The sequence below is a fragment of the Cellulosimicrobium sp. PMB13 genome, assembly GCF_051294865.1.
Classification (GTDB): Bacteria; Actinomycetota; Actinomycetes; order Actinomycetales; family Cellulomonadaceae; genus Cellulosimicrobium.
In genome coordinates this window covers 1,371,003-1,428,673 of record NZ_CP145910.1, presented here as the reverse complement: position 1 = coordinate 1,428,673, position 57,671 = coordinate 1,371,003, and the positions used below count along the sequence as shown (strand labels likewise).

Genomic DNA, 57,671 nt, shown 5'->3' with positions numbered 1-57,671 from the left:
AGGTTGCCCGTGCCGCCCGGGAGGATCGCGAGCGCCGCGCCCGTCCCCGCGAGGCCCTCGATGCACGCGCGCACCGTGCCGTCGCCCCCTGCGACGAAGACGACCTCGGCGCCGTCCTCGACGGCCTGACGCGCCTGGCCCGTCCCCGGGTCCTCGGCGGTGGTGTCGAACCAGGCGGGCTCGGGCCAGCCTGCCTCCGCGAGAGTGTCGGCGATCTCCTGGCGGAGCTCGTCGAGACCCTCGACGCGGTTCGGGTTGACGATCACCGCCGAGCGCAGCGGCCGGTCGTCCTCACGCTGCTCGGCGGCGGGCTGGACGGTCTCAGAGGTCTCCGGGTCGTGGGGCACACCTGAGTATGGCGAGATCGTCGTCCGCCCGCGCACCGACAGGGGGCACCGCGACGATTCGGCAGCCCGAGCACGGTTCGGCAGCCCGAGCGCGGTTCGGCAGCACGAGCTGCCGAAGACACGACCGAGCCGCCGAACCGTCGCCGGGCGTCAGGCGGTGAGGACCTCCGTGGCGAGAGCGAGGCCACCGCCGTCGGGATCGCGGTCCACCCGCACGACGTCACCGTCCGCCACGTCGCCCGCGAGGAGCATCCGCGCGAGGCGGTCGCCGATCTCGCGCTGCACGAGGCGGCGCAGCGGACGCGCCCCGTAGGCGGGGTCGAACCCCTCGAGCGCGAGCCACTCGCGCGCCGCGGGCGTCACGTCGAGCGTGATCCGCCGGTCGGCGAGACGGGCCGCGAGATGCTTCACGCTGAGGTCCACGATCCGGCCCAGCTCCTCGAGGTTCAGCGGGTCGAACACGATGACGTCGTCCAGCCGGTTGAGGAACTCCGGCTTGAAGCTGGCGCGGACGGCGCTCATGACGGCCTCGTGCTTCGCGGAGTCCTCGAGCATCGGGTCCACGAGGTACTGCGAGCCCAGGTTCGACGTCAGCACGAGGAGGACGTTGCGGAAGTCGACCGTGCGGCCCTGGCCGTCGGTGAGACGGCCGTCGTCGAGCACCTGGAGCAGGATGTCGAAGACCTCGGGGTGCGCCTTCTCGACCTCGTCGAGCAGCACGACCGAGTACGGCCGACGGCGCACGGCCTCGGTGAGCTGACCACCCTCCTCGTAGCCGACGTAGCCCGGAGGGGCACCGACGAGCCGGGCCACCGAGTGCTTCTCGGAGTACTCCGACATGTCGATCCGCACCATCGCGCGCTCGTCGTCGAACAGGAAGTCCGCGAGCGACTTCGCGAGCTCGGTCTTGCCGACACCCGTCGGGCCGAGGAAGAGGAACGACCCCGTGGGTCGGTCCGGGTCGGAGACGCCGGCGCGCGAGCGCCGGACGGCGTCGGACACGGCGGACACCGCGGAACGCTGCCCGATGAGGCGCTCGCCGATGACCTCCTCCATGTGGAGGAGCTTCTCGGACTCGCCCTGGAGCATGCGCCCCGCGGGGATGCCGGTCCACGCCGAGACGACCTCGGCGATCTCGTCCGCGCCGACCTTGTCCGCGATCATCGGTGCCGTGTCCCGGCCGTCGACCGCGTCGGCGGCGTCCTCCGCGGCCTCCGCGCGCTCGGCCTCGTCCACCTCCCGCTGCACCTGCGGGATCTCGCCGTACTGCAGGCGACCGGCCGTCTCGAGGTCACCCTCGCGGATCGCGCGCTCGACCTGGACGCGCAGCTCGTCGAGCTTGGCGCGCAGGTCGCCGACGCGGTTGTGCCCGGCCTTCTCGGCCTCCCACCGCGCGGTGAGCGACGCGAGCTCCTCGCGGCGGTCGGCCAGATCGGCGCGCAGCCGCTCGAGGCGCTCGAGGCTCGCAGGGTCGGTCGACTCGGAGAGCACGACCTCCTCCATCTCCAGACGCGTCACCGCGCGCTGCAGCTCGTCGACCTCGACGGGCGACGAGTCGAGCTCCATGCGCAGCCGCGACGCGGCCTCGTCGACGAGGTCGATCGCCTTGTCGGGGAGCTGGCGTCCGGTGATGTACCGGTCGGAGAGCGTCGCGGCCGCGACGAGGGCGGAGTCGGCGATCGTCACCTTGTGGTGCGCCTCGTACCGCTCCTTGAGCCCGCGCAGGATCGCGACGGTGTCCTCGACCGACGGCTCGCCCACGAAGACCTGCTGGAAGCGACGCTCGAGCGCCGGGTCCTTCTCCACGTGCTCGCGGTACTCGTCGAGCGTCGTGGCGCCGACGAGCCGCAGCTCGCCGCGCGCGAGCATGGGCTTGAGCATGTTGCCCGCGTCCATGGCACCTTCTCCGCCCGCACCGGCGCCGACGACGGTGTGCAGCTCGTCGATGAAGGTGACGACCTCGCCGTCGGACGAGCGGATCTCCTCGAGGACGGCCTTCAGCCGCTCCTCGAACTCGCCGCGGTACTTCGCGCCCGCGACCATGCTCGCGAGGTCCAGCGAGATGAGGCGCTTGCCCTGGAGCGACGTCGGGACGTCCCCCGCGACGATGCGCTGCGCGAGGCCCTCGACGACGGCCGTCTTGCCGACGCCGGGCTCGCCGATGAGGACGGGGTTGTTCTTCGTGCGGCGCGACAGCACCTGGACCACGCGGCGGATCTCGGAGTCGCGACCGATCACCGGGTCGAGCCGGCCGTCGGCGGCCGCGGCCGTGAGGTCGGTGCCGTACTGCTCGAGAGCCTTGTACGTGCCCTCGGGGTTCGGGCTCGTGACCCGCGCGCCGCCCCGGACCGCGGGCAGCGCCGAGCGCAGCGCGTCGGCCGGGGCGCCCGCCTGCTGGAGGATCGTCGCGGCCTGGGACGACCCCGCCGCAAGGCCGATGAGCAGGTGCTCGGTCGACACGTACTCGTCGCCGAGGCCCTGCGCCTCCTTCGCCGCGTTCTCGAGCACGGCGGACGTGGCCCGGGACGGCTGGGGCTGCGCGACGGCGGAGCCGCTCGCCGTGGGCAGCGCGACGAGCGCGGCGCGCAGCCGCTGGCCGATCGCCTGCTTGTCGGCGCCGACCGCGTCGAGCAGCCCGACGGCGACGCCGCCGTCCTGCGCGAGCAGCGCGGCCAGGAGGTGGGTCGGCTCGAGCTGGGGGTTGCCGGCAGCGGTGGCGGTCTGGATCGCGTCGCCGATCGCCTGCTGCGACATCGTGGTGAACTTCGTCTCCATCGGTGCTCCGGTGGTTGATCAGGGGACAGGGTCTGACCAGTGGAACGGTCCTCAAGTTGAGTGTATTCCGCTCAACTTCGCTGGCTCGCCGGACCTCCAGGCCCGCGGGACGGGACGGATGAAGTCTCCGGACGTTCGTCTCAAATCGGCATCGACCCTCGCCCTGGTGACGGATCCGCGACATGCTGGGCGGGTGAACCCCTCGCCGCTGCGCAGACGACTCGGACTCGGCGCCCTCCTCGCCACTCTCGCACTCTTCCTCGCGGGGTGCATGAAGATCGACATGGATCTCACGCTCAACGAGGACGACACCGCCGACGGGACGATCGTCATGGCGATCTCCGACGAGACGGCGGAGGCGCTGGGCCAGGACCCGCAGGCCCTCTGGGACCAGATGGGCTCGGAGATGGAGGGCGACCTCCCGCCGGGGGCGACGCAGGAGCCCTACGCCGAGGACGGCTACACCGGCACGCGGATGACCTACAGCGGCCAGCCGATCGCCGACATGTCGACCGGGGCCACCGACGAGCTCTCCATCACGCGCGAGGGCGACGAGTTCGTCGTGAGCGGCTCGATGGACATGTCCGACCAGGAGCTGGGCCTCGACGGCACCGACCCGGAGTCGGACGAGATGACCCGCCAGATGATGGAGGGCTTCGAGTTCAGCATCTCCATCACGTTCCCCGGCGAGGTCGGCGAGACCAACGGGCAGGTGGACGGGAACACGGTGACGTGGACGCCCGTGATGGGCGAGGTGACCGAGATCTCGGCCCGCGGGTCGGCGGTCGCCGGCGGCGCCGCGGCGGACCCGGGCGACGGCACCACGGACGGCTCGACCGACGGGTCCGACGACGGCACGGGCGACAGCACGGACGACAGCACCGCGGGCTCGTCGGCGGACTCGGACAGCGACGAGGGCTCCGACTTCCCCTGGTGGATCGTCGGGCTGGTCGGGGGGATCCTGCTGCTCGGGATCATCGGCCTCGTGCTGTGGCTGGTGCTGCGGAAGAAGCCCGACGCCCAGGACGGCAACGCCGGCTTCGCCCAGAGCGGCTACCCCGGTCAGCCGGGCGCCCCGCAGGGCCCCGCCGGCCAGTACCCCGGTCAGCCGGGCGCCCCGCAGGGCCAGTACCCCGGTCAGCCCGGTCAGTACCCGCCCGCTGCCTACCCGGGGCCGCAGGGACAGCCGGGCCAGTACCCGCCGCAGGGCGGTCCCGGCGGCGGGTACCCCGGCCAGCAGGCTCGTCCTGGCCAGTTCCCACCGCCGCAGCCGGGCGGCTACCCGGGCCAGCAGCCCGGCCCGCAGGGACAGGCTGGGCAGTACCCGCCCGCGCCGGGTCAGCAGCCCGGCCGGCCAGGTGCCCCGCAGGGTCCGTACGCGCCGCCGCAGGGCCAGCAGCCGGGATACCCCGGCGCACCGGGTCACCCGCAGCAGGCGCCGACGACGCCGTACCAGCAGGGTCCCGCGCCCACGCAGCCGCTGCCTCCGCAGGCCGGCCCGGTGCCGCCCGCCCCGACCCAGCCGCTCCCGCCGCAGCCGGGCCCCGCGGCGTCGGACCCCGGGCCCTCGGGCCCCGACGGAGACGACGAGATCGACGACGCCACGAGGCTGCGTCCTCCGAGCTGACGGCTCGCCTGTCGCGACGTAGCACTGCCGTCGCGACGTAGGACCGCAGGCCGCGACGTAGAACCCGCCGGGTTCTCTCTCGCGGCCTGCGGCTCTCTCTCGCGGCCTGCGGCTCTCTCTCGCGGCCTGCGGCTCTCTCTCGCGGCCTGCGGTTCTCTCGCGGACCGCCGCGCAGGTACGCCGGGACCGCACCGGGCCTCCGGTCAGCCCCAGAGGGGTTCGGCCGGACGGTACGCGAGCGCGACGTCGCCGAGGCCCGGGTCGACGTCCGCCAGCGATCCCGGCGACCACGAGGGGTTGCGGTCCTTGTCCACGACCTGGGCGCGGATCCCCTCGACGAGGTCCGGCTGCGTGTCGACGAACCACGCGACGAGGCCGTACTCCTGCTCGAGGGCGGACCGCAGGTCGGTGAGCCCCCGCGCGCTGCGGACGGCGGCGAGCGCGACGGTCACGGCGGTCGGGGACAGCGACTCGAGCTCGTCCGCCTCGGCGGCGGCCGCCTCGTCACCCGCGTCGGCCTCCGCACGCAGCGCCGCGACGATCCGGGGCACCGTCGCCTCGTCGTAGCAGCGGTCCACCCGCTCCTGCCGGGCCGCGAGCGCCGACGGCGGTGGCACGACCGCGTGCCGCAGCGCCACGGCGTGCACGGCCTGGGCGTCGAGCGGGTCGACGCCCGCCGTCGCGAGGGCCACGAGGTCCTCGTGCAGCAGCACGAGCCGCTCCGTCGGCACGTAGTGGTCGGCGAACCCGGCGTGGATCGCGTCGGCGCCGTCCATCGTCACGGCGCCGAGCGCGAGGTGCTCGCCGAGCCTCCCGGGCGCCCGCGCGAGCAGCCACGAGCCTCCGACGTCCGGCGTGAAGCCGATGCGGGTCTCGGGCATCGCGATGCGCGAGCGCTCGGTGACCACCCGCACGGTCGCGTGCCCTGCCAGCCCGACCCCGCCGCCCATCGTGACGCCGTCCATGATCGCGACGACGGGCACCGGGCTCTCCGCGAGCGCGGCGTCGACCGCGTACTCGCGGCGGAAGTACCGCCGCGCGTCGACCGCACGGCCGGCCACGATCGACGCGTGCAGCTCCCGGATGTCGCCGCCCGCGCAGAAGCCGCGGTCGCCCGCGCCGTCGAGCAGCAGCACGCGGACGGTGGGGTCGTCGCGCCATGCGTCGAGGACGTCGGCGATCTCGCCGAGCATGTCGTAGCCGAGCGCGTTGAGCGCACGGGGGCGATCGAGGGTCAGGTGGCCGACGGCGTCGTCGGCGCGCGCGATGATCTGGCTCGTCACCCGTGTCACGGTACCGTCGGGCATGGCTTCCGCGACGGACGAGTGGCGCCCCGACGTCCTGGGCGACGACTGGGTCGCCCGCGACCTCCCCCTGCCCGACGGCGCGGTGGCGACCCTCGTACGGCGGGCGCACCCCGGCGTCGGGCTCCCGACGGAACCGGCCGACAGCGAGGCCGCCGACAGCGAAGCCACCGACCGCGAGGCCGCCGACGCCCGGCCCGCCGACCGGCCGGCCGTGCTGTACGTGCACGGGTACATCGACTACTTCTTCCAGACCCACGTCGCCGAGGCGTTCGAGGCGCGCGGCTACCGGTTCTACGCGCTCGACCTGCGCGGGTACGGGCGGTCGGTCGGACGGGGGTCGGGTGCGCCGTCCCGGCCCGACGACGACCCGAACTTCGTCACCGACCTCGCCGTCTACGCCCGCGACCTCGACGCCGCGGCGCACGCCGTCCGGGCCGAGGGCCACGACCGCCTGGTCGTGCTCGGCCACTCGACGGGCGGGCTCGTCGCGAGCCTGTGGGCCGACGCCCGGCCCGGGGTGCTCGACGCCCTCGTGCTCAACAGCCCGTGGTTCGACCTCAACAGGTCGTGGTTCTTCCGCGGGCCGGTGACGTGGACGATCGACGTCGTGGGGCGGTTCGCGCCGCGGCTCGTCGTCGGGCACCTGGACCAGAACTGGCCGCGGGCGCTGCACGCGAGCACGGGCGGCGAGTGGGACTTCGACCTCGCCTGGAAGCCGCTCGAGGGGTTCCCCGCGCGGGCCGGCTTCATACGCAGCGTGCGCCGGTCGCAGGCGCGCCTCGCGCGGGGTCTCTCGATCGACTGCCCGGTGCTCGTCCTCGCGTCGGCCCGCAGCGGCCCGGCCGCCGGGTGGCACGAGGAGCTGCTCACGACGGACTCCGTGCTGGACGTCGGGCACATCACGTCGCGCGCGCGGCGCCTCGGTGACGACGTGACGGTCGTGACCGTGGAGGGCGGCGCGCACGACCTCGCGCTCTCCCCCGAGCCCGCCCGGTCGACCTACCTGGCCGAGGTCCTCGACTGGCTCGACGCCCGCGCCTGACCCCGGCCCGACCCCGACCGACTACGCGATGAGCTGGTGCTCGGCCAGGCGCCGGTAGAGCTCCGACGACCGCACGAGCTCGGCGTGCGTGCCGCTCGCGACGAGCCGGCCGGAGTCCACGACGAGGATGAGGTCCGAGTCGACGACCGTCGCGAGCCGGTGCGCCACGACGAGGAGCGTGCACCCGGCCGCGACGGTGTCGATGTGCTCGCGCACCTGCAGCTCGTTGAGCCCGTCGAGGTTCGACGTCGACTCGTCGAGCAGCAGCACCCCGGGGCGACCGAGCATCGCGCGTGCGACGGCGAGTCGCTGCCGCTCGCCGCCGGACAGGAGCACGCCGCCCTCCCCCACCTCGGCGTCGAGCCCGAGCGGTGACCGGTCGACCACGCCCTCCAGGTTGACGGCCGCGAGCGCGCGCCGGCACGCGTCGTCGTCGGCGTCGGGCGCGGCGATCGTCAGGTTGTCGCGCAGCGTCCCGGCGAGCACCGGGGCGTCCTGCTCGACGTAGCCCATGCGGGCGCGGACCACGCGGCGCGGAAGATCGCGCAGGTCGACCCCGTCGAGGCGGACCGCCCCGGAGTCGGGGTCGAAGAAGCGCACCAGGAGCGACAGGACGGTGGACTTCCCCGCCCCCGACGGCCCGACGAGCGCGACACGCTGCCCGGGCCGGACGGTGAAGGAGACGTCGTCGAGAACCTGCCGCGGCGCGTCGTCGCCCTCCGCGCGGTAGGAGAAGGAGACGCCGTCGAGCTCGAGCCGGGGCAGCGCCCCGACGCGCGACGCAGCCGCGAGGTCTCCCGCCGTGTCGTCCTCCGCCTCGAGGTCGAGGACCTCGTGGATGCGCGAGAGCCCGCCGAGCGCCTCGCCGATCGCGCTGACGGTCCCGAAGAGCTGTCCCAGCGGCATGATGAGGAGGAACAGGAAGAGGATGAACGAGACGAGCTCGGCCACGGAGAGCGCGCCCGAGGCGACCCGCAGCCCGCCGAGCCCGAGGACGGACAGGAACGTCACCTGCATCGCGATGCTCGACACGGGAGCGACGAGCGCGGTGACCCGGGCGACCGCGAGCCCGACGCGCCACGCCTTCTCCGTCTCCTCCCCGACCCGCTCGACCTCGGCCTCCGTCGCGTTCGCCGCCCGGATCGTGCGCAGGGCGCGCACGGCGCGGTCGACCGCCGCGGAGAGCGAGCCGACGGCGTCCTGCAGGCCCAGGCTCGCGCGCTCGATGCGCTGCGTGACGCCGACGACCACCACGACGGCGAGCACCGACACGACGAGGGCGACCAGCAGGAGCAGCGGGTCCAGCAGGACCATGGCGACGATCGCGCCCACGAGCGTGAACACGCCCGCGACGGACTCGACGAACCCCTGGCTGAGCATGTTGCGCACGACCGTCGTGTCGTTGCTCACGCGCGAGACGAGGTCGCCCACGCGACGCCGGTCGACCTCGGCGACGGGGAGCCGCAGGATGTGCCCGACGAGCTGTCGCCGCGACGAGCGGATCACACCCTCCGCGGTGCGCTGCACGAGGTACTGCTGGACACCGCCGAGCACCCCGCCGACGAGGACGAACGCGGCGAGCACCCACGGCAGCGCGCCGAGCGGCGTGCCGTCGCCCACGCGGTCGATCACCTCCCCGACGAGCAGCGGCTGGCACAGCGCCACACCGGCGGAGACGACGCTGAGGACCACGACGACGAGGACGATGCCGCGCTGCTCGGCGACGTGGCCGAACAGGTCGCGCAGCCGCGCACGGCGGGTCGGGACGACGGCCGCGGCCGGGGCGACCGGGCGCGCGGGCGCCGTGGCCGGGGCGCTCATGCGCGCACGTCCCGGGTGCGGAACAGCCACGTCGCGGCGACGAGGAGCACGAGCACCCACGCCGCGAGGCACGTCGCGGCCGCGGCGGGCGTGAGCGCCGCGGCGGGGAACGCGGCGGTGATGGTCGTCGGGTCGAAGAGCTGCACCCCGGCGACGGTCGGCAGGAAGCGCGACGCGGGCGTGAGCACGACGAGCATGAGGGAGAGCTGCGACACTGCGACGAGGACGAACAGCGGCAGGAGGACCTGGCGCAGGACCACCGTGAGCGCGAACGACACGAGGGCGATGCCGACCCAGTAGGCCAGGGCGCCGACCCACCGCAGCACGAGGCTCGTGGGCACGCCGCCGTCGATCACGCCGACGTCACCCAGGCCGACCTGGCTCACGAGGCTCACCGCGGGGATCGTCACGATCCCGACGACGAGCGTCACGAGGAGGAGCGCCGTCGCCTTGACGACGAGCAGCCCGGTGCGGGCCGGGACGGCGACGAGGGAGGTCTTGATCTGCCCCGACGTCTGCTCGCTGCCCGCCGCCATGACCCCCGCGACGATCACGCCGATCTGCCCGAGGAGCACGAACTCGAGCCCCACCGTCTCGGCGACGGTCCCGGGCGCGAGGTCCGGGTCGCCGGACGCGATGCCCTCGCCCACGGAGGGCGCCGAGACCCACGCGAGCCCGACCATGCACACCGCCGTGACGAGGAGCGTGACCCAGACCGAGCGCAGGGTGAGGAGCTTCGTGAGCTCCGAGACGAGGACGTCGCGCCAGCGCGCCATCACCGCTCCCCCCGTCCCGTGCCGGTGGGACCGCGGCGCGCGGGCTGCTGCCCCGCGAACTCTCCCCCGCCGTCCGTCCACTCGAAGTACGCGGTCTCCAGGTCCGGGTGCCCGGCGAGCAGGTCCGCCGTCGTGCCCTGCTGCACGACGCGCCCTCGCGCCATGACGACGAGGTCGTCCGCGATCGACTGCATCTCCGTCATGTGGTGGCTCGACACGAGGACGGTGCGACCGTCGTCGGCCAGCGACCGCAGGAACCCCCGGATCCAGCGGATGCCCTCGGGGTCCAGGCCGTTCGTGGGCTCGTCGAGGACGAGCACCTCCGGGTCGCCGAGCAGGGCCGTCGCGATGCCCAGCCGCTGGCCCATGCCGAGCGAGAACGTCCCGACGCGCTTGCCCGCGACCGACGTGAGGCCGACCGTCTCGAGCACCGTCGCGACGCGGTCCCGGGAGATCCCGTTGCTCTGCGCCACCCAGCGCAGGTGCGCGCGCGCCGTGCGGCCCCGGTGCGCGCCCGAGCCGTCGAACTGCGCACCGACGACGGTCAGCGGCCGGCGCAGCGACCGGAAGGGCCGGCCCGTGACGAGCGCCGTCCCGGCGTCCGCGGTGTCGAGACCGAGGATCAGGCGCATCGTCGTGGACTTGCCCGCCCCGTTCGGTCCCAGCAGACCCGTCACCCGGCCGGGGGTCGCGGCGAACCCCACCGCGTCCACCGCCGTCTTTCCCCGGAAGCTCTTGGTGAGCCCCGCTACCTCGATCATCTGCTGCTCCGTCTCCGTCGGTCGTGCGGTGCGTGGTGGTGGGCCGCGGTGCGGCGCCGGGTCGACGTCAGGTGCTCCACCTCCGGAACGACAGCGCCCCGCCGACCGTCGCCACGAGGACCCACACGAGCAGGACGGCGAGCCCGCCGGCCGGCCCCAGCGCGTCGGGGGGCACGGGAGGCAGCTGGTACAGGCGGCTGCCGGCCTGGTCCGGCAGGAGCTCCGCGGCCGGGGTGAGCGTCAGCAGGTAGGACGAACCGGCGAGCACGAGCGCGAGCATCACCGCCATGCCGACGAGGCCGTTGCGCACGACGGCGCTCACCGCGGTCGTGAGCACCGCGAGGAGCCCCCAGTAGACGGCGACGCCGACGAGCACCTGCACGTCCGCGGCCGCCGAGCCGGCGAACCCGGGGGCGCACGTCGTCGGGCACCGCGCGAGCCACGACCCGGCCGCGCTCACCGCACCGAGCCCGAGGCCGGCGACGAGCACCACGGTCAGCTTGGCGAGCAGGACCGCGATCCGTTGCGGCATCGCGAGGAACGTGGTGCGCACGGCACCGTTGTCGCTCTCCTGGAAGACGGACCAGGCGGCGAGAGCGATCACGCCGATCTGGCCGTAGTGGAGCACGACGAGGAACGCCGTCGCGGGTTCGAGCCCGCCGACGTCCTGCGGGCGGCCCGCGTCGAGCGCGGCGTCGGTCAGCACGGTGACGAGCCACGACAGCCCCACCGTGAGGACGACCGTCGCGACCGCTGCCGCGACGGGCAGCCGCAGCGTGGCGAGCTTCGTCGTCTCGGCCCGCACCGCGAGCCGGTAGGTCTCGGTCGTCGCTGTCGTCTCGGTCACAGGATCCCTCCGGGATGCTCGTCGGCCGCCGTCCGGGGCGCTCCGGTCGTGCGCGGGTCGACCGCGAGCACGACCCGGTAGCCGCCGACGTCGGGCGGCTCGCCGACGGGTCTGCCGCCGGACGTCACCCACGCGTGGGCGGTGAAGGGCTCCGGCCGGAACCCCGTCCGCCAGCCCGGCACGTGGCCTTCGGTCCGGCACAGCAGGACGACGGCGACGGACCGCTGGAGGCACCCGAGCCCCGCGCAGCGCACGCTCGCCCCGCACACCTCGTCGCGGGCGACCTGCGCCTCGTCGACCCCCGACTCCCGGGCGCCACGGCTCGCGAGGCGCAGGACGCGAACGAGCACGAGGGGCGGGAGGAGGGCGGCCACGCGCGCGACGGCGACCGCGCCCCGCACGCGGGCCCGCCGCAGCCCGCGTGTCGCGACCCGCCGCTCGGGCGCGACCGGCACGCTCATCGCGTCCCCGCCGTCGGTGCGAGGACCCGCGCCGTGACAAGGCTCCGGACGACGCCGACCGCGTCCTGGTGGACGACGTCCCGGTCGACGCCGTAGGCGGCCGCGAGGTCGTCCACGACCTCCCCGACGGTGCGGCCCTGCCCCAGCAGCTCGACGACGCGGGCGGCCGTCTCGTTGCCGCGCCAGTACCGGCCGGTCCGTGCCTGGAAGAACGTCACGTCGTCCCCGTCGCGCGAGACCGTGACCTCGGGCGCGACGGAGAACCTGTCCGCGCTGCCCGCTGCTCGACGCCTCATGCCACCGCTCCTCTCGCCCACCGCTCCACCCGGACGAGGTGCTCGACCTCGAAGAGCTGTGCGGTACCCGTCACGGGCACCCCCAGCGCGCGCCGCACCGCGCCCGCGTCGACGAGACCTGCCGCCACGAGCGCGCCGTCGAGCAGGAGCTCGTGGAGAGCCCCGCGCTCGCGCCGGTACTCGTCGAACAGGTCCTGGCTGTACTCGCCCTTGTGCTCGCGCGCGAAGACGTGGGACGGCACCACGTCGTGCACCGCGGCCGCGAGGAGCGGCTTGTTCGGCCCCGGCGCCGCGCGCACGTGGCCCGGCAGGGACAGCACGAGCGTCACGAGCCGCTCGTCCAGGAACGGCGACTCCCAGCTCACGCCGAGGTCGCGGAAGACGTCGTTCCCCTGCCGTGTGACCTCGCCCTGGAACACGACGGCCTCGAGCACCTGGTGCCGGGCGCGGTCGGCGGCGAGCGGCCCCTCGTCCTCGGTGACCGCCTCCACGGCCTCGGTGACGAAGGCACGGGCCGCGGGGCTGAGGAACGGCGTGGGCGCGAAGCCGGGCGCCCACGAGAACGCCTCGGCCGGCCCGTCGGGGGCACCCCGCGCAGGCCCCCGCACCCGGCGACGGAGCTCGCGACCGTACGGCTCGCGGGACAGCGCCGCGCGGACCGTGGTGCCCAGCGGCCAGCGCTGCATCGTGCCGAGCCCGAGGACGGCGCGCGCGGCGCGCGCCGGGCGGCGCCGTCCGACCGCGAGCGCGACGGCGGGTGCGGCCGCGAACAGCTCGTCGCCGCCCAGGCCGTTGACGTGGACGCCGGCGCCGACGCCGCGCGCTCGCAGCAGCGCCTGCTCGAGGTAGGCGGCGTTGCTGCCCCAGGCGGGCGGGGCCTCGGCCGCGGCGGCCGCGCCCGACAGCACGGGCGCGGCGAACGCGCTCGTGGTGCGCGAGAACGACTCGAGCTCGACGAGCGGCCCGCGCAGCCCGGTCGCGGCGTGCGCGGCCCAGTCGCGGTCGACGTTCGTCGGGTCGTCCGTGCTGGCCCGCGTGTAGGAGACGTCGGTCCGGAGCCGGTCCAGCAGGTAGGCGAGCGTCGTGGAGTCGACGCCGCCGGAGAGGTCGCAGGAGATCGTCCCGTGGTCCTGGGTCCGGACGCGAAGGGTCTCGTCGAGCGCGGCGCGCACCGCGCCGGCGGCCTCCTCGGGCGAGGTGTCGTCCCGCACCTCGTCGAGGGCCACCCGTTCCTCCGCGACGCCCCCGTCCGCCCGCAGGACGAGGGTCGCTCCGGGAGAGACGGTGCGAACACCGGTCCAGTGGCTGCGCAGGCGCAACCGGGCCGGCACGTTGGAGCACAGGCCGAGGGCCAGCCGCTGCACGTCGAGCCCCGCACCGAGCAGGGCGCGCAGCCCGGACTCCGTGCCGGAGGCGACCGGGACGCCGTCGACGAGCGCCCAGAAGACGTGCTGGGACGTGGACAGCGTGCCGCGCACGGTGGTGCGACCCGCCGAGCTGGTCAGGCGGTGGACGCAACCGGACGGGGCCGAGTCGTGCTCCACGCGCGCCTCCGGACCGGTTCCGGACCCGCCGTTGCCGACGAGGACGACCTGTTTTCCGGCGCGCCGCACGTGGCGCAGGAATCGCGCGCTCGACGCGTCGTGGAGGATCCACGGGCGCCCCGAAGAATGCGACACGACAAAGGGCCCGGAGAGCGCGCGGAGCGCATCGGGAAGAATGCGTGGGACCGGCGTGTCCGGCAGCACGAAGAATGTCATGAGAAGTGGTCCGCCCGGCGCGCGACGACGAGCGCCCATCGAGGACGCGGCCCGTCGCAGGGCCAGGGAACGAGCAGGGAGCCCGCGGGAGAAGCCGTGCGAGCCCCCTGCTCGCGCGGGCTGAGGTCAGCCGACCTCGACCTTGATGAACGCCCGGCCACCGAAGATGTCGCGCCACCGGCCGAACCAGACACCGTTGGTCACGGAACGGAAGTGGCCGATCTCGACGACCTGCGGAGCGGCGTACACCGACTTGCTCATCACATTTCCCCCTTGTGTGACAAAGCCGGAAGGTCTCCCGGCGCGGTCAACCTAACAAGGCCTCGGAGCCGCTGCCAAGGAACCGTCCGCGGAGTGAGAATCCGGTTGAACGTCGAACGATTGATCGCTTTCCGGGCCACGTGCGGACACTGTCGTCGACGACGGGCGCCGCTCCCCGGGGCTTCGCCGCGACCTCCCACCGTCGTGTCCGAATCCCGCTAGCCACACGCCGGGCCGCAAGGCAGGATCGACTCGTGACCATCCAGCAGACAGGCCGGGCCGTGCACGACCCCACGCCGCCCGGCGTCGCCGACCCGGAGTTCGCCGAGCGCTACCGCGCCATCGCGTCGCGCGACCGCCGGTTCGACGGCCAGTTCATCACGGCGGTCCGTACGACCGGCATCTACTGCCGCCCGTCGTGCCCCGCGCGGACCCCTCGACCGGAGAACGTCACCTTCTACCGCACGTCGGCCGCGGCGCACGAGGCGGGATACCGCGCGTGCAAGCGCTGCCTCCCCGAGGCGGTGCCCGGGACGCCGCGCTGGGACCTCGGCCACGACCTCGCGGCCCGCGCCATGCGGCTCGTCGGCGACGGCGTCGTGGACCGCGAGGGCGTGGACGGCCTCGCCGCCCACCTCGGCTACTCCCCGCGCCACCTGCACCGCGTCCTGCAGGCCGAGCTCGGCGCGGGCCCGATCGCGCTGGCCCGCGCGCTGCGCGCCCAGACGGCACGGTCCCTCATCACGGGGACCGACCTCCCGCTCGCCGACGTCGCGTTCGCCGCGGGCTTCGGCAGCATCCGCCAGTTCAACGACACCGTCACGGAGGTGTTCGACACGACGCCGAGCGAGCTGCGTCGTCGGGCACGGCCCCGCACCGCGCCGACCGCCCGCCGGACGCCGGCCGGCTCACCGGCTGCCGCCACGGCGACGCTCACGCTCACGCTCCCGCTGCGCGAGCCGTACGACGCCCGCGGGATCTTCGCCTTCCTCGCCGCTCGCGCCGTGGACGGCGTGGAGGTCGTCGGTCCGCTCGACGCAACCCATCTCACGTACGCGCGCACGCTCACCCTGCCCCACGGGCCCGGCGCGTTCCGCGCGTCCTACGGCCCGCTGCGGAGCAGACCCCGGTTCCACGTCGAGCTGGAGCTCACGTCCGTCGCCGACCTGCCCGCCGCCGTCGCGCGCGTCCGTCGTCTGTTCGACCTCGACGCGGACCCGCAGGCGGTCGACGCGGCGCTCGCCGTCGACCCGGCGCTGACCGCCGCCGTCCGCGCGACGCCCGGGGTGCGCGTCCCGGGCGCGGTCGACCCCGTCGAGATCCTCGTGCGTGCGCTCGTGGGCCAGCAGATCTCCGTCGCGGCCGCGCGCACCCACCTGTCGCGCCTCACCGACGCGCTCGGTGCACCGTTCGCGTCCCGGTTCGGGCCGACCCGCCTGTTCCCGACGGCGCAGGCGATCGCCGCGGACGGCGCCGACCACCTGCGCGGGCCGGCGCGGCGGACGTCCGCGATCCTCGGCGTCGCGCGTGCGCTGGCCGACGGCGAGCTCGTCCTGTCCCCCGCGGACGAGCCGGGCGCGCTGCGGTCCGCGCTCGAGGCGCTGCCCGGCGTCGGGCCGTGGACCTCGGGATACGTCGCGATGCGGGTCCTGCACGACCCCGACGTCCTCCTCGACGGCGACCTCGCGCTCCGCGCCGGCGCCCGGGCGCTCGGGCTGCCCGACGACCGCCGGGCCCTCACCGAGCGCGCCGAGCGCTGGTCTCCGTGGCGTTCCTACGCGGCGATGCACCTGTGGCGCGCCGCCGGGACGGCTGCCGTCCCGGCGCCGACCCTCACGACGCCGACCACGACGCCGCCCTCGACCCTCACCACGACTCCCGACAAGGCTCCCGACCTGACTCCTCTGGAGGAGACCCCGTGACGTCCACCGCCATCCCGCGCACCACCGCGACGGCCACAGCCGCCACCGCGACGGCCACAGCCAGCACGACCACCGTCCCCACGCCCGACGGTCCGTTCACCGTCGTCGCCGCGCCCGACGGCGCGGTGCTCGCCTCCGGGTGGACGGACGACGTCGCCGCGCTCGTCGCGCTCGTCCACCCGGACCTGCGGCCGACCGAGGTCGCACCCGTGCCCGACGACGCGGCCCCGGTCGCGGCGGCCGTCGTCGCGGTCCGCGCCTACTACGCGGGCGACGTCCGGGCCATCGACGACGTCCCCGTGCGACAGGTGTCCGGCCCGTTCCGCGCCCACGCGTGGGACGTGCTGCGCACGGTCGAGCCCGGCGACCCCGTGACCTACACGGGGTACGCCGAGCTGTCGGGCCGGCCCTCCGCCGTGCGCGCCGCGGCGGGCGCGTGCGCCATGAACGCCGCGGCGCTGTTCGTGCCGTGCCACCGCGTGCTGCGGACCGACGGCAGCCTGGGCGGCTACCGCTACGGCCTGCAGATCAAGCGCAGCCTGCTCGACCGGGAGCGGACCGTCGCCGGGAGCACCGAGACCCTCGCCGTGTGACGGCGCCGGCACCGAATTCGGTGTCCCCCGCGGACGACACCCCGGAGAATCGGCGCATGAACCAGCTCCGCCCGATCGACACCGCGCCCTGGCCCCGCCGGGAGCACTTCGAGCACTACCGCCATCGCGTCCCGTGCACGTGGGCGATGACGGTCGACCTGGACGTGACGGCCCTGACTGCGGCGCTCCGGGCGTCGTCCCGCAAGAGCTACGTGGCGCACGTGTGGGCGCTCGCGACCGTCGTCAACCGGCACGACGAGTTCCGCACGAGCCTGACGGCCGACGGCGCGCCGGCGGTCTGGGACGTGCTCCACCCGTCGTTCACGGTCCTCAACCCCGAGCGCGAGACGTTCGCGAGCGTGTGGGCGCCGTTCGACCCCGACTTCGCCCGCTTCCACGAGCGCGCCGCGGACCTGCTCGCCGAGCACCGCACCGCGACCACGTTCTTCCCGCAGGACGACACCCCGCCCAACACGTTCGACGTGTCGAGCCTGCCGTGGACGCGGTTCACCGGCTTCACCCTCCAGATCGCGCCCGGGTGGGACCACCTCCTGCCGATCTTCACGCTCGGGCGCTACGAGCGGCGCGACGACCGGACCGTGCTCCCGCTCGCGCTCCAGGTGCACCACGCCGCGGTGGACGGTTTCCACGGCGGCCGGTTCGTGCAGGAGCTCGAGGAGCTCGTCGCCGATCCCGGCTGGGTGGGATGAGCGCCGAGGTCGGGGGTCAGCCCCGGCCGAAGAGCTGCGTCCAGACGCGCTCGGCGTGCCCGACGCCGATCTCCCGCAGGTCGCAGTCCAGGATGTTCGCGCGGTGCCCCGGCGAGTCCATCCAGGCCCGCACGACCTCCTCGGCCGTCGCCTGGCCCTTGGCGATGTTCTCCGCGCCGGGGTTCTCGTAGCCCTGCGCCTCGGCGCGGTCCCACGGCGATCGGCCGTCGAGACTCGTGTGGTCGAAGTAGTCCTGCGCGAGCATGTCCTCGCTGTGGAGCTGCGCCGCGGCGGTGAGCCGGTCGTCGACGGCGAGCGGCCCGCACCCCGCGGCCGCGCGCTCCGCGTTCGTCAGCTCGACCACCGCCGCGCCCTCCGCCGAGAGCACGCCCGGTCCGGGCGCCGCCGCGACGGTCGGGGGCGTGGCGGTCGGGGCAGCGGCGGGCGGCGGAGCGCCCTCCCCGGCGGGTGCTCCCGGTGTGCCCGGCACGGGTGACGGCTCGGTCTGCGGTGCCGGCTCCTCGGCCGGGGGCGGGGCGTCGGCCGCAGGCGTCTCCGCGGTGGGGACGCCCGAGGCCGGAGGGCCCGAGGCCGAGGCGCCCGTGCCCGGGGTGCCCGACGCCGGTCCCGCGGCGTCGACGTCGTGCCGCTCCGGCAGCGTCCGGGAGGTGCCGTACCGCTCGCGCTCCGCGAGGAGCTCGACGCGCCCCGCGCCGGGAGACCAGGGCAGGGCGGCGACGACGGGTCCGAGACGGCCGGCGTGCTCGGGGCGCAGCGCGCCGGACATCGTCGCCGCGGTCAGCCCGGCTGACGGCCCGAGGACCAGCACGGCCGCGACCCCGGCGGTCACGGCGCCCACCGCACCGGGCGCCGACCGCAGGTGGCGCGCGGGGGCGCCCGCGCGGCGTCGGGTACGGGACGACGGCGCGGCCACGGGCGCCGGTTCCGGGACCGGGTCGCCGCGGCGGTGCCGGGGCGTACGGGGCGGGGCCATCGCCCGACCCTAGCGAGATTCGTCCGAGATGTGCACCTGTGCCCCGAACGTCAGCGCAGCGTGGGCTCCTCGGGCGTCGACACCGTGAAGACGGCGCCCGCGACGAGCGTCGACGCCGTCGCCGCCCGCTCGAGCTCGTCGAGGCGACGGGCGACCGAGGTCTCGGCCTCGTCGCCCGTGAGGTCGACGCTCGCGACGAGGTAGAGCGAGCGCGGCCCCACGTACTCGAGGCGCAGGTAGGTGACGCGCTCGACCTGCGGCATCGCCGCGATCGCGCGGAGCACCGCGTCGCGCGTCGCGGGCAGGGCCGCCTCCCCGACGAGGAACCGCCGGTTGCGGTCGATGAGCACGACCGACACGACGGCGAGCACGACGCCCACGACGATCGACCCGATCGCGTCGGGCACCGGCGAGCCCGTGAGCTGGTGCGCGAGCACGCCGCCGAACGCGACGACGAGGCCGACGAGCGCCGCCGCGTCCTCGGCGAAGACCGCGCGCAGGGTCGGGTCGGACGTCACGAGGACGTGGTGCAGGGTGTCGTGCTGCGCGCGCCGCGCCTCGGCGCGCACCTGCCGGCGCGCCTGGAGGAACGAGATCCCCTCGAGCACGAACGCGAGCCCGAGCACCGCGTAGGCGACGCCGAAGCTGCCCGCCGGCTCGGGGTGGACGAGCTCCTGGATGCCGTGCGTGATCGAGACGCCCGCGCCGACGGCGAACAGCCCGATCGCCGCGAACATCGACCACACGTACGCCTCGCGACCGAACCCGATCGGGTGCGCGGCGTCCGCCGGGCGGCGCGAGCGCCGGTCCGCGACGAGGAGGAACACCTCGTTCCCGGTGTCAGCCCACGAGTGGACCGCCTCCGCGAGCATCGAGGCCGAGCCGGTCACGACGGCGGCGAAGGACTTGGCGACGGCGATGAGCGCGTTGGCGCAGAACGCGATCACCACCGTGAGCGTGCTCTCCCCGCCGCCGTCGCCCTGCACGACCCGAGGGCTCGTCCCGGGGAACGGCGCGGCGGGCGGGGCGGGACGGTGGGCGGGTGGGACGTCGCTCGCGGGCACGGGTCCGGTCTACCACGCGGTCGCCGGCCCGGCACGAGGACCCTGGCCACCGCCCCTCCGCCGAGCACCCCGGCGCTACCTCGCGCTGCCGCCGTCCTCGCCGGGCGGGGCCGGGTCCGCCCTCCCGTGCTCTGGCGCGTCGCCCGTGCCGGCGAACGAACCGCGTGCCGGCCGCGCGCGGCCGTCGTCCGGGACGTCGTGCTCGCCGACGTCCTCACGGTCCGCGGCGTCCTGGTCCCGGGTCAGCTCGTCGACGACGAGGTGCGACGTGTCGACCTTGCCCGTGCGGTAGCCGGCCCGGCCGACCATGTGCGCCGCGACCGGCGAGGTGAGGAGCTGGAAGACGACGACGAGCGCGAGCGTCGCGACCGCCCCCCACGACCGCAGGCGCAGGCTCAGCCCGAGCAGCACGAGGATGAGCCCGAGCACCTGCGGCTTCGTCGCGGCGTGCATGCGCGCGAGGAGGTCGGGGAAGCGCACGACGCCGACCCCGGCGGCGAACGCGAGGAACGCCCCGAGGAGCAGGAGCACGGCGGACACGACGTCGGCCACGCCGTCCCAGAACGCGGTGTCCATCAGCGCACCTCCCCCTCGGGCGTCGCGCCGTGGTGGTCGGCGTCGATCGCGGCGTCGCGCTCCTCCTCCTCGGCGGCGCGGCGCTCGGCGTCCTCGCGCGCCACCTCCTCGGGGGTGCGGATGCGGCCCTCGCCCTCCGGCTCGACGGACGCGAACCGCGCGATCGTCACCGACCCGATGAAGCCGACGAGCGAGAGCACGACGAGCAGCGGGATCGTGTCGGTGCGGCGCGAGAACGCCGCTTCCAGCGCGATCGCGCCGACGAGCGTCGTCGTGAAGACGTCGAGCGCGATGGTGCGGTCGAGCATCGACGGGCCGCGCTCGGCCCGGACGACGGCGAGCGTCGCGGCAGCCCCGAGCAGCACCGCCGCCGTGATCACGACGACGAGGTAGACGGTGTCGGTCACGGCCCGCTCCTCTCCCCGGTGGCCGGTCGTCGGGCGGCGCCGGTCTCGTGCCCGAGCCGACCGCCGCCCTCGCCCGGGTCGCTCTTCGCGGGCGTCCCCCCGGGCCCGTGGTAGAGCCCGGCCGCGCGCAGGTCCTCGTTCGACGCGAACGCGTGCAGGATGCGCGCCTCGAGCGCGAGCGTGTCGGCACGGACCTGCTCGACGCCACCCACCTGCTCGACGTCGAGCACGTGCAGGTAGAGCATCCCCGTGAGGCGGTGCGCCTCGACGACGAGCGACCCGGGGACGAGCGAGCTGAGCTCGGCCGTCATGGTCATGTACAGGTCGGCGGGGTTGCGCAGCCGCACCCCGACGACCGCTCCGCGCGGCGTCCGGCGCGGGTCGAGCGCGAGGAGGCTCACCTGGAAGGACGCGGTGACGAGGTCGGCGACGAAGCGTGCGAGCAGCACGAGCAGCGGCCACGGCCGCACGCGGCCACGGGTCGCGACCGACGGCAGCGGGAACAGGACGAGGACGACGGCGCCGATCACCGCGCCCGCGACGACGTTGCCCCACGACAGGTCGCCCCAGAGCATGACCCAGACGAGGGTCAGCCACAGGACCGTGCGCCACTGCGTGGTGACGCGGTGGAACCACCCGGTGGCGAGGGTGCTGCGGCGGCGGTGCAGGCTCATGAGCCGTCACCCTCCTCGGCGACGTCGCTCGAGACGCCCTGCCCGCGCTCGGAGCCGCCGACGAACACGGCGTCGACGTAGGTGTGGCCGTCGAGCAGCGTCTCGGCGGCACGCTCGGTGTACGAGTAGAGCGGGCCGGCGACCACCGTGAGAGCGAGACCGAACGCCACGAGCGCCGCCGCGGGCCCGACCATGCCGCGCGGCATGGTGACACCCTCGGGGATCTCGACGGGCGGCGTCTGCCAGAACGCCTTGTTCCAGGCCTTGACGATCGCGTAGAGCGTGAGGAGCGACGTCACGACGGACCCGACGACGAGCGCCCACGTGAGCGGCGTGCCCTGTGCGACGCCCTCCTCGAGCAGACCGAGCTTGCCGAGGAATCCGGAGAGCGGCGGGATGCCCGCGAGATTCATCGCCGGGACGAAGAACAGGATCGCGAGGCCTGGCGCGAGCTTCGCGAGGCCGCCGAGGCGGTCCAGGGACGTGGACCCGCCTCGGCGTTCCACGAGGCCGACGACGAGGAACAGCGTGGTCTGCACCGTGATGTGGTGCACGACGTAGAAGATGGCCGCCGCCATGCCGGGCTCGGACGCGAGCGCGATGCCGAAGATCATGAAGCCGATGTGGCTCACGAGCGTGAACGACAGCAGTCGTTTGATGTCGTTCTGCGCGACGGCGCCGAGGATCCCGACGACCATCGTCAACAGGGCGAGCCACAGGAGCAGGTCGTCGACGCGGTCGTCCTGCGGGAAGAGCAGGGTCTGCGTGCGGATGATCGCGTACACGCCCACCTTGGTGAGCAGGCCCGCGAAAACCGCCGTGACCGGTGCCGGCGCCGTCGGGTAGGAGTCCGGGAGCCACGACGACAGCGGGAAGAGCGCCGCCTTGATGCCGAACGCGAGCAGCAGCAGGAGCTGGATCGTCAGGCGCACACCGGGATCGATCTCGGCGAACCGCTCCGAGAGCTGCGCGAGGTTGACGGTCCCGGTGGACGCGTAGGTCAGGGCGATCGCGACGAGGAAGATGATCGACGACAGCAGCGCGACGACGACGTAGATCGAGCCCGCCCGGATCCGCTCGCCCGTCCCGCCGAGCGTGAGCAGCACGTAGCTCGCGGCGAGGAAGATCTCGAACCCGACGTACAGGTTGAACAGGTCGCCGGACAGGAACGCGTTGAACACGCCCGCCGCGAGGACCATGAACGTCGGGTGGTAGATCGCGACCGGCGCCTCCTCGTCGCCGTCGGCCACGCCCTGGGCCAGCGAGTACAGCAGGACGCACAGCATGACGAAGCTCGACACCGTGAGCATGAGCGCCGAGAGCCGGTCCGCGACGAGGTCGATCCCCACCGGGGCCGCCCACTCGCCGACGTCGACCACGATGGGGCCGGCGTCGGCCGCGACGAGCAGCACGACGGACGTGACGAGCACGAGCGAGAGCGCCGCCGTCGCGATGATGCGCTGGGCGCGCGCGTGGCGCCACAGCGCCAGCGTGAGCCCGGCCGCGATGAGCGGCAGCACGACGGGCAGGGGGACGACGGTCCTCGCGACCTCGGTGAGATCCATCAGCGCGCCCTCCCCTCGTCGTCGTCCGTCGGGCGTGCGCGGCCGAGCCGCGCGTCGGTGATGCCGTCGCGGTCCGCGTCGGTCTCGTCGTGCACCTCGGCCGCCTCGTCGTCCAGCGTCTGCCCGCTCTCCTCCGTGTCCAGGTCCTCGAACGCCGGGGCGTTGCGCGCCGCGTGGCGCGCCACGCGGCGGTCCTCGAGGTCGTCCTGGACCTCGTCGTGGCCGTGGAGCTGCCACGAGCGGTAGGCCATCGCGAGCACGAACGCCGTGAGGCCGAGCGTGATGACGATCGCGGTGAGGACCATCGCCTGGACGAGCGGGTCGCTCATCTCGTCGTCGGGCGTGGTCCCGACGATCGGCGCCCCGCCCGCCCGGCCGCCCGCGACGAGGAAGAGCAGGTTCGCGCCGTTGCCCATGAGGATGAAGCCGAGCAGCACGCGCGTCAGGCTCCGCTCGAGCAGGAGGTAGACGCCGGCCGTGAAGAGGACGCCGATGGCGAGGACGAGCACGATGCTCGGGGTCATGTCGATGACGTTCACCGCCGGCCACCCCCGATCGCATCCGGCTCCATCGCCTCGAGCGGCCCGGTGTCCTCACCGGGCTCGCGCCCGGCCGCAGCACGTTCGGTCTGCCGGTCGATCTCCGCGCCGAGCGTGCGCAGGATGTCGAGGACCAGACCCACGACGACGAGGAACACGCCGACGTCGAAGAACAGGGTCGTGACGAACTTGACGTGCCCGAAGATCGGGAGCGTGACCTCGAGGATCGCGCTCTGGAGCACCGACCCGCCGAAGAAGAGGGGGACGAGCCCGGCCCCCGCGGAGAGGAACAGCCCGAGGCCCAGGAGCAGACCCGGGTGCACCGGCGCGGCCTCCCCGAGCTCGTACCGCCCGCCCGCCAGGTAGCGCACGACCAGGGCGATGCCGACGACGAGGCCCGCCGCGAACCCGCCGCCCGGGTTGTTGTGACCCGAGAACAGCAGGAACAGCGCGAACACGATCATCGAGTGGAACAGCACGCGCGTCACGACCTCGAAGATCACCGAGCGTCGTTGCGGCGCGAGCGTGCGGCCCGCGTTGAGCCACACGGCCATGCGCGGCTGCGTCGTGTCGTCCACGCCGCGTCGCCGCAGCGCCGCGCCCGGGTCCGGCTCGCCGCCCCAGACGCCGGTGCCCCTGCCGTCGGGCTTGCCGGTGACGACGCGCGCGTTCGCGATCCGCAGCACCTCGCCGCTGCGCGTGCGCAGGAAGACGAGCGACGCGACGCCCGTCGCCGCGGCGAGCAGCACCGAGATCTCGCCCATGGTGTCCCACGCGCGGATGTCGACGAGCGTCACGTTGACGATGTTCTTGCCGCCGCCCCACGCGTACGCCTCCTCCGGGAAGTCCACGGAGACCGGGGTCGCGACGCGCGCCAGCGGCACGACGACGGCGAACCCCATCATCACGACGCCCACCGCGACCGCGACGCCGAGGCGCACCCACCGGCTGGACGCGAGCGGGCGGTCGGAGAAGTAGGGCGGCAGACGGCGCAGCACGAGCACCATGACGACGAGCGTGATGGTCTCGACGAGGACCTGGGTCAGCGCGAGGTCGGGCGCGCCGTGCAGGAGGAAGAGCACGGCGTTGCCGTAGCCGGCGATGCCGATGAGGATCACGGCCTTGAGACGACGGCGCGACCGGGCCGCGAGGACCGACGCGACGCAGATCGCGACGACGGCGGCGAGCTGGGCCGGACGGTCCCACGCCTTGAGCTGCTCGGGCCAGCTCGTCTGGGCGACCATCACGAGCCCCGGTCCGAGGACGAGGACCGTGAGGATGATGCCGAGGTACAGCGGGAGCGACCCGCGCTGGGTCACCGCGGTGACGTCGGCGGCGACGTCGTCGAGCTTGCGCATGACGCGCCGGTAGGTGACGTCGGCCTCCGGCCCGGTCCACAGCGAGGCCTGGAACCGCTCGACGCGCGAGCGCTGCCAGAAGAGCAGGACACCCACCCCGAGGACGAGCACGGTGAGCGCGAGCGCGGGCGTGAACCCGGCCCACAGCACGAGGTGGCCCGGCTCCCCCGCCGGGTACGTCTCGGCGTACGGCTGGAGCAGGTTCTCACCGAAGTGCGGCACGAGCGCGGCCGCGAGGCCCAGCACCGCGAGCACGACGGCGGGCGCCACGAGCAGGAACGGCAGGGGCTTGATCCGGGCCGGGTCGATCGGCGCCTCGTCCGCCTCGATGACCGGGCCGCGCCCGGGCGCACGCAGGTCGAGGTGGTCGTTCGCGCGCGCCGGGGAGCCGTGGCGCTTGCGCGACGAGAAGGCGCCCCACCAGAACCGCAGGCCGTAGGCGACGGTGAACATCGACCCGACGACGACGGACCACAGGACGACGGCGTCGACCCACGCCGGACCCTCGCCGTGCAGCAGCGCCTCGAGCGCCGCCTCCTTCGCGACGTACCCCGCGAAGGGCGGCAGGCCGATCATCGACGCGGTCGCGAGCGCGCCCGCGAAGGCCGTCCACGGCAGTCGTCGGCCGACGCCGGTCAGCCGGCGCAGGTCGCGCGTCCCGGTGGCGGCGTCGACGGCGCCGACGACGAGGAACAGCGACGCCTTGAACATCGCGTGCGCACCGATCATCGCGAGCCCGGCGAGGGCGGCGCCGCGCGTGCCGATCCCGACCAGCAGGATGATCAGCCCGAGCTGGCTCACCGTGCCGAACGCGAGCACGAGCTTGAGGTCGTACTGGCGCAGCGCGCGGTAGCCGCCGACGAGCAGCGTCCCGGCACCGAGCGCGATGACGATCGTCCGCCACACGGTGGTGTCCGAGTAGGCGGGCGCGAACCGCGCGACGAGGTAGACGCCGGCCTTCACCATCGCGGCGGCGTGCAGGTACGCGCTCACCGGCGTCGGGGCCGCCATCGCGGCGGGGAGCCAGAAGTGCAGCGGGATCAGCGCCGACTTGCTCACGGCGCCCACGAGGACGAGGACGACCGCGGCCGTCACCGCACCGCCGGTGGGCGGGTCCGCGACGATCTCCGACAAGCGGTACGTGCCCGCCTGCGCCCCGAGCACGATGAGCCCGACGAGCATGGCCAGGCCGCCCGCCGTCGTGACGACGATCGCCTGCATGGCCGCTCGCCGGCTGGCCTTGCGGTCGGCGTAGTGGCCGATGAGGAGGTAGGAGAAGACGGTCGTCAGCTCCCAGAAGACGAACAGCAGGAGCACGTCGTCGGCGACGACCAGGCCGACCATCGCGCCCGCGAACGCCGTGAGGACGCCGCCGAACCGGCGCAGCCCCTGGGCCGTGGGCGAGAAGTACGCCGAGCAGTAGACGAGGACCAGCGCCCCGACGCCGCCGACGAGCAGCAGCATGAGCCACGACAGCGTGTCCATGCGGAACGCGAGCTCGAGGCCGAGCCCGGGCACCCACTCGACGACCGTCGTCGGGTGCTCGCCGGACATGACGCGCCCCGTCCATGCCAGCGCGTAGACGGCGGCGGACGCCGGCGCCAGCGCGAGCACGAGGAAGGCCCGCCGGCCGAGGAGCGAGACGAGTGCGGGCGCGCCCAGTGCCATCGCGAGATGCGCGAGGAGCACGTAGAGCACGGGCCGCTCCGTCCGGGTCGGGGGCGGGTGGGCGGGTCTTGCCTGAACTTGTCAGACGCCGCGGCACCCGGCCTCCGGGCGCGCACGACGAAACAGGGCGACGACCCCCGCGGGGACGGGTGTCGAGCCGGCTCCACTTTACCGACTGCCGACACGTTCCCGCGGGCCGGAGGTCCGATCGTGACCGATTCCTCACGCTCGGCGACGCACGGACGTGGCCCGCCGGGCCTCAGAGGTCCGCGGGCTCCACCAGGAAGTCGGACTCGTCCGCGATCTCGCCGCCCACCGCGCGGTGCAGCGCCGTCGTGATCTGCCCGACGACCTCCCCGGCACGACGGCGCGCGATCCGGTGCTCCATCGACGGCTGCTCCTGCTGCGCCTCGATGAGGTCGCGCGGCTCCCACCGGATCCGGTAGCTCACGGCGCCGCCCGCCGTCCACGGGAGCCCGCGCAGGAGCAGCGGCAGCTGGTCCTCGCCGCCCACCTCGACGGCGACGAGCCCGTCCAGGCCGAGGTCGACGAGCAGGCCGTAGCCGTCGAGCACCGATCCCGTGGTCAGTGCCTTGATGTCCACGTCGTCCGCCGCCGCGTGGATCGCGCGACGCAGCTCGGGGTCCATCTTCTCGCCCGGGTACAGGGGCATCTCCGTGATGCCCTTCGGCGGGCCCTGGTAGGACGCGCCCTCGGTCGCGAGGATCGTGCGCGGGTGCTGGCGCGCGACGAGCGCGAGGGCGGCGTTCGGCTCGAGCCACACGTCGGAGTACAGGCACATGTCGATCGTGACGCCCGGGTCGGGCGTGAGGACGACACCCGGCCCGGCCGGGTTCCCGACGTCGGTGCGCACGGACCCGCCGAGCCGTCGCGCGGCGGCGACGAGCCACGCAACGACGCGCTCCTCCTCGCGCACGGGCAGGCCGCCGGGGAAGGCGCGGCCGACGCCGTCGCGGTCGCTCCCGCCCGGCCAGGGCGCCTCGCCCCGCTCCCGGGGGCACACGACGTCGAACACGAGCTCCGTGCCGGGCGGCAGACCCGAGCCGGTGGCCGCGAACGGACCGGTGAGCGACGTGTGCCGCGACGTGCGCAGCACCCCGGGCTCGCCCGGGCCCGCCGTGCGCGCGGGTGGGACGAGCGGCTCGGTGCCCGCGGGCGCGACGTCCCACCGGGCGCCCGCGAAGCGCGAGAGCGCGAGCGTCTCGACCTCGTCGACCAGCACGTCCCCCGGCAGCCCGAGCAGGTGTCGCGCCTGGTACCCCTGGGCGCTGCCGCGGCCGTCGGGGTTCGCGAGCACGGGCAGAGCGGTCATCTGGGCCACCTCACACGTCCGTCCGGTGGAAGTTCTGGAACGAGCGCGACGCCGTCGGGCCGCGCTGCCCCTGGTACCGCGATCCGTACTGCTGCGACCCGTAGGGGTGCTCGGCGGGCGACGACAGCCGGAAGAAGCACAGCTGGCCGATCTTCATGCCGGGCCACAGCGTGATGGGCAGCGTCGCGACGTTGCTCAGCTCGAGCGTCACGTGGCCCGAGAAGCCCGGGTCGATGAACCCCGCGGTCGAGTGCGTGAGCAGTCCGAGACGGCCGAGGCTGGACTTGCCCTCGAGACGCGCCGCGACGTCGTCGGGCAGCGTCACGGCCTCGAACGTCGAGCCGAGCACGAACTCGCCCGGGTGCAGCACGAACGGCTCGGCCGGGTCGACCTCGACCAGGCGCGTGAGGTCCGGCTGGTCCTGGGCCGGGTCGATGAACGGGTACTTGTGGTTGTCGAACAACCGGAAGAACCGGTCCAGGCGCACGTCGATGCTCGACGGCTGGATCATCGCGGGCTCGTACGGCTCGAGCTGGACGCGACCGGCGTCGAGCTCGGCCCTGATGTCACGGTCGGAGAGCAGCACGGGGCCACGCTAGCCGACGTCGGGGTCGGTGCCGGTGCACGCCCACGACGGGTCCCAGCCCGCGCGAGCACGCACGGCACTGGCTACGTTCACCTGACCAACCGAACGAGGAGGAACCCCATGAAGTCGAAGATCGCACTCGTCGTCGGGATCGGGATCGGGTACGTGCTCGGGACCCGCGCCGGCCGCGAGCGGTTCGAGGAGATCAAGGGCAAGGCCAAGGACCTCTGGCAGTCCGAGGACGTCCAGACGGCGGTCCACACCGCGCAGGACAAGGTCACCACGGTCGCGAAGGAGCAGGGCGCGAAGCTCGCGGACGTCGCCAAGGAGCAGGGCGGCAAGGTCGCCGGGGCGGTCAAGGACCAGGCGTCCGGGCTCGGCCGGCACACGGGGTCCGACGACGCGGCGTCGCCCGACCCGACGGGCCGGGACGACTACCGCATCTGAGCCGCGTCGCCGGGGTGGCCGGCGCCGCTCGGCAGGGAGCCGTCAGACCCCGGCCGCCTCGCGCGACGACCGCGCCAGCCGTTCGACCAGGTCGTCCGGGATCGGCGCGCGCGGCGAGAAGGTGATGCCGGTCTTGGTCGCCCTGAGACCGGCGGCCGCGATCTCGTCGGCGTGCGCGGAGACGGCGCCCGGGAGCACGTACAGCCCGCACTGCCTGCTGAACGCCGCGTAGCTCGCGACGACCGTGCCGCCGATGCTGAACCCCGGCATCGCGTAGGCGACGATCTCGTCCGCCCCCGGCAGGGCGCGGGACAGGAGCGTGCGCAGCCGGGTCAGCGAGGGCTGGAAGGGCTCCGGCGCCGCGGCGATGTAGGCGTCGTGGTCGGTCGCGGTCGTCATGGCGGTGTCTCGCTCCTCGTCGCTGGTCCCCTCCAGGTCACGCCCGGAGCGGACGACCCGTCGAGTCGACCGCGTAGGAACCCTGCTTCGCCGTGAGGTAGAGGATCCCCTCGACGAGGCCCCAGATCGACACGGCGGCGGGAGCGAGCCCGAACGTGGGCAGCGCGCCGATGATCGAGACCAGGAGCATCGTCAGCCCGATGCCGGTGTAGCCCAGGTAGAAGCGGTGGATGCCGAGGCTGCCCAGGAAGATGCCCAGCAGGCCCGCGGCGAGCCGCGACTTCGCGTTCGGGTCGAGGTTCGGGTCGTAGCCGTAGCCACCCGGGTAGCCGTAGGGCTGACCGGGCTGGCCCTGGGGCGGGTACCCGTACGGCTGGCCGGGCTGGCCCTGCGGCGAGTAGGCCTGCTGGCCCGCGGGCGGTCCGTAGGCGGGGTCCTGCGGGACGGGCTGCCCGTAGCCCTGCGGCAACGGCTGGGTGGGCGGCGTGCCCGACGACGGCGCCGGGCTCCCGTACGCGGGCCCGCCCTGGTCCTCGCTCGCGGCGGGCGCGCCGTAGGGCGTGCCCTCCTGCGGGTCGGGCTGCTGCTGGTACGGGTTCTGGGACAAGGCGCCTCCTCGGAGCGGTGCTGGCATCCCCGGCGTCGTCCGCTATGATCGGGGCGCGCGCTGGTTCGCCGAGGATCCTCCCAGAGAGGCCGGGGCGAGCGCCACCAGCGCCGCGCGGGTGTAGTTCAATGGTAGAACTTCAGCTTCCCAAGCTGATAGCGCGGGTTCGATTCCCGTCACCCGCTCAGCGCACGAGAGCCCCGCACCACGAGGTGCGGGGCTCTCGTCGTCCTGCTACGCCGGACGTTCTCGGCGGCTCACCGCGAGATCGACCCAGGCGCTCCCAGATCGACCCTCGGTGGGTCGATCTCACGACGCACGGGTCGATCTCGACACCGCGCGCCCTCAGAGACGACGGCGCACTGCCCTCGGCGACGACCGCGTCCGGCAGGTCCGACGTCGCTGTCACCCTCATCGAGAATGGTGAACCTCGTGAGGGTTGACGTCACAGGGCCTTCGCGAAGTGGTGCCCGACGATGCTCAGGCGCTCGCGCAGGTAGAAGCGGTGGGCGTCGAACCGCTGCACGCCCGAGTCGAGGTCGAGCGCCGAGCACCCGACGTCGCGCGCGCGTCGTTCGAGCTCGGCGAGCAGCGCTGCGCCGACGCCGCGGGAGCGCGCCTCGGGCGCCGTGACGAGGTCGTCGACGTGGAGCTTGCGGACGGCGCTCGTGTTCGCGAGCACGCGCCAGCCCGCGACGCCGAGGCACGTGTCGCCGTCGAACGCCGCGAGGAAGCGCGGACCGGGGACGTCGTCAGCCAGGACCTGCCGCAGCAGGTCCGCCGTGAGGTGCGGGCGCAGAGACTGCAGCACGGGGAGCGCCGCGTCCCAGCGACGGTCGTCGGCGCCGAGGTCGACGAGCGTGAGGCGCGCCGTCGCGGCAGGGACGGTCGTGTCAGAGGTCACGCCGGCACCCTAGCGGTCCACCTGACGCGCCGAACCCCGGGTTGTGCCCCGATCAGCCCCGTGATCGCGGCACAACCCGGGGTTCGGCGGAGCTCCTGACCCACAACCCGGGGTTCGGCGGAACGCCTCAGCCGAGAATCTGGCCCGCCGCCTTGGCCGACGCCGCGAGCGATCCCGTGAGCGGGAGGTCCGGCAGGATGACGGCCTGCGCCGCGTGGTAGACGTCGGGCTTGCCGACCCACGTGACGCCGTCGGGCCGGTTGTCCGTGTCGAGCTCGTGGTGCCACGAGCCGCGCTCGGGGTCGACGAGGAACCGGTCGATCCACGCCCACCAGCCCGCGGCAACCTCGGCGAAGCGCGACTCCCCCGTGACCCGGCCGAGCACCTCGGCCGCGGCCACGGCCTCGGCCGCGACCCAGTGGTAGCGGCGCGGTTCGACGGGCACCCCGGACCAGTCGACGGTGTACACGAACCCGCCACCGTGCTCGCCGTCCCAGCCGTCGGCGACGGCGCGGTCGAACAGCGCGACCGCGGCCTCGGTGCGCGCACCAGCCGTGCCGGCCGCGACGTCGACCTGGAGCAGGAGACGGGCCCACTCGAGCCCGTGCCCCGGCGTCGACCCGTACGGCTTGAACGGGTCACGCGGGCGGTCGGCGTTGTAGTCCGGCAGCGGGTTCCAGCCCGCGTCGAAGTGCTCGGGGATGCGCCACGCGTTCTCGCTCGCCCAGCCGATGACGCGGTCCGCTATCGACACGGCGCGGTCGAGCCACTCGGCGTCGCCCGTCGCGTCGTGGGCCGCGAGCAGCGCCTCGACCGCGTGCATGTTGCCGTTGACCCCTCGGTACTCGTCGAGCGCGGACCAGTCGCGCGACCACTCGTCGGCATGCATGCGGGGCCCGGGCTCCCAGAACCGCTCGTCGAGCACGGCGAGCGCCGCGTCGAGCAGCTCGCGCGCCCCCTCGCGGCCCGCGATCGTTCCCGACGCCGCGGCGAGCACCACGAACGCGTGCGCGTACGCGCTCTTGGTCCCGTCGACCGACCCCTCCTCCGTCGCGGCGAGGTCGCCGGGACGAGGTCCCGGACCGCGCGAGGACACCCAGCCGCCGTACTCCGCGTCGACGAGCACGCCCCGCAGTCCCCGCAGCGCCTTGTCCGCGAGCTCGCCCGCGCCGGGGACGCCGAGCAGGGACGAGAACGCGTAGACGTGCGCCATGCGCGCCGTGATCCAGGTGTGCACCGGCCGCGTGACGTCAGGGACGTCGTCGTCGTCGAGCCACTGCGCGGCGCCGTCCGACCGCAGGGAGGCCGCGCCGAAGTACAGGAGGTCCGCGAGCTGGTCGCGACGCCATCGCGTGAGGTCGGCCGTGCGGTCGGCCGTGCGGTCGGCCGTGCGGTCGGCCGTGCGGTCGGCGGCGGGCGCGGTCTGGTCGGTCGGGCGCTCGGTCATCTGCTGGTCCTTCTCGTGCTGGGTGCATGGGTGCCGTCCGGGCGCGGTGCCTGGACGGCGCGGTGCCCCGGGACGATCATCCCGGGGCACCGCCGATGGTGCTCGTTCACCTCACGGGCCGGACCTCCGGACCGTCAGGCGGCCGTTCAGCCGCAGGTCAGCGCGGCGTGCTCCGCGTCGATCGACACCGTCACCTCCTCGTCGCCACTTCCGCGCACGGCCTCGACCGTCACGGTGCCGGCCTCGACCGACGTCGCCCGCGTGGCGAACGACTGGTAGGCGTTCGCTCCCGGTGCGACGGCCGCGAACGCCTTGGTGCCGAACGGTGTGACGAGCCGGATCGCGACCGGCACGTCCTCCCCGTTCGTCGCGCGGACCGCGACGTACGCCGTGCCGGCGAGGCACCGCGCGGTCGCCGTGACGTCGATCGCGAGGGACGGCTCGGCGTCGGTCACGGTCACGGGGACCTCGACCACCTGGCTCGTCCACCCGTCGTCGACCACGACGTACGCGGTGTACGTCCCGGCCTCTGCGTAGGCGTGCGCGCCCGTGACCTGACCGTCGGCCACGGTACCGGCCGTGACGTCGGACCCGTCGCCCCACGTGATGGCGGCGCGGAGCTCCGCGCCCTCGCGCCCGCCGGTGACGGTCGCCAGGACGGTGCCGGTCTCCTGCCCGACGGCGACGCTCACGCCGTCCGCAGCCGTCACCTCGAGCGCGGGCTGCTCCACGAAGGTCCCGTCGTGCGCGACCGCGACCACGTGGATGCGGCCGTCGCGCTCGAGCACGCCCGGCTGGTCCGGGAGGGTGATGCTCACGGGTCGCTTGCCCTCGGGGAGAGTGATCGGCGCCGTCGCGAAGAACGCGGCGGGCGTACCGGTCTGCGGGCTGCCGCCGCGCAGGCGGCTGTCCGTCACGGCCACGGGGATGTTCCCGAACACGGGGTTGCGGGCCGCGCCCGACCAGTCGCCGAAGCTCAGGTCGATCGCCTGGGTCGAGCCGTCGTCGAAGGTCAGCGTGCCCGAGGCCTGCTGGTTCTTCTCCGTGCCCGTCCCGATCACCGAGAGCTGCTCCGCGTCCGCGGGGACGTCGAGCTCGATCGTCTGGCCGTCACCGGTCGCGTTGTCCGGCTCGCCCGCGGGGACCGCGGGCACGTCGAACTGCAGGTCGGTGCCGGGGACGGACCCGCGCTCGCCCTGGACGAAGCCCTTCGCCGCGAGCTGCGTGCGGTCGAAGAACACGCCCTGGCCGTCGCACGAGCCGACGGTCGTGCCCGGGTCGCCGATGCAGACGTTGTCGAAGGCCCCGAGGAGCGAGCCCTCGCGCAGCAGCGCGACGGTGACGTACGACGTCGCCGTGACGGGCTCCCCGCCCTCCGGCGTCACGGTGACCGTGACCGGGTAGACGCCCGGAGCGGTCCACGTGTGCGCGGCCTGCACCGACCACGACCCGAACGCGCCCTGCACCAGCGTGGCAGCGGCGGGCTCGGTGCCGTCGCCGAACGTCACCGAGACGTCCAGACCCTCGGCGTCGTCGACGCCCGTGAGCGTGGCGAACGTCCCCGTGACCTCGCGACCCGTGACCGCGTCGCGGTCCGCCGCGGCGTTGAGCGTGAGCTCGGTGGCCCCGGACTCGGACGGGTCCGCGAGCAGCTCGACCTCGGCGAGGGAGAGCGCGCCCTCCCCGGCCGACGCCGTGACGACGACGCGGTAGTGCGCGTACGCGCCCGGCTCGGCGACCGTGAACGGCCGCGTCTGGAGCGCCCAGCGGAACTGCTCGCCGGAGCGCGCGTCGAGCGTCGTCCACGTCTCGCCGTCGTCGGAGCCCTCGAGGGTCCACGCGGACGGCGACGCCGTCCCGCTCGCTCCGGAGGTCAGCGTGTACGTGCCGACGGTCGGCCGGATGCCGTTGCCCTCCCAGGCGATGGTCGGGGTGGCGGTGTCGAACGTCGTGCGGGTCGCGGACGTGTCGTCGGTGAGCGCCGCGGCGCTCGTCGAGGCGTCTCCGTCGGTGACGGTCGTCGTGCCGAGGCCCGACGCCGTGGCGTCCTTCACCGGCTCCGGCACCTCGTCGCCCTCGGTGAGCGACGGCGGCGCGTCGTCCTCGCCCGTGCCCCACGCGGACGGCTCCGGACCCATGACGAAGTCGAGGGTCGCACCGCCCGAGAGGTCCGCCTGCGAGAGCGACGTGGAGGTACGGGCCTCGCCGTCGACCGCGAGCGACTGCACGTAGACGTTGTCCACCGAGTTGTTCTCGGCGTTGACCACGAGGTCGCCGCCGGGCAGGTGCACGGTGGCCTTGTCGAACAGCGGCGAGCCGACCGCGTACTGGTCGGAGCCGACCTGCAGCGGGTAGAAGCCGAGGGAGGCGAAGATCCACCACGACGACATCTCGCCGTTGTCCTCGTCGCCCGGGTAGCCCTGACCGATCTCGCTGCCCACGAACAGGCGGCGCGTGACCTCGCGGACCTTCTCCTGCGTCTTGGAAGGCGCGCCCGCGGCGTCGTACAGCCACGGGATGTGGTGGGACACCTGGTTGCTCATGCCCCACATGCCCATGCGGACGTCGCGCGCCTCGCGCTGCTCGTGGATGCCGCCGTTGCCCGCGCCCTGCTCCGGGGTGGAGAAGAACTCGTCGAGCTTGGCTTCGAGGCCCTCCTTGCCGCCGTACAGGTTGGCGAGGCCCTGCGGGTCCTGCGGGGCGTGGAACGCGAAGTTCCAGCCGCTCGTCTCCGTGTAGCCGCCGCCCCAGGCCTCGGGGTCGTAGGTCTCCGGGTCGACCGCGAACTCGCCGTCCGCGTGGCGCGGGACGAAGAAGTCGACCTCGGGGTCGAACAGCTCGACGTAGTGCGTCGCGCGCTCGAGGTAGTACGCGGACTCCTCGCGCAGCGTCTCGCGACGCTCGTCCGGCGTGGCCGGGTCCTCGGCGAGGGCCGCGGCCATGTTGCCGATGCCGAAGTCGTTGATCAGGCCCTCCAGGCCCCACGACACGGACTCGTGCGTGGACTCCGGCGTGAACCCGAGGAACGGCGACGTCTGGAGGCCCTTGCGGCCCACGGCGTTGCTCGGCGGCGAGACGGACGCGTTCTTGATCGCGGCGTCGTACGCCTCGAGCGCGACGTCGGCCGGCAGCGACCCCTTGAGGTACGCGTCGGCGAACGCGACGTCCGAGCTCGTGCCGGTCATGAGGTCCGCGTAGCCCGGCGAGGACCAGCGGGCGATCCAGCCGCCGTCGCGGTACTGCTCGACGAAGCCGTCGATCAGCTCGCCCGCGAGCTCCGGGTACAGGAGCGAGTACGCCGGCCAGGCCGTGCGGTACGTGTCCCAGAACCCGTTGTTCACGTAGATCGTGCCCTCGACGACCTTCGCGTTCGTCGTCGTGTCCGTCGCGCTGCCCGACGTCGGGGACACCGGGCTCGCGTACTTGTGGACCGGGGCCTCGACCGTGCCCGTGTTCTCGAACTGCGAGTTCGGGTACAGGTTGAGGCGGTAGAGGTTCGAGTAGAGCGTGACGAGCTGGTCCTCGCTCGCACCCTCGACCTCGACGACCTCCAGGCGGTCGTTCCAGGCGTCGGTCGCCGCGGCCTTGACCTCGGTGAACGACTTCCCGTCGACCTCCTGGGCCAGGTTCTTGCGCGCCTGGTCGAGGCCGATGAACGACGTGGCGACGCGCAGCTCGACGGTGTCGTCGGACGACGTGTCGAACGTCGCGTAGCGCGCGTCGGCGCGGTTCCCCGCGGCACTGCCGACCGCCGTCGGACTACGGTCGAAGGTGCCGGCGACGAACATGCGGGAGCGGCCCACGGACAGGCCCGAGCCGTTCTCGACCCACCCGGAGAGCGTTCCCGTGGCCTGGTCGAACGAGAGCTTCGAGGTGGCGTCGACCTTGTCGACGAGCACGTGCCCGACGTCGCCCGGGTACGTGAAACGCAGCACCGCGGCGTGGTCCGCCGGTGCCACCTCGAGGGCGCTGCCGTTGGTGAACGTCACGCCGTAGTAGTCCGGCCGCGCCGTCTCGTCGTCGTGGTCGAACTCGAGCCCGCGCTGCGCGAGCGTGCCGGTCGGCGCGCCCGTGGCAGGGCCGGCGGCGGGCAGGAAGGCGAGCTGGTTGCGGTCGCCCATCCACGGGCTCGGCTCGTGCGAGATGCCGAGGCCCTGGAGGACGGGCTTGTTGTTCGCGTTGTTGGCCTTCTGGTACTCGTACAGCCAGCTCTGCGACGACGCGTTCGTCATCGGCACCCAGAAGTTGAAGCCGTTGGGGACCGCGGCCGCGGGGATGTTGTTGCCGCGCGAGAAGCTGCCGCTCGACAGCGTGCCGCGGCGCGTGTCGACGTAGTTGGCGAGGCTCGAGCCGTCGATCGTCTCCGGCTGCGCCGTGAGCGCGACGTCGTCGAGCCAGCCCGCGAACCGGGTGCCGGCCTCGCCGCCCGGGTTGTCGTAGCCGAGCAGCACCTGGTCGACGGTCTTGCCCTCGGCCACCTCGCCGACGTCGACGCGCACGGAGTTCCACTGGTCGGCGTAGAGGATCTTGCCCTCTCCCTGGGCACGCGCCGTCGCGACGGTCTCGTGCGCGTCGCGCGCCTCGAGGTCGGACAGGTACGTGCCGTCCGTGAAGAGGAGGTCGACCGCGGCGTACGTCGACGGGTACTGCAGGTCGTCGAGGAGCTCGGGGAAGATCGTGTAGCTCAGGCGCGTGTCCTCGCCGACCGCGACGTCGACGTCGTCGTAGAGGACGTTCGTCGCGCTCGCCGGGCCGTCCGCGAGGTGCGAGCCGTCGTAGCGCAGGGAGGCGAGGCCGGTGAAGCCGACGCCCGCCTTGTTGGTGAAGTTGACCCGGGGGCCGGTCCCGACCTTCGTGGTCATGGGCGCCGCGCTCGGGCCCGCGCCGAGGTCCGCCGAGAGGTCCCAGCCGGCGAGCTGCACGAGCGGGTCGCCGGAGTTGGCGGTCACGGTGAGGCGCAGGTGCGTGTAGGCCGCGGTCGGCGCGTCGAGCTCGAACACCCGCTGCTGCTGGCGCTGCGGGAAGTCCTCCTCCGCGCGCTGGTCGAGGGGCGTCCACGTCGACCCGTCGTTCGAGCCCTCGATGGTCCACGTCTTCGGGTCGCGGCCTGCCGCGTCGTCGGCCGAGGTGAGCGCGTACGCGCCGAACGACACGGGCTCGGTGAACTCGTACGCGACCCAGCCGGTCGGGGCGAACGCGAGCCACTTGGTGCCCGAGCTGCCGTCGGCGAGGTTCGCCGCGCCCTCGTTCGGCAGGTTCTGGGCGCTCGCGGTGACGGTCTTGACCTTCCCCAGCACGCTGCCGGGCAGCCCGCTCGTGAAGGAACCGATGTTGGTCTGCCACGGTGCGCCGTCGCGCTCGGCGACGGTGCTGGCGAGAGGCGCGGCGTCGCCCTGCTCGAACGACGTCGCGAAGTCGCCGGGCTCGGCGGCTGCGGCAGGCAGCGCCGTCGCCGCGCCCAGCGGGACGGCGAGGGGGACGGTCAGGGCGGCGGCGATCAGGATGCCGAGGGGTCTCGGCCTGCCGACGGGTCGGCGCGCGGGGCGCGCCCGGTGCAGTGGGGTCATGACGAGCGATCTCCTTCGATCGACAGCGCTGTCAGCCTGAGCGGGTGCCCCTGACAGCGCGCAGGGGGTAGCGCTGTCAGGGGCAGGGCGAACCTATGCGCCCGGAGCACCTGTGTCAACGGACGGCCGTGCGCGCGACCCGCGTCCCACCCCGTCCCGGCAGGTGCGGGGTGCCGCGCTCAGTCCCAGACGACCGGGACGTCCTCGAATGTGGGCCACGTCGGGAGCACCGACACGTACAGCGCGGAGATCGACTCGTCGACCGGACGCGGCAGGTACACCTCGTAGCGCACCGTCCCGCCGACCGCCGTGCTCGCGCCGAACTGGTCGGTCTCGAGCTCGAGACCGCGGCTGGTCACCGGCTCGTAGGACACGAGCCGGTACGGGTCCACCGCCCGCGGGTGGAGCTCGCCCGCCGTCATGTCGTAGACGGTGATCCGGTCCTCGTCGCCCCCGACCGGACCGAGCGGCGTGAGCTGGAGCCGCAGCCGCATCGTCGAGCCCCGCACGACGATCGGCTCGACACCGACGCGGACCTGCTCCTCGCCGCCGTCCTCCGACGGGAGCGTCACGACCTCCGCCGCGACCGTCTCGGTGTCCTCGACGAGCTCGACGCGCGGACCGTCCCCGGCGACGTACGGCGCCGTGACCGGCTCGAGGTCCTGCTCCTCGCGCTCCAGCGTCGCGCCCCCGGGCGTCGAGCCCGAGTAGCGCAGCTCCACGCGGCGGTTCTGGGCGCGCGCGTTCGCGACGTCGTCACCGCTCTCCGCCACCTTGAGCCGGGACTCACCGAAGCCCTCCGCGGCGAAGGTCACGTCGGGCCGCTCGGCGGACGCGGCGTCGGCGACAGCCTGCGCGCGCCGCAGCGACAGGTCCTGGTTCGCGGTCTCCTCCCCCACCGAGTCGGTGTGGCCCACGACGCTCGCGACCACGTCCGCCGGCAGCTCGCTCGCCACCTCGCGCACGCGCTCGACCGCAGCCGCGGAGAGCTGGGCGGAGTCGACCTCGAAGAGCACGTCGGTCTCGAGCGTGACGACGACCTCCTCCTCGAACACCTCGACGTACTCGAAGGACGTCACCGCGCCCTCGAGCTCGAACGTCCTCGCGACGCCCGGGTCGAAGCGCGTCACGGCCTGGTCGAGCAGCTCGCGCGACGGCTCCCCGCCGAGGTCCTCGACCGTGACCGGGTCGATCCCGGGCAGGGACGCGGCCTCGTCGGACCCGGTGCCGGTCGACCCGTCCTCGGTCGACGCGGCTGCCGGGGCGAGCGACGCCGCGGCCACCAGCCCGGCGGCGACGGTCACGGCGAGGGCCGACCCGGCGGCCCGGCGTCGGCGCGTCACTCGGTCGCCTCCCACGTCACGGGCACGTCCTCGAACGCGGGCCACGCGTCGTGCAGCCGGACGTCGACGGTCGCGGGGTCGCCCTCGGGCCGGGGGAACCATGCCTGGTAGAGCAGGGGGTGGCCGTTGGCGGTCTGGGCGTACACGACGTCCGTGGCCATGTCCTTGCCCGGCGCGGAGACGACGTCGTACCGCGTGAGCGAGCCGACGTCGAGCAGCCACGGGTCGTGGTGGCTCCCGAGCATGTCGTACACCGAGTGCTCCTCGGGCCGGTCCGGGTCGTCCTCCACGAAGTGCGGCGTGAGGAGGACCCGCAGCTCGACCGTCGACCCCTCGGCGACGAGCGACACGAGGCCGACCGTCACCTCGTCCTCGGCCGAGCCGGGCACGGGCAGCCGCGTCTCGAGGATCGGCTCGTACTCGGTCGCGCCGACGACGACCGGGGTCGGCGCCTCGGCCGGGTCGTCGCCCGAGCACCCCCCGAGCGCGAGCCCCAGGACGACGGCCGCCGCCACGACGACCGTCGGACGGCCGAGGTGGCCCCCGGTCAGGACGGCGGGCTGCGGACGGTGGCGTCGTGGGCTCGTCATGGCCCGGAGGGTAGCGGATCGGCCGGGGCCGACGGTCAGCCGTCCGACCCCGGGGCCGGGACCTCCCCCGTCCCGCGCACGACGAGCCGGGTCGGCACGACGACGAGCCGCGGCGGGAGGTCGGGATCCTCGGAGCGTGACACGGCGAGCGCGGCGGCCTTGCGGCCCATCTCCACGACGTCGTACCCGACGACGGTCACGTCGAGGAGGTCCGCGAGCGCGAAGTCGTCGAAGCCCACGAGGGCGACCGGCGCCGCTCCGGCGCCGCCCGCGTGCTCGCGGAGCGCCTGGAGCGCACCCACGGTGATCTTGTTGTTCGCCGTGAGCAGGGCCGTCGGCGGCTCCGGGAGCGCGAGCAGCTCGGTGACGAACGCGCGCGCGAGGTCGGCGTCGTGCGCGCCGTCGCGGACGTAGTGCTGCGGCGACTCGACCCCGGCTCCGCGCAGCGTCGCGACGAACTCGTCGCGACGCTCCTGGAACGTCCACAGCCTCGACTCGTCGCCCACGAGCGCGATGCGGCGGTGGCCGTGCGCGAGGAGGTGCGTCACGGCGTCGCGCATCCCGCCGCGGTTGTCGATGACCACGGTGTCGGCCTCGACCCCCTGCGCCGGGCGGTCGACGAAGACGACGGGGAGGCCGCCGTCGAGCTCGCGCTGCAGCGCGGAGTGGTCCGTGGCCGTGGGCGTCACGACGAGCGCCCCCACCCGACGCTCGACGAGCGCCTCCGTGAGCGAGCGCTCGCGCTCCGGGTCCTCGTCGGAGCTCGTCGTGATGAGCTGGAGGCCGTGGTGGCGCAGCTCGCGCTCGATCCCGCTCGCGAGGGCGGAGTAGAACGGGTTGGCGAGGTCGCCGGTGACGAACCCGACGAGGCGCGACGAGCCGCCGCGCGCCAGGTCCGCCGCGACGGCGTTGCGGCGGAACCCGAGCCGCTGGGCCGCGTCCTGCACCTTCTCGCGCGTGGGTGCGGCCACGTTCGGCTCGTCGTTGAGGACGCGCGAGGCCGTCTTGAGGCTCACGCCCGCGAGCTCGGCGACGGCGGCGAGCGTCGGACGGCGGCCACCGCGCGCACCGGGCGTGCGCCTCCCGCCGCGCGACGTCGTCGCACCCGCTCCGGATTCCCCCTGCAGCACCATCGTCTAGACCTCTCGTCGACCGCGGATGAGCATGTCGACGACGATAGCGAGCAGCAGGACCGCTCCGGTCACGATGTACCGCGTCGCCGTGTCGAGGTTGAGCAGCGTGAGGCCGTTCGCGATCGACTGGATGACGAGCACGCCGAGCAGCGCGGACCACGCGCTGCCCCGCCCGCCGAAGAGGCTCGTGCCGCCGATGACCGCGGCGGCGATGGCCGTGAGGTACGTGTCCGCTCCACCGGTGCCCTGGTTCGCCGCGGCCAGCCGGCCGGCAGCGAGGACGCCGCCGAGGGCCGCGAACGTGGAGCACGCGACGAAGCACGAGACGACCGTGCGGCGCACGGCGACGCCCGCGAGCAGCGCCGACCGCCGGTCCCCGCCGACGGCGCGCACCGAGCGCCCCCACCGCGTGCGCCGCAGCAGGACGTCGACCACGACGACGAGCGCGACGAACAGCACGACGGTGTACCCGACACCGCGAGCCGTGCCGAGGTACGCGACGGTCCCGGCGAGCACGACGGCGAGGACGCCGGTCCGCACCGCGATGCGCGCCGCGCCCGGCGCGGGCAGCTCCGCGCGCACCCGGCGCACGTGGTCGACGACCTGGACCGCGAGATACCCGGCGACCACCACCGCCACGACGGCCCACGCCACGGGCTGCGGCAGGAAGCCCTGCTGGACGGTCCGCACGAGCCACGACTCGAAGGGGAGGTTGATCGACCCGTTGGGCCCGAGGACCCGCAGCTGGACGCCGGCGAGCATGAGCAGGCCCGCGAGGGTGAAGACGAACGACGGCAGCCCGAGGCGCGTCGAGAGCGCCCCGTACCCGAGACCGACGACGACGCCCACCGCGAGCGCCGCGAGGATCGCGAGCGCGACGGGCCACCCGAGGCTCACCGTCCCGACGGCGAGCACGGCCGCGGCCAGACCGCTCACCGACCCGACGGAGAGGTCGATCTGCCCCACGAGCAGCACGAGCACGACGCCGAGGGCGATCATCCCGGTCGGGGCGCTCTGGAGGGTGAGGTTGACGAGGTTCTCCGCGGAGAGGAACGCGGGGTTGATGACGCCGAGGACGGCCCAGATGACGAGGAGGGCGCCCACGATCGGGAGCATGCCGAGGTGCGCGCCGCGCACGCGCTGCACGACGGACCCCGAGAGCGTGCCGTGCCGGTCGCCCGCGCGGTCGAGAGGAAGGCCCGTCGTGGGGCCGGGGACGCTCATCGCGGCACCGCCCTCGGGCCACCCGGTCGGCCCGGACGGACGGCGCCGGTCATCGCGGCGAGCAGGTCCTCGTACGACGTGTCGCCCGCGAACTCGCCGTGCACGCGCCCGAGCCGCAGGACGAGGATGCGGTCGGCCACGGCCTGCAGCTCGCCCGCCTGGTGGCTCACGAGCACGACGGCGTGGCCGCGCTCGCGCAGCTTCTCGATGAGGTTGAGGACCTCGGCGGTCTGGCGCACGCCGAGCGACGCCGTCGGCTCGTCGAGGACGAGCACGCGCGGGGCCCCCAGGAGGGCGCGCGCCACGGCGACGACCTGGCGCTGCCCGCCGGACAGCGCCCGGACGGGGAGCCGCACCGACGGCACGGTCGCGGCGAGCTGGTCCAGCAGGCCCCACGCCTCGCGCTCCATCGCGACCTCGTCGAGGAACGGTCCGTGGACCGTCTCCTGCCCGAGGAAGAGGTTCTCGACGACGTCGAGGTCGTCGACGAGCGCGAGGTCCTGGAAGACGGCGGCGATCCCCAGCTCGCGGGCCGCCTTCGGCGACGAGATGGCGACGGGCTCGCCGTCGAGCAGGACCTGCCCCGTGTCGGGGCGGAACGCGCCGGCGACGACGCCCGCGAGCGTCGACTTCCCCGCGCCGTTGTCCCCGACGACGGCGAGGACCTCGTGCTCGTGCACGTCGACGTCCACGTCGACGAGCGCGCGCACGCCGCCGAAGCTCTTCGACACGCCGCGCAGGGACAGGACCGGCTGGGGCTCGCTCACGAGGCCGCCTCCAGCAGGCCGACGTCGACGCAGGCCTCGACGTAGTACGGGGTGCAGATCTCGTCGACGGTGTAGACGCCGCCGTCGACGAGGACGCGCTGGACGTCGTCGGGTCCGACGGCACGCGGCGCGAGCAGGAGGCTCGGCACGCCGTCGATCACGGCCGTGGCGCGGGGGTCCTGCCCCCGCAGCAGCCGGACCGCGAGCTCGGCGGCGGTGCGCGCCTGCTGCGTGGTCGCCTTGTAGACCGTCATGTACTGGTCGCCCGAGATGACCCGCTGCACTGCGGCGAGCTCGCCGTCCTGCCCGGTCGTCGGCGGCACGGGGTCGAGGCCCGCGGCCTTCATCGCGGCGATGGCCCCGCCCGCGATGCCGTCGCTCGCGGCGAAGACGCCGTCGACGCGGCCGGGGTACTGGGTGAGCTGGCCCTCGACCCACTCGGTCGCCTTGTCGGGGCTCCAGTCGGGGGTGTCGTACTCGGCGAGCACGTCGATGTCCTCTCCGTCGAGAGCGCGGTGGGCGCCCGCGGCGAGCGCCGCGGAGTTCGGGTCGGTCGGCGACCCCTGGACGAGCAGCACCCCCGGTCGGCCCTCCGCGGGCGGGTCCTCCTCGGTGCGGGCCTCGACCGCGCCGACCAGGGCCTCCCCCATGAGGTAGCCGATGAGCTCGTTGTCGAACGACACGTAGTAGTTCGCGTCGGCGACGAAGCGATCGTAGGCGATGACGGGCACCCCGAGGCGCTGCGCCTCCGCCACGACGCTCACGGCGGCGACCGTGTCGACGGCGTCGAGCACGAGGACGTCCGCGCCGCGCGCGAGCATCGACTCGGCCTGCTGCTGCTGGTTCGCCGCGTCCTGCGCGGCGTTGGCGTACAGCACCTCGCACGTGGGGCAGCGTCGCTCGACCACGGCCACGAACGTCGGCCGGTCCGTCGTCTCGTACCGGGCCGTCTTCGCCTCGGGCAGCAAGAGCCCGATCGTGCCCTCGGACGGTCCGGACTGCTCCGCACCCCGGTCGACGGCGCAGCCCGCGCCCAGCGCGAGCGTCACCGCGGCGAGCGCCGCGAGCGCCCGGGTCCGACGACGCGGTGCGGGCCCCGGGACCCCGTGCCCGCGGCTCATGCCCCCACCCCCAGCGCACCGCTGACGCGCGCCGTGTCGAGCGCGACGGCGAGCGCGCCCCGGACCTCGGCCGCCGAGCCCAGCGCGGACGCGACGACCTCGACCGGTCCGGCCGTGCTCGGCACGGTGCGCTGCTCGAGGACGGTGCGCAGCGGCCCCAGCAGGATCTCGCCCGCCTCGGCGAGCTGCCCGCCGACGACGACGATCTCGGGGTCGACGAGGTTGCACAGGTTCGCCGCGGCGACGCCGAGGTGCTGCCCGGCGTCGAACAGGACGCGTCGGCAGCCGGGGTCGCCCTCGCGGGCGCGGGCGATGACGTCGCGCAGCGTGAGGTGGCCGCGGCTCTCGGAGAGCATGCCGAGCAGCACGTTCGCGCCCACGAACGTCTCGAGGCAGCCGCGGTTGCCGCACCGGCAGATGGGCCCGTTCTCGTCGATCGTCACGTGCCCGATCTCGCCCGCGACCCCGCCACGCCCGTGGACGAGGCGGCCGCCGAGCACCAGCCCGCCGCCCACGCCGTGCGAGACGCGCAGGTACGCGACCGCGTCGTGGCCCTGCGCCGCACCGAAACGCGTCTCGGCGAGGGCGCCGAGGTTCGCGTCGTTGTCCACGGTCACGGGCGCGCCGACCTCCGCCTCGAGCAGCTCGGGCACCACCACGCCGTCCCAGCCGCGCAGCATCCCCACCGTCGCGATGCGGCCGGTGCGCACGTCCACGGGCGCCGGGACCCCGACCCCGACGGCGAGCAGCTCGCCCGGCGCGGCGTCGACCGAGGCGACCATCTCCTCGACGAGCATCGCGGCGCGCTGGAGGCCGGTGTCGGCACGGTGGTCAGGCGCGAGCGGCATGCGCTGGTCCGCGAGGACCCGCATCGAGGCGTCGGCGAGCGCGACGCGCAGCGAGCGCGTGCCGAAGTGGACACCGGCGACGAGGCCGAGGTTGCGCGCGAGCGTGACCTGGAGCGCGCGCCGCCCGCTGCGCGTCGACGGCGACGTGTGCAGGACGCCCGCACCCGTGAGCTCCTTGACGATGTTGGAGACGGTGGCTGGGGACAGCCCCGTGACGCCGGCCAGCTCGATCTGCGTGAGGGAGCCACGCTGCTGGACGGCGCTCACGATCCGGGCTCGGTTGGCCTCACGCAGTGAAGTCTGCGAGCCCGGGGTCACCCGGTCAGCGCGCACAGCGGCAAGGATAGCGCCGGGCCACCGCCGGCCTGCGCGTCGACGGTGCAGTCAGGACGGTCTATCCTCGCATCGACAGCGCTGTCAACTTACGGCGCCCCCTGGCGTCCTTCCTGGTTGAGTACACACCCTGACGCAAAGATCACGAATCGGCGTCGCTTGCGTTCACTTCTTGACATCAAGGCCGGACCGACGTTGTATGGGGCTCGGGTTCGAGGGCGCACCGATGCGCCCGGCCGACGACGTGGACCTCCCCCGTCTGCCCGCCGGCCCCCGACACCAAAGAAGGCGTAGGGATAGACACGATGCGAATCACTCGCAGGACGAGCGCGACGGTGGCCGGTGCCGCCCTCGTGGGTCTGGCACTCGCCGCGTGCAGCGGCGGCGGTTCCGGTGACGAGAACACCGACGGTGGTGGCAGCGGCGGCGGCGACGAGGTGGAGGTCTTCACCTGGTGGGCGGCCGGCTCCGAGAAGGCGGGCCTCGACGCCCTCGTCGGTGTGTTCGGCGAGCAGCACCCCGACACCGAGTTCATCAACGGCGCGGTCGCCGGCGGCGCCGGCTCGGCCGCGAAGGACCTCCTCCAGTCCCGCCTCCAGGCGCAGGACCCGCCGGACACGTTCCAGGCGCACGCCGGCGCGGAGCTGCAGGACTACATCGACGCCGCTCAGATCGAGGACGTCTCCGACCTGTACGACGAGTTCGGCCTCACGGACGTCTTCCCGGCCGACCTGATCGACCGCGTCACGGCCGAGGACGGCGCGATCTACTCGATCCCGTCGAACATCCACCGCGCCAACGTGGTCTGGGCCAACCCGACCGTGCTCGAGGACAACGGTCTCGACCCGGCGGCCGAGTACGCGGACCTCGACGCCTGGATGGCGGACCTCGAGAAGCTCCAGGCCGCGGGCGTCACGCCGCTGTCGGTCGCCACGACCTGGACCCAGGTGCACCTGCTGGAGACCGTGCTCCTCGCGGAGCTCGGCGCCGAGTCCTACAACGGGCTGTGGGACGGCTCGACCGACTGGGAGGGCGCCGAGGTCACGGGCGCGCTCGAGAAGTTCGAGACGCTCATGGGCTACACCAACACCGACCGTGACGGGCTCGACTGGCCCGAGGCGACCCAGATGGTGATCGACGGCAACGCCGCGTTCAACGTCATGGGCGACTGGGCCGTCGCGGCGTTCGAGGAGCAGGACAAGGCCCTCGGCACCGACTTCACCGCGTTCCCCGTCCCGGGCACCGACGGCGTGTTCGACTTCCTCGCCGACTCGTTCACCCTCCCGGTGGGCGCGCCGAACCCCGACGGCGCCAAGGCGTGGCTCGAGACCGTCGGCTCCCTCGAGGGCCAGGTCGCGTTCAACCAGGCCAAGGGCTCCATCCCGGCGCGCACGGACACCGACCCGTCGGAGTTCTCCGAGTACCAGCAGACGGCCATCGAGTCGTTCGGTCAGGACACCATCGTGTCCTCGCTCGCGCACGGTGCCGCCGCGCCGGTCGCGACGCTCAACGCGATCTCCGACGCGACGAGCAAGTTCACCTCGGGCGGGTCCGACCTCGCGGCCTTCCAGTCCGAGCTCGCCGCCGCGCAGGGCTGACGCCCTCGGGTGCGGGCCCCGCGCGGGCCCGCACCCGTCGCGCGAGCCGCCGTGCGCCGTCGGGGTTCAGCCTCCGACGGCGCACGGCCGGCGCGCGTCGACCGACCCGACGCACGTCCCCAGACCCGGGAAGTCCAACCATGCTCAAGTCCTTGCGGCGAGCCGGCCCCGCGCTGCTCATGCTCGCCCCCTCGCTGATCCTCGTGGGCATCTTCGTCTACGGGCTCATCGGCGCGAACTTCCAGACCTCGATCACCGACAACCACACGGCCGCCCAGGCGACCGGCCAGAAGCCGTCGGTCGTCGTGTGGTTCCAGAACTACACCGACCTGCTGGGCAGCGAGGCGTTCCAGCACTCGCTGAAGAACCTCGTCCTGTACACCGTGGTGTTCCTCGTCGGCACCATGCTCATGGGCTTCCTGTGGGCGTGGCTCCTCGACAAGCCGCTGCGCGGCGAGGGGATCTTCCGCTCGGTCTACCTGTTCCCGATGGCCGTGTCGTTCGTGGCCTCGGGCGTCGTGTGGCGCTGGCTGCTCAACTCGAACCAGGACGAGGCCGCGAGCGGGCTCAACCGGCTGTTCCAGATGGTCGGCCTGGACTTCCTGCAGAACAACTGGTGGAACAACGTCACCTGGGGCATCACCGCGATCGCCATCCCGGCGATCTGGCAGCTCTCCGGGTACGTCATGGCGCTGTTCCTCGCCGGGTTCCGCGGCATCCCCGAGGAGCTCCGCGAGGCGGCGCGCATGGACGGCGCGAGCGAGTGGAAGCTGTACCGCCACGTGCTGTTCCCGCAGCTGTCGCCCATCGCGCTGTCGGCGCTCATCATCATCGGCCACATGTCGCTCAAGGCGTTCGACCTCATCATGTCGATCTCGAAGCCGGCGAACTACCAGACCAAGGTGCCCGCCGTCGACATGTACGTCTTCAAGTCGAGCTTCGACTACGCGAGCGCCGCGGCCGTCGGGTCGATCCTGCTCGTCATCGTGGCCGTCGTCATCGTGCCCTACCTGGTCCGCACCAACCGTCAGGAGAAGCGATGACCACCACCTCCACACCGGCGGTCCCGGCTCCGGACGTCGTCGGCACGCCCCGCGAGACGCGCCCCCCGCGCGGCCGCGAGCGCTTCTCCGTCGGGCGCACGCTGCGCTACGCGGCCCTGGTCGTCTTCCTTCTCATCGTGCTCATCCCGGTCTACGTGCTCCTCGTGACGAGCTTCAAGGGCGCGGGCGACGCGTCGCCGGCGCGCGCGTGGGCGCTCCCCGAGGTGTGGACGCTCGACAACTGGCGGGCGGCGTGGGACTCGCTGGCTCCCGCCATCTGGCGCACGCTGCAGATGGTCGTCCCGGCGTCGATCATCGCGGCGTTCCTCGGCTCGCTCAACGGGTTCGTGCTGTCGCGCTGGAGCTTCAAGGGCGCGAACCTCGTCTTCACGCTCATCCTGTTCGGGATGTTCATCCCGTACCAGGCCGTGATCATCCCGCTCAACCAGCTCGTGCTGGGGCTGGGCATCCCGAGCGGTGTCCCGACGCTGATCCTGCTGCACGTGGTCTTCGGCATCCCGATCACGACGCTGATCTTCCGCAACTACTACCAGACGATCCCGCACGAGCTCATCGAGGCGGCGCGCGTCGACGGCGCGGGCATGCTGCGGACGTACTGGTCGGTCGTGCTGCCGATCTCCGTCCCCGCGTTCGTCGTCGTGCTCATCTGGCAGTTCACCTCGGCGTGGAACGACTTCCTCTTCGCGGTGTTCTTCTCCTCCAGCCAGAACGGCCCGGTGACCCTGGCGCTGAACAACCTGGCGAACGGCGCGCTGCTCCAGAACTACGGCGTGTCCATGGCCGGAGCGCTCTTCGCGTCCCTGCCCACGCTGGTCGTCTACATCCTCCTCGGCAAGTACTTCGTCGGGGGCCTGATGTCCGGCTCGGTCAAGGGCTGACGCCCCCGACCGAGCACCGCGCGCGCGGGCGCACCGCGGGTGCGGATCCCGGGGTCGTGCGTCACCAGAGCGTTCTGGTGACGCACGACCCCGGTTCGGCGCTTTCGAGCACGGCCCGCGCACCGTATGCTGATAGCGCTGTCACCGCCCGCCCCCGGCCGTCTCCCTCAGGTGGCCCTGCCCCGATCTCCGCCCGTCGCCGACGACGGGACCGACGAGAGGATGTCGATGACGACACCGACCACGCGCGCACCGCGCGCACGACGGACGGCCGCGCTGCTCGCCGCCGTCCTGACCGGCACGCTGCTGGTCCCCGCGTCCGCGGCGCACGGCGAGACCAGCGCCGACGCCGCCGTCGACCACGGCGCACCCGACGCGATCGCCGCCGACTACTACGAGGCGCTGCTGCGGCACACCAACTGGGTCGAGACCGTGTGGGACGACGCCGCGGGCGTCTACCAGGCGAAGGACATGAACTTCGCCGTCGTCCTCGGCAACGCGGTGCTCCTCACGCACGGCGAGTACGACGCCGAGATCGCGGGGGTCCCGGAGGCCGAGCTGCGCGCGCAGACGGTCGCGACGATCGAGCACTACGCGGCGACGAACCGCTTCGTCGACCCGGCCGGGACGTGGGGCAAGAAGCTCTTCTGGGACTCGACCTTCCAGTCGTACTTCCTCGCCGCGGGGCGGCTGATGTGGGACGAGCTCGACGAGGCGACGCGGGAGAACCTCTCGACGATCGCCGTCGAGCAGTCGCGCTACACGGCCGACCTCGACTTCGGCAAGGACCCGCTGTCCGGGAGCTGGACCGCGGACTGGCCGACGGGCAAGCACGTCGGCGACACGGCGCAGGAGGAGGCCGGCGTGTACACGCAGGCCCTCGCGCCCGGCCTCGCGTGGGCGCCCGGCGACCCCGACGCCACGCGGTGGGACGAGCAGCTCGGCGACTGGGGACGCAACGCCGCGGGACAGCCGACCGCCGACCGCAACAACCCCGCCGTCGTGGCCGGGAAGGCGGTCTCGACCAACACGATGCAGACGATCTACGACACGTACCTCGTCGAGAACCACGGCTCGTTCGGGCCGCACTACCAGTCGGACATCTGGCGGTCGGGCGCGCGCAACGCGATCCACTTCCTCCTGCACGACGAGCCCCTGCCCGAGATCCTCACGCGGCAGCCGAACTCGGCGGAGCTGTGGGAGTCGATCAAGCTCGTCATGTCCGAGCAGGGCGAGCCGTTCATGCCCATGGTGAACGACCGCGAGTTCCTCTACGGGCGCGACGTGCTGCCCATGGCCTTCCTCGGCCAGGTGCTGCGCGACCCCGACGCCGCGCGCGCGGAGGCCGGCCTGGCCGCCGCGCTCGAGGACTACCAGGGCTACGCGCCCGAGTACCGCCTCACCAAGTTCTCGGGCGAGCCGAAGTACGAGCCCGAGGCGCGCGCCGAGATCGCGATCTCCTACCTGCTGCACGTCGAGGCGGCCGGGTCCCCGGAGGGACCGGTCGAGCCGACGCCGGAGGACGAGTTCTTCGCGGGCCTCGCCGGGGTGCGGGACTTCGGCGCCGGTCCGGGCCTCACGGTCCAGCAGAGCGGTACGGCGTGGGCGGCGGCCGGGAGCCGCAAGGGCTTCGTCAAGTTCCCGTGGGTGCCCGGGCACGACTCGTGGCTGTTCCACGTGTCCGGCTCGACCCCGTTCCTCTACCCGACCCCGGGCGCGACGGTCGACGACCGCACCGTCGCGACGTACACGGAGCCGCGCGACGGCTTCGAGGGCACGTCGTCGGTGTTCCGGATCGGCGCCGGCTACGCCGGCCAGGTCACGCTGCCCACGGGCTCGGCGCTCTACGCCTCGACCGGTGCAGGGGCCGACGACGCGAGCCTGTCCGTGCGCAACCTCGACATGGACGGCTACTCCGGTCTCGACGGCTCGCGGACCTACACGACGGCCGAGGGCGAGACGACGGCGTCGCTCCCGGTGACGCGACCGGCCGACCCCGCGGACGCCCGGGCCGCGCGCGTCGACGACCTCACGTTCGAGCCGGTCACCGCGCGCTACGTGCGGATGCTCGGGCAGCAGGGCCACCCGCAGTACGGCTACTCGATGCACGCGTTCCACGCCTACGGCGCCGACGACGCGTCCCCGGTCGACCTCGCGGCGGGTCGGCCCGCCACGGCGTCGAGCCAGGACGCCGGGAACGGCCGCACCGCTTCCCGCGTGACCGACGGCAACCCGACCACGCGCTGGGCCGTCGCCGTCGCGGAGCGCACCCGTCCCGACTCGTGGATCCAGGTCGACCTCGGCGAGCAGACCACGGTCGGCGGCGTCCGGCTCGCGTGGGAGGCGAGCGCCGGGGCGCGCTACCTCGTCCAGACGTCGACCGACGGCGTCACCTGGACGACGGCGACCGCCTACGGCAAGGCACCCGCCGACGTGAACGTGGCGCGGCTCGACACCGTGGACCTCGTCCCCGCGGGCGCGACGTCGCCGGCCCCGGTGACCGCCCGCTACGTGCGCATGCAGGGCGTGCGGGGCAACCCCGAGTACGGCTACTCGTTGTACCACCTGCGGGCGTTCTCCCCCGCGGGCACGGACCTCGCGGCGGGCCGTCCGGCGAGCGCGTCGAGCGCCGACGGCAGCAACGGCGCGGGTGCCGTCACCGACGGCAGCGCGACGACCCGGTGGGCCGTGTCGCGGGACGACCGCACGCGTCCTGACTCGTGGGTCCAGGTCGACCTCGGCGCGGCCGTGGACGTCGCGCAGGTCCAGCTCGGCTGGGAGTCCGCGGCGGGTCAGGAGTACCGGGTGCAGACGTCGCTCGACGGCACGACGTGGCACGACGCCGCGAGCTTCCGGTACACCGGCGACCAGGTGCTCGAGAGCTCCGGGGACTGGCTGAACGTCGAGGGCACGGCGGGCTTCGTCGTGCGGGGCTCCGAGGCCCCGATCACCGTCTCGCGGGCGACCGCCACGCGCCACGTCGTGCGCCTCGCGGACGGCGGGGCCGGGCCCCGGCTCGTCGAGATGCTGCCCGGCGACGCGTCGGCGACCGCCGCGCGGGCCGCCGCGCCGCAGGCCACCGCCGATGCCGCGGACGTGCTCGTGAGCACGCTCGACGGGTACCTCACGGCCTTCAACCTCTCGGGGTCGGACGTGACGACCACCGTCACGGTCCCCCACCAGGGGTCCGACGTGACGCTCTACGCCGGGACGCAGGTCGTCGGGGACGGTTCCTCGGCGGTAGAGGTCACCGTGCCGGCGGGCTCGGCCGTCGTCCTGGCACCGCGGGCCACGCTGTCCGCCGAGCACGCGGCGCCGGTCGGTGTGACGGGCGGCGTGACGGCGACGGTGCCCGACGCGCGGACGGTGCGCATCTCGGTCGAGCGCGGCTCCGCGTCGGTCGAGGTGCGCAACACCGAGACGGGCGAGGTCCGCACGACCCCGGTCTCGCCGTCAGGTGCGACCGTGCGCTTCCCGGACGCGGCACCGTTCCCCGTCGCGGACCACGCGCTGAGCACGCTCACGTTCCCCGCGTCGGTGCTGCCCGAGGGCATGACGTCGCCGTCGCTGGCCGTCGACGGCGACCCGGCCACGGCCTGGGTACCCGGTGCGGACGGGCGGATGGTCACCGACCTCGGGGCTCCGCGCGAGATCGGTTCCGTCGTCACGACCTGGGACGCCGACGGCGCACCCGACGCCGTGGTCTCGGTGAGCGACGACGGGCTGACGTTCACCGACGTGGGCACGCTCGGCGGTCCTGCGCTCCGCGGCTCGCTCGCCGTCGACCGGACCGCACGGTACGTCGCGCTCAGCACGTCGTGGGCGGACGGCGACCCCGGGCTCGCCACGCTGCGCGTCCTGGCCCCCGGAGCGGGCGACCCCGACCTCCCGGCGCCGGTCGCCGTGACGACGACGGCCGAGGTGCGCTGCGTGGCCGGGAAGCCGTACGTCGCGGTGCGCGTGGTCAACGACGACGACGCGGCCCTCGACATCGAGGTCGCCACACCGTTCGGTTCGCGGACGTTCACGCACGTCGTGCCCGGGAAGAACGCGTACCAGTCGTTCGCCGTCCGCGCGGCGGACGCACCCGCGGGCAGCGCGACCGTCACGGTGCGCCCGAGCGACGCCACCGACGAGCGCGAGACGGTCGCGAGCGCGTCGTACGAGAGGCCGGCCTGCGGCTGACCTGCGCTGCCGAACCCGGGGTCGCCCGTCACCGTCGTCCGGTGACGGGGGACCCCGGGTTCGGTCGCGTCAGGACCGGCCCGCACGACGGGTGACCTCCGTCATCGAACCCGCCTCGGAGGTCTGTGGCACGGCACCGCCCGACCGGACTAGGGTCGGGGGACACTCCTCGCACCGCCGACCCGTGTCGGCGCACTCTCCCGGCGAGGCCGCTCACCGGGAGGACTCTGCCGTGCCCCACTCACCGACCCGTTCCGTCGACGCCGTCGCGACCGTCTCCGAGTACCTCGACCGCTCCGACTGGCGCGTCAACGCCAACGCCAACCAGGGCTTCTCGCTCGGAGGGCTCGTCCTCAACACGGCAGGCAAGGTCGTGGCGAACTACTGGCTCGACGAGGTGTACGCGCCCGACCTCGCCGCCGCGCACCGCAGCGGCGACCTGCACGTGCACGACCTCGACGTGCTCGGCGGCTACTGCGCCGGCTGGTCGCTGCGCGCGCTGCTGTCGGAAGGGCTCGGCGGTGTCCCCGGCACGGTCGACTCCGCTCCCCCGCGGCACTTCTCCTCGGCGATCGGCCAGGTCGTCAACTTCCTGGGGATCCTCCAGAACGAGTGGGCGGGCGCGCAGGCCTTCAGCTCGTTCGACACGCTCCTGGCCCCGTACGTGCGCACCGACGGGCTGACGTACGAGCAGGTGCGGCAGGGTGTCCAGGAGCTCGTCCACAACCTCAACGTCCCGTCGCGCTGGGGCACGCAGACGCCGTTCACCAACCTCACGTTCGACCTCACGTGCCCGCGAGACCTCGCGGACGTGCAGCCGGTGGTCGGCGACACGACGGCCGACTTCACGTACGGCGACCTCGCCGTCGAGGCGGACATGATCAACCGCGCGTACATCGACGTCATGACGGCCGGTGACGCGAGCGGACGGGCCTTCACGTTCCCCATCCCGACGTACAACATCACCGAGGACTTCGACTGGGACTCGCCGCTCGCCGACGCGCTGTTCGCGATGACCGCGAAGTACGGCACGCCGTACTTCCAGAACTTCGTGAACTCCGACATGGACCCGGGCGACGTGCGGTCGATGTGCTGCCGCCTGCAGCTCGACCTGCGGGAGCTCCTCAAGCGTGGCAACGGCCTGTTCGGCTCCGGCGAGCAGACCGGGTCGATCGGCGTCGTGACGATCAACTGCGCGCGCCTCGGCCACCTCCACCCGGGAGACCTCGACGGTCTGCTGTCCGCGTTCGACCGGTTGCTCGACCTCGCGGTCGGGTCGCTCGAGACGAAGCGCCGGACCGTCCAGCGCCTCCTGGACGACGGTCTCTACCCGTACACGCGCCGGTATCTCGGGTCGCTCGACGCCCACTTCTCGACCGTCGGGGTCAACGGCGTCAACGAGATGGTCCGCAACTTCACGGGCGACGCGCACGACATCACGAGCGAGGTCGGCCACGACCTCGCCGTCCGGCTCCTCGACCACGCGCGCGAGCGGCTCGTCGTCGCGCAGGAGACGACGGGCACCCTCTACAACCTGGAGGCCACGCCGGCCGAGGGCACGACCTACCGCTTCGCCAAGGAGGACCGCGCCCGCTTCCCGGGGATCCTCCAGGCGGGCACGGACGACAACCCCTACTACACGAACTCGACCCAGCTCCCCGTGGGCTTCACCGAGGACCCGTTCGAAGCCCTCGAACGGCAGGACGACCTCCAGACCCGGTACACCGGGGGCACGGTCCTGCACCTGTACCTGGGCGAGGCGATGTCCGGCGCCGAGGCGTGCAAGCAGCTCGTGCGGCGCGCGATCACGAGGTTCCGCCTGCCGTACCTCACCGTGACACCGACCTTCTCCGTGTGCCCCACGCACGGCTACCTCGTGGGAGAGCACTGGACGTGCCCGGCGTGCGGCGCCGCGGCCGAGGTCTGGACCCGCGTGATGGGCTACTTCCGGCCCGTGTCGTCCTTCAACATCGGCAAGAAGGGCGAGTACGCCGAGCGCACCCCGTTCCTGGAAGGGCGCGCGGCGGAGCACCTCGACGGCGCACCCGAGCGCGTCGAGGAGGCGGGCGAGCGAGCCGACGAGGCGGGCGACCGTGTCCCGGCCTGACCTGGTGCTCGCGGGGACGTCCCCGCTGTCCACCGTCGACTGGCCGGGCCGGCTCGTGGCGACGGTCTTCACGCAGGGCTGCCCGTGGCGCTGCGGGTACTGCCACAACCCGGGTCTCATCCCGGTCGCGCCCCCGGCGCCGCCGCGGACCGAGCGCGCACCGCGTATCGAGGGCGCACCGCGCTGGCCCGACGTCCTCGCGTTCCTCGAGCGACGGCGCGGCCTGCTCGACGGCGTCGTGTTCTCCGGCGGCGAGCCGACGCTCCATCCCGGGCTGCTCGGGGCGATCGACGACGTGCGGGCGCTCGGGTTCGCCGTCGGGCTGCACACCGGCGGTGCGTGGCCCGCCCGGCTGGCACGCCTCCTGCCGTTCGTCGACTGGGTGGGTCTCGACGTCAAGCACCTGCCGTCGCGCTACCCGGCCGTCACCGGGACCGCGCCGTCCGGGCCTCGGGCGTTCGAGTCCCTCGCGGTGCTGCTGCGCTCGGGTGTCGACCACGAGGTCCGCACGACCGTGGACCCGCACGTGCACACGCGCACCGAGCTCGTCGCGCTCGGCGCGCACCTGCACCGCCTCGGCGTGCGCCGCTGGGTGCTCCAGGAGGCGCGGCCCGACGGCGCGGACCCGGCATGGGCGGCGACGCTCGCCGGGCGACGTCTCTCCGACGTGCTCGACGAGACCGACATCCCCTGGGCGAGCCGCCGCACCGCCACCTGACGCCCTGCGCCGAGGCCTTCGCGTGGCGCCGAGCACGGGGTTGTCCACCGATTCCGCCCGAATCCGGTGGACGATCCCGTGCTCGGCGGTCGGCGACCCCGTGCTCGGCTATCCCGCGGGCCGCACCGGCTGGCGCAGGACCGTGCGCAGCCTGGCCGGGTCGACGCGGCGGGGGTCGCCGAGATAGATCTCGTGGTGCGGTCCGCCGAACGTCAGGCCGTGCTCGGGCAGGTACACGTCGTGCAGCTCCGCGAGCACGGGCGTCTCGTCGTCGTACGACCCGACGTGCAGCGTCTGGACCGACCGACCCTCGGTGATCGTGCGCCGCTCGACGAGGTCGAGAGCCGGCAGGTCCTTCGTCGTGCGGACCGTCGAGGTCACGTCGGCCACGAGGTCGTCGTCGGCCCAGTCCGGCTGCAGCACGAGCATCGTCCACCGCCACGCGTCCTTGTCGCGGCGCACGAACGCGCGGGGGTCGTCCGCCGTCCACAGGCCCTCCAGCGGACCGACGACGTAGTCCCTCCCGAGGCGGCGCTTGCTCGCGAACTTCACGGCGTACGACAGGCCGAACAGCGTCTCGACGGCCTCGCGGTACGACGCCGCGGTGTTGGGGTCGCCCTCGCCGTCGACGGCGAGGTAGGTGAGGGGAGGGACGTCGACCTCGACGAACCGCCCTCTCGGTGGGGAGTACAGCTCGCGGTGCAGCCTCTTGAGGTCGACCTTGGGCGGGGCGTCGTCGCTGGCGGCCATGGGAGGACGCTACGCGTCGGCGACACCGGCCGCCCGTGCGCCGACCGGCGCCAGGTAGTCGACGACCGTCCGGACGACAGTGGGGTCGCGGAGCAGCCGGTGGTGGCCCAGGCCGTCGGTCGCCAGGAGCTCGCCCTCGGGCCACGCCCCCGCGAGCGCGGCACCGACCTCGAACGGCACCTCCTTGTCGGCGCGGTCGTGCACGACGAGGGCGGGCGGCACCGGTCGGCCGCGCACGGTGTCGAGCACGTCGAGGTCCGAGAGCGGGCGGCCCGCGACCTCGACGATCAGCGCGCGGAGCAGCGCCCGCGTCGGTGCCGCGAGGCGCAGCGTGTCGGCGAAACGCTCCAGCTCGCCGAGCGGGTCCGCGATGGCGGCGACGAGCACGAGCCGACCGACGTCCAGCCCGTCCCGGACGGCGAGGGTGGTCGTCGCCGTGCCGAGCGAGTGCGCGACGACGGCCGCCGCCTCCCCGTGGACCCGCGCCACCGCGGTGAGCGACTCCGCCATCTCGGGCACCGTGCTCCGGCGCGGGCCGAGGCGGCCGGGGCCGGAGTCCCCGTGGCTGAGGGCGTCGAACGCCACGACGCGGTACCCCGCCGCCCGCAGCGGCTCGACGAACGCGCCGAGCTGGCCGCGCCACCCGCCCCAGCCGTGGACGAGGTAGACGGTCCCCCTGCCCGCGGCGGTCCCTTCCGGCACGGACCCTGATCCCGGCGCCACCGCGGCCGATGTCACCGGCGCCTCCGCCGGCACCCGGCCGGACGCCGGCGACCACGTCTCGACGACGAGGCGGGATCCGTCGGCGGTCGGCACCGTCTCGAGCACGCCGGGCGCGGGACGCTCGTCGCGTCGGCGGCCGGCGCCGTCGGGCGGCGTGGCCCACAGGTCGAGGGCGTGCTGCGCGGCCCGTCGTGGCGCGATCCGCTGGAGGATCCCGAGGCGCGCACGGACGACGGCGAGCTGGATCGCCGCACGCCGACGGCGCGCAGCACGGCGGCGGGCGACGCGGCCATCTGCCTCAGTACGAACGATCGTGCTTTTCTGTACACCCGGGTTCGTCACGGCGGCTTCCTCTCGGTGGTGCAGGTCGGTGCGGTGCGGTGCGGTGCGGATGAGCGTCGAGCGGATGTCGAGGCGGCCGAGACCGGTCGGGCGGGTCCTGGCGGCGCGGTCAGCCGACCGGGGCCGGGACGCGCGCGGCGTCGACCAGTGCCTCGAACGCGCGCCGGGCGCGATCCTCGGCAGCGGCGTCGCCCATGAACGCGTGCGCATGGTGGAGCGCGAGCATGATCCCGTAGAGGTCCGACGCGACCTGCTGCGGATCGACGTCGGCGCGGAAGCCGTCGTCGACGCACGTGCGGTAGACCTGGGCGATCGCGTCGTAGAGGTCCTGGTGGTCGCGCACGAGCTGGTCCCGGACCGGGCCGGACTGGGCCGAGAGCTCCGTGGCGGCCTTGACGAACAGGCAGCCTCCGGGCTGCTGGGCGAGGTCGCACGACACCCAGCGCTCGAAGAGGGTCCGCAGGCGCTGCTCGCCGCGCGGCGTGCGGAGCGCCGGCAGGACGACC

Annotated in this window: 48 protein-coding genes and 1 tRNA gene (2 of these 49 cut by a window edge); 13 read left to right on the top strand and 36 right to left on the bottom strand. The window is 73.8% G+C overall.

The genetic code is table 11. The features are described 5' to 3' along the window. Together V5D56_RS06625 and clpB are read right to left on the bottom strand one after the other, a co-directional pair. On the bottom strand, positions 1–347 hold the beginning of the coding sequence (locus V5D56_RS06625) for a diacylglycerol/lipid kinase family protein (RefSeq protein ID WP_435738256.1). Its footprint begins 640 nt before the window's first position; 347 of the gene's 987 nt are visible here — the first part of the coding sequence; it begins with the start codon at positions 345–347; the stop codon falls past the left edge of the window. Positions 348–497: 150 nt separating this feature from the next. Beyond that, entirely contained in the window at positions 498–3,122 is a 2,625-nt protein-coding gene (clpB, locus tag V5D56_RS06620; RefSeq protein WP_435738255.1) for an ATP-dependent chaperone ClpB, read from the bottom strand. A 283-nt stretch (positions 3,123–3,405) separates the two neighbouring features. Between clpB and V5D56_RS06615 the strand changes: the two genes are divergently transcribed. Further along, the gene (locus V5D56_RS06615) at positions 3,406–4,749 is read left to right on the top strand and encodes an LppM family (lipo)protein (protein ID WP_435738254.1); all 1,344 of its coding nucleotides are present in this window, start codon (positions 3,406–3,408) and stop codon (positions 4,747–4,749) included. 203 nt (positions 4,750–4,952) lie between these two features. On the opposite strand, the gene V5D56_RS06610 is transcribed toward V5D56_RS06615, so the two are convergent. Further along, on the bottom strand, positions 4,953–6,032 hold the full coding sequence (locus V5D56_RS06610) for an enoyl-CoA hydratase/isomerase family protein (protein WP_435738253.1): 1,080 nt from the start codon (positions 6,030–6,032) through the stop codon (positions 4,953–4,955). Between the two features lie 22 nt (positions 6,033–6,054). Here V5D56_RS06610 and V5D56_RS06605 point away from each other — a divergent pair, with 22 nt between their 5' ends. After that, the gene (locus V5D56_RS06605) at positions 6,055–7,098 is read left to right on the top strand and encodes an alpha/beta hydrolase (protein ID WP_435738252.1); all 1,044 of its coding nucleotides are present in this window, start codon (positions 6,055–6,057) and stop codon (positions 7,096–7,098) included. Positions 7,099–7,119: 21 nt separating this feature from the next. Here the strand turns inward: V5D56_RS06605 and V5D56_RS06600 are convergent, their stop codons facing one another. The 8 genes from V5D56_RS06600 to V5D56_RS06565 all read right to left on the bottom strand — a co-directional run bounded on the left by V5D56_RS06600 (position 7,120) and on the right by V5D56_RS06565 (position 14,081). Continuing rightward, positions 7,120–8,919 carry an ABC transporter ATP-binding protein gene (locus tag V5D56_RS06600; RefSeq protein ID WP_435738251.1) on the bottom strand — a complete coding sequence of 600 codons (1,800 nt, stop codon included), beginning with the start codon at positions 8,917–8,919 and terminating at the stop codon, positions 7,120–7,122. Next, a complete protein-coding gene (locus V5D56_RS06595) occupies positions 8,916–9,695 on the bottom strand; it encodes a hypothetical protein (protein ID WP_435738250.1) in 780 nt (259 codons plus the stop codon). The genes V5D56_RS06600 and V5D56_RS06595 overlap by 4 nt, the downstream gene beginning before the upstream one ends. Then, positions 9,695–10,456: an ABC transporter ATP-binding protein gene (locus tag V5D56_RS06590; protein ID WP_435738249.1), complete on the bottom strand. Its 762-nt coding sequence runs from the start codon at positions 10,454–10,456 to the stop codon at positions 9,695–9,697. The genes V5D56_RS06595 and V5D56_RS06590 overlap by 1 nt, the downstream gene beginning before the upstream one ends. A 67-nt stretch (positions 10,457–10,523) precedes the next feature. Continuing rightward, positions 10,524–11,303 (bottom strand): hypothetical protein, encoded by a 780-nt coding sequence (locus V5D56_RS06585; RefSeq protein ID WP_435738248.1) that lies wholly within the window; start codon positions 11,301–11,303, stop codon positions 10,524–10,526. Next, a complete protein-coding gene (locus V5D56_RS06580; RefSeq protein WP_435738247.1) occupies positions 11,300–11,764 on the bottom strand; it encodes a lasso peptide biosynthesis B2 protein in 465 nt (154 codons plus the stop codon). Before V5D56_RS06580 ends, V5D56_RS06585 begins: the two co-directional genes overlap by 4 nt. Continuing rightward, entirely contained in the window at positions 11,761–12,060 is a 300-nt protein-coding gene (locus V5D56_RS06575; protein ID WP_435738246.1) for a PqqD family peptide modification chaperone, read from the bottom strand. The genes V5D56_RS06580 and V5D56_RS06575 overlap by 4 nt, the downstream gene beginning before the upstream one ends. After that, positions 12,057–13,604, bottom strand: a complete 1,548-nt coding sequence (locus tag V5D56_RS06570) for an asparagine synthase-related protein (RefSeq protein ID WP_435738245.1) — start codon at positions 13,602–13,604, stop codon at positions 12,057–12,059. The genes V5D56_RS06575 and V5D56_RS06570 overlap by 4 nt, the downstream gene beginning before the upstream one ends. 342 nt (positions 13,605–13,946) lie before the next feature. Further along, positions 13,947–14,081, bottom strand: a complete 135-nt coding sequence (locus V5D56_RS06565; RefSeq protein WP_435738244.1) for a lasso RiPP family leader peptide-containing protein — start codon at positions 14,079–14,081, stop codon at positions 13,947–13,949. Positions 14,082–14,341: 260 nt separating this feature from the next. Between V5D56_RS06565 and V5D56_RS06560 the strand changes: the two genes are divergently transcribed. From V5D56_RS06560 to V5D56_RS06550, 3 genes are read left to right on the top strand one after another with little or no spacing between them, the layout of a single operon-like run. Continuing rightward, positions 14,342–16,003, top strand: a complete 1,662-nt coding sequence (locus V5D56_RS06560; RefSeq protein ID WP_435738967.1) for an AlkA N-terminal domain-containing protein — start codon at positions 14,342–14,344, stop codon at positions 16,001–16,003. After that, a complete protein-coding gene (locus tag V5D56_RS06555) occupies positions 16,000–16,596 on the top strand; it encodes a methylated-DNA--[protein]-cysteine S-methyltransferase (protein WP_435738243.1) in 597 nt (198 codons plus the stop codon). The genes V5D56_RS06560 and V5D56_RS06555 overlap by 4 nt, the downstream gene beginning before the upstream one ends. 56 nt (positions 16,597–16,652) lie before the next feature. After that, complete coding sequence (locus tag V5D56_RS06550) at positions 16,653–17,306, top strand: CatA-like O-acetyltransferase (RefSeq protein WP_435738242.1); 654 nt, start codon at positions 16,653–16,655, stop codon at positions 17,304–17,306. A 16-nt stretch (positions 17,307–17,322) separates the two neighbouring features. Here V5D56_RS06550 and V5D56_RS06545 read toward each other — a convergent pair whose 3' ends face one another. The 10 genes from V5D56_RS06545 to dcd all read right to left on the bottom strand — a co-directional run bounded on the left by V5D56_RS06545 (position 17,323) and on the right by dcd (position 28,070). Further along, positions 17,323–18,300 (bottom strand): CAP domain-containing protein, encoded by a 978-nt coding sequence (locus tag V5D56_RS06545; RefSeq protein ID WP_435738241.1) that lies wholly within the window; start codon positions 18,298–18,300, stop codon positions 17,323–17,325. A 50-nt stretch (positions 18,301–18,350) separates the two neighbouring features. Further along, positions 18,351–19,286 (bottom strand): cation diffusion facilitator family transporter, encoded by a 936-nt coding sequence (locus tag V5D56_RS06540; protein ID WP_435738966.1) that lies wholly within the window; start codon positions 19,284–19,286, stop codon positions 18,351–18,353. 153 nt (positions 19,287–19,439) lie between these two features. Then, the gene (mnhG, locus tag V5D56_RS06535; protein ID WP_435738240.1) at positions 19,440–19,940 is read right to left on the bottom strand and encodes a monovalent cation/H(+) antiporter subunit G; all 501 of its coding nucleotides are present in this window, start codon (positions 19,938–19,940) and stop codon (positions 19,440–19,442) included. Continuing rightward, complete coding sequence (locus V5D56_RS06530) at positions 19,940–20,347, bottom strand: monovalent cation/H+ antiporter complex subunit F (protein WP_435738239.1); 408 nt, start codon at positions 20,345–20,347, stop codon at positions 19,940–19,942. Before V5D56_RS06530 ends, mnhG begins: the two co-directional genes overlap by 1 nt. Then, positions 20,344–21,021 (bottom strand): Na+/H+ antiporter subunit E, encoded by a 678-nt coding sequence (locus V5D56_RS06525; RefSeq protein WP_435738238.1) that lies wholly within the window; start codon positions 21,019–21,021, stop codon positions 20,344–20,346. The genes V5D56_RS06530 and V5D56_RS06525 overlap by 4 nt, the downstream gene beginning before the upstream one ends. Then, the gene (locus V5D56_RS06520; protein ID WP_435738237.1) at positions 21,018–22,586 is read right to left on the bottom strand and encodes a Na+/H+ antiporter subunit D; all 1,569 of its coding nucleotides are present in this window, start codon (positions 22,584–22,586) and stop codon (positions 21,018–21,020) included. The genes V5D56_RS06525 and V5D56_RS06520 overlap by 4 nt, the downstream gene beginning before the upstream one ends. Continuing rightward, on the bottom strand, positions 22,586–23,110 hold the full coding sequence (locus V5D56_RS06515; RefSeq protein WP_435738236.1) for a Na(+)/H(+) antiporter subunit C: 525 nt from the start codon (positions 23,108–23,110) through the stop codon (positions 22,586–22,588). The genes V5D56_RS06520 and V5D56_RS06515 overlap by 1 nt, the downstream gene beginning before the upstream one ends. Before the next feature lie 11 nt (positions 23,111–23,121). Continuing rightward, entirely contained in the window at positions 23,122–26,181 is a 3,060-nt protein-coding gene (locus tag V5D56_RS06510) for a Na+/H+ antiporter subunit A (RefSeq protein ID WP_435738235.1), read from the bottom strand. Positions 26,182–26,410: 229 nt separating this feature from the next. Beyond that, positions 26,411–27,484 (bottom strand): hypothetical protein, encoded by a 1,074-nt coding sequence (locus tag V5D56_RS06505; RefSeq protein ID WP_435738234.1) that lies wholly within the window; start codon positions 27,482–27,484, stop codon positions 26,411–26,413. Between the two features lie 10 nt (positions 27,485–27,494). Further along, positions 27,495–28,070 (bottom strand): dCTP deaminase, encoded by a 576-nt coding sequence (gene dcd, locus V5D56_RS06500; RefSeq protein ID WP_435738233.1) that lies wholly within the window; start codon positions 28,068–28,070, stop codon positions 27,495–27,497. Positions 28,071–28,190: 120 nt separating this feature from the next. Here dcd and V5D56_RS06495 point away from each other — a divergent pair, with 120 nt between their 5' ends. Next, positions 28,191–28,517, top strand: coding sequence for a YtxH domain-containing protein (locus V5D56_RS06495; protein ID WP_435738232.1), 327 nt, complete (start codon positions 28,191–28,193; stop codon positions 28,515–28,517). 42 nt (positions 28,518–28,559) lie between these two features. Here V5D56_RS06495 and V5D56_RS06490 read toward each other — a convergent pair whose 3' ends face one another. Next, positions 28,560–28,916 (bottom strand): iron chaperone, encoded by a 357-nt coding sequence (locus V5D56_RS06490; protein WP_435738231.1) that lies wholly within the window; start codon positions 28,914–28,916, stop codon positions 28,560–28,562. A gap of 37 nt (positions 28,917–28,953) precedes the next feature. Further along, positions 28,954–29,523: an NINE protein gene (locus V5D56_RS06485; RefSeq protein WP_435738230.1), complete on the bottom strand. Its 570-nt coding sequence runs from the start codon at positions 29,521–29,523 to the stop codon at positions 28,954–28,956. A 114-nt stretch (positions 29,524–29,637) separates the two neighbouring features. On the opposite strand from V5D56_RS06485, the gene V5D56_RS06480 reads away from it, so the two are divergent. Then, a tRNA-Gly gene (locus V5D56_RS06480) sits at positions 29,638–29,708 on the top strand. 260 nt (positions 29,709–29,968) lie between these two features. Here V5D56_RS06480 and V5D56_RS06475 read toward each other — a convergent pair. The 10 genes from V5D56_RS06475 to V5D56_RS06430 all read right to left on the bottom strand — a co-directional run bounded on the left by V5D56_RS06475 (position 29,969) and on the right by V5D56_RS06430 (position 44,734). Further along, positions 29,969–30,427 (bottom strand): GNAT family N-acetyltransferase, encoded by a 459-nt coding sequence (locus V5D56_RS06475; RefSeq protein WP_435738229.1) that lies wholly within the window; start codon positions 30,425–30,427, stop codon positions 29,969–29,971. A 127-nt stretch (positions 30,428–30,554) separates the two neighbouring features. Beyond that, complete coding sequence (locus V5D56_RS06470; protein WP_435738228.1) at positions 30,555–31,874, bottom strand: AGE family epimerase/isomerase; 1,320 nt, start codon at positions 31,872–31,874, stop codon at positions 30,555–30,557. A gap of 146 nt (positions 31,875–32,020) precedes the next feature. Further along, positions 32,021–37,441, bottom strand: a complete 5,421-nt coding sequence (locus tag V5D56_RS06465) for a GH92 family glycosyl hydrolase (protein WP_435738227.1) — start codon at positions 37,439–37,441, stop codon at positions 32,021–32,023. Positions 37,442–37,620: 179 nt separating this feature from the next. Beyond that, positions 37,621–38,799: an OmpA family protein gene (locus V5D56_RS06460; protein ID WP_435738226.1), complete on the bottom strand. Its 1,179-nt coding sequence runs from the start codon at positions 38,797–38,799 to the stop codon at positions 37,621–37,623. Beyond that, a complete protein-coding gene (locus tag V5D56_RS06455) occupies positions 38,781–39,374 on the bottom strand; it encodes a hypothetical protein (protein ID WP_435738225.1) in 594 nt (197 codons plus the stop codon). Before V5D56_RS06455 ends, V5D56_RS06460 begins: the two co-directional genes overlap by 19 nt. A gap of 35 nt (positions 39,375–39,409) precedes the next feature. Next, positions 39,410–40,507 carry a LacI family DNA-binding transcriptional regulator gene (locus tag V5D56_RS06450; RefSeq protein WP_435738224.1) on the bottom strand — a complete coding sequence of 366 codons (1,098 nt, stop codon included), beginning with the start codon at positions 40,505–40,507 and terminating at the stop codon, positions 39,410–39,412. 3 nt (positions 40,508–40,510) lie between these two features. Beyond that, positions 40,511–41,731 carry a sugar ABC transporter permease gene (locus tag V5D56_RS06445; RefSeq protein ID WP_435738223.1) on the bottom strand — a complete coding sequence of 407 codons (1,221 nt, stop codon included), beginning with the start codon at positions 41,729–41,731 and terminating at the stop codon, positions 40,511–40,513. Continuing rightward, positions 41,728–42,498, bottom strand: coding sequence for an ATP-binding cassette domain-containing protein (locus tag V5D56_RS06440; protein WP_435738222.1), 771 nt, complete (start codon positions 42,496–42,498; stop codon positions 41,728–41,730). The genes V5D56_RS06445 and V5D56_RS06440 overlap by 4 nt, the downstream gene beginning before the upstream one ends. After that, positions 42,495–43,619: a substrate-binding domain-containing protein gene (locus V5D56_RS06435; RefSeq protein ID WP_435738221.1), complete on the bottom strand. Its 1,125-nt coding sequence runs from the start codon at positions 43,617–43,619 to the stop codon at positions 42,495–42,497. Before V5D56_RS06435 ends, V5D56_RS06440 begins: the two co-directional genes overlap by 4 nt. Further along, on the bottom strand, positions 43,616–44,734 hold the full coding sequence (locus V5D56_RS06430) for an ROK family transcriptional regulator (protein ID WP_251152255.1): 1,119 nt from the start codon (positions 44,732–44,734) through the stop codon (positions 43,616–43,618). Before V5D56_RS06430 ends, V5D56_RS06435 begins: the two co-directional genes overlap by 4 nt. Before the next feature lie 371 nt (positions 44,735–45,105). Between V5D56_RS06430 and V5D56_RS06425 the strand changes: the two genes are divergently transcribed. From V5D56_RS06425 to V5D56_RS06400, 6 genes are all read left to right on the top strand, one after another. Beyond that, on the top strand, positions 45,106–46,398 hold the full coding sequence (locus V5D56_RS06425; RefSeq protein ID WP_435738220.1) for an ABC transporter substrate-binding protein: 1,293 nt from the start codon (positions 45,106–45,108) through the stop codon (positions 46,396–46,398). A 140-nt stretch (positions 46,399–46,538) separates the two neighbouring features. Then, complete coding sequence (locus V5D56_RS06420; protein ID WP_435738219.1) at positions 46,539–47,441, top strand: carbohydrate ABC transporter permease; 903 nt, start codon at positions 46,539–46,541, stop codon at positions 47,439–47,441. Next, positions 47,438–48,340, top strand: a complete 903-nt coding sequence (locus tag V5D56_RS06415; RefSeq protein WP_435738218.1) for a carbohydrate ABC transporter permease — start codon at positions 47,438–47,440, stop codon at positions 48,338–48,340. Before V5D56_RS06420 ends, V5D56_RS06415 begins: the two co-directional genes overlap by 4 nt. Positions 48,341–48,568: 228 nt before the next feature. Beyond that, complete coding sequence (locus tag V5D56_RS06410) at positions 48,569–52,525, top strand: discoidin domain-containing protein (RefSeq protein ID WP_435738217.1); 3,957 nt, start codon at positions 48,569–48,571, stop codon at positions 52,523–52,525. Positions 52,526–52,757: 232 nt separating this feature from the next. Further along, positions 52,758–54,632 carry a ribonucleoside triphosphate reductase gene (locus V5D56_RS06405; protein WP_435738216.1) on the top strand — a complete coding sequence of 625 codons (1,875 nt, stop codon included), beginning with the start codon at positions 52,758–52,760 and terminating at the stop codon, positions 54,630–54,632. Continuing rightward, entirely contained in the window at positions 54,619–55,350 is a 732-nt protein-coding gene (locus V5D56_RS06400; RefSeq protein ID WP_435738215.1) for an anaerobic ribonucleoside-triphosphate reductase activating protein, read from the top strand. The genes V5D56_RS06405 and V5D56_RS06400 overlap by 14 nt, the downstream gene beginning before the upstream one ends. A 108-nt stretch (positions 55,351–55,458) precedes the next feature. Here V5D56_RS06400 and V5D56_RS06395 read toward each other — a convergent pair whose 3' ends face one another. The 3 genes from V5D56_RS06395 to V5D56_RS06385 form a co-directional block, all read right to left on the bottom strand. Continuing rightward, entirely contained in the window at positions 55,459–56,100 is a 642-nt protein-coding gene (locus V5D56_RS06395) for a GyrI-like domain-containing protein (protein WP_435738214.1), read from the bottom strand. Between the two features lie 9 nt (positions 56,101–56,109). Further along, positions 56,110–57,165 (bottom strand): alpha/beta fold hydrolase, encoded by a 1,056-nt coding sequence (locus V5D56_RS06390; protein WP_435738213.1) that lies wholly within the window; start codon positions 57,163–57,165, stop codon positions 56,110–56,112. 109 nt (positions 57,166–57,274) lie between these two features. Continuing rightward, positions 57,275–57,671, bottom strand: the 3' portion of a protein-coding gene (locus tag V5D56_RS06385; protein WP_435738212.1) for a TetR/AcrR family transcriptional regulator. Its footprint extends 203 nt past the window's final position; 397 of the gene's 600 nt are visible here — the last part of the coding sequence; its start codon lies beyond the right edge, outside the window; it ends in the stop codon at positions 57,275–57,277.

Excerpts from the sequence above, each read along its gene's own strand:
- clpB (WP_435738255.1), bottom strand. The coding sequence starts at position 3,122 with ATGGAGACGAAGTTCACCACGATGTCGCAGCAGGCGATCGGCGACGCG.
- V5D56_RS06615 (WP_435738254.1), top strand. The coding sequence starts at position 3,406 with ATGGATCTCACGCTCAACGAGGACGACACCGCCGACGGGACGATCGTC.
- V5D56_RS06605 (WP_435738252.1), top strand. The coding sequence starts at position 6,055 with ATGGCTTCCGCGACGGACGAGTGGCGCCCCGACGTCCTGGGCGACGAC.
- V5D56_RS06600 (WP_435738251.1), bottom strand. The coding sequence starts at position 8,919 with ATGAGCGCCCCGGCCACGGCGCCCGCGCGCCCGGTCGCCCCGGCCGCG.
- V5D56_RS06595 (WP_435738250.1), bottom strand. The coding sequence starts at position 9,695 with ATGGCGCGCTGGCGCGACGTCCTCGTCTCGGAGCTCACGAAGCTCCTC.
- V5D56_RS06590 (WP_435738249.1), bottom strand. The coding sequence starts at position 10,456 with ATGATCGAGGTAGCGGGGCTCACCAAGAGCTTCCGGGGAAAGACGGCG.
- V5D56_RS06580 (WP_435738247.1), bottom strand. The coding sequence starts at position 11,764 with ATGAGCGTGCCGGTCGCGCCCGAGCGGCGGGTCGCGACACGCGGGCTG.
- V5D56_RS06575 (WP_435738246.1), bottom strand. The coding sequence starts at position 12,060 with ATGAGGCGTCGAGCAGCGGGCAGCGCGGACAGGTTCTCCGTCGCGCCC.
- V5D56_RS06565 (WP_435738244.1), bottom strand. The coding sequence starts at position 14,081 with ATGAGCAAGTCGGTGTACGCCGCTCCGCAGGTCGTCGAGATCGGCCAC.
- V5D56_RS06550 (WP_435738242.1), top strand. The coding sequence starts at position 16,653 with ATGAACCAGCTCCGCCCGATCGACACCGCGCCCTGGCCCCGCCGGGAG.
- V5D56_RS06545 (WP_435738241.1), bottom strand. The coding sequence starts at position 18,300 with ATGGCCCCGCCCCGTACGCCCCGGCACCGCCGCGGCGACCCGGTCCCG.
- mnhG (WP_435738240.1), bottom strand. The coding sequence starts at position 19,940 with ATGGACACCGCGTTCTGGGACGGCGTGGCCGACGTCGTGTCCGCCGTG.
- V5D56_RS06525 (WP_435738238.1), bottom strand. The coding sequence starts at position 21,021 with ATGAGCCTGCACCGCCGCCGCAGCACCCTCGCCACCGGGTGGTTCCAC.
- V5D56_RS06520 (WP_435738237.1), bottom strand. The coding sequence starts at position 22,586 with ATGGATCTCACCGAGGTCGCGAGGACCGTCGTCCCCCTGCCCGTCGTG.
- V5D56_RS06515 (WP_435738236.1), bottom strand. The coding sequence starts at position 23,110 with ATGACCCCGAGCATCGTGCTCGTCCTCGCCATCGGCGTCCTCTTCACG.
- V5D56_RS06505 (WP_435738234.1), bottom strand. The coding sequence starts at position 27,484 with ATGACCGCTCTGCCCGTGCTCGCGAACCCCGACGGCCGCGGCAGCGCC.
- V5D56_RS06495 (WP_435738232.1), top strand. The coding sequence starts at position 28,191 with ATGAAGTCGAAGATCGCACTCGTCGTCGGGATCGGGATCGGGTACGTG.
- V5D56_RS06490 (WP_435738231.1), bottom strand. The coding sequence starts at position 28,916 with ATGACGACCGCGACCGACCACGACGCCTACATCGCCGCGGCGCCGGAG.
- V5D56_RS06470 (WP_435738228.1), bottom strand. The coding sequence starts at position 31,874 with ATGACCGAGCGCCCGACCGACCAGACCGCGCCCGCCGCCGACCGCACG.
- V5D56_RS06465 (WP_435738227.1), bottom strand. The coding sequence starts at position 37,441 with ATGACCCCACTGCACCGGGCGCGCCCCGCGCGCCGACCCGTCGGCAGG.
- V5D56_RS06455 (WP_435738225.1), bottom strand. The coding sequence starts at position 39,374 with ATGACGAGCCCACGACGCCACCGTCCGCAGCCCGCCGTCCTGACCGGG.
- V5D56_RS06450 (WP_435738224.1), bottom strand. The coding sequence starts at position 40,507 with ATGGTGCTGCAGGGGGAATCCGGAGCGGGTGCGACGACGTCGCGCGGC.
- V5D56_RS06445 (WP_435738223.1), bottom strand. The coding sequence starts at position 41,731 with ATGAGCGTCCCCGGCCCCACGACGGGCCTTCCTCTCGACCGCGCGGGC.
- V5D56_RS06435 (WP_435738221.1), bottom strand. The coding sequence starts at position 43,619 with ATGAGCCGCGGGCACGGGGTCCCGGGGCCCGCACCGCGTCGTCGGACC.
- V5D56_RS06425 (WP_435738220.1), top strand. The coding sequence starts at position 45,106 with ATGCGAATCACTCGCAGGACGAGCGCGACGGTGGCCGGTGCCGCCCTC.
- V5D56_RS06420 (WP_435738219.1), top strand. The coding sequence starts at position 46,539 with ATGCTCAAGTCCTTGCGGCGAGCCGGCCCCGCGCTGCTCATGCTCGCC.
- V5D56_RS06415 (WP_435738218.1), top strand. The coding sequence starts at position 47,438 with ATGACCACCACCTCCACACCGGCGGTCCCGGCTCCGGACGTCGTCGGC.
- V5D56_RS06410 (WP_435738217.1), top strand. The coding sequence starts at position 48,569 with ATGACGACACCGACCACGCGCGCACCGCGCGCACGACGGACGGCCGCG.
- V5D56_RS06395 (WP_435738214.1), bottom strand. The coding sequence starts at position 56,100 with ATGGCCGCCAGCGACGACGCCCCGCCCAAGGTCGACCTCAAGAGGCTG.